A 55,159-nucleotide genomic window follows, 5' to 3' on the forward strand; every position below is an offset into this window, starting at 1 on the left:
GGCGGGGACGATGTTCTCCGCCTGCGGGCCCTTCTGGCCCTGCGTGACGTCGAAGGTCACCTTCTGGCCTTCCTGAAGCTCACGGAAGCCAGAGGTGGCGATGTTCGAGTAGTGGGCGAAGACGTCGGCGCCGCCGCCGTCCTGCTCGATGAAGCCGAAGCCCTTTTCAGCGTTGAACCACTTCACGGTGCCAGTAGCCATGTCATATCTCCTTCGGGGCAGTGCTCGAGAGCCCACACTGTGTGAGCTCGCGTCGCCGCGATGATTGCCCCGTCCGGAAACTGCACCGGAAAAACTTTGGGAACATCAACTGCAACTGAAATCGACCCTAGCACGGTCGGGACCTCGGAGGGGGCGCACTATCTCACCCCACTCCGGGGAATAAAAAAACTGGTGCTGCCACGCGCACATTTCTTCAGCGGCCAGAACAGATATTCGTACCGCCACCGGAGACGGTGTTCAGGCGCCCCGCGCCGCCGACCGGCGCAGTTCCGCGTTGAGCCGCAGCGCGTCGTCGAGGCGATCCTCCAGCGTGACGACGCGGCAGGCGGCCTCGACGGGCGTGCCCTGGTCGACCAGATCGCGGGCGCGGGCGGCGACCCGCAGCTGAGTGCGGGAGTAACGGCGGTGACCGCCCTCGGACCGCAGCGGAGTGATCAGCCCGGCCTCCCCGACAGCGCGCAGGAACGCGGGGGTGGCGCCGACCATCTCGGCGGCCCGGCCCATGGTGTACGCGGGGTAGTCGTCGTCGTCGAAACGGTCGGTGGGGTTCGCTGGGGTTCCCGGGGGCACGTGCATCGCCGTCCACTCTGACAGATGCGCGGAGGCGTCCGCCGAGGGGCCTGGACCGCTTTCTCCCCCCGGACGGGACGGGTGCGGGCGGCGGAGTGAGCGGACGTACTCACCCGGACGGCCCGGTGCGCTGGTGGGCGGCCGTGGGCGGTGGTGGCGTGGGAGGACACACCGTGTCCCGGGAGGCCTCCGCCATGAACCGTCCGTACTGTCTCCTCGCCTCCGCCCTGACCGCGGGCATGCTGCTGTCGACGGCCGCGTGCTCGAGCGGCGGCGGTTCCGGTGGTACGGAGGTCTCCGCCTCCGCCATGGCCAAGCCGTCCCCCGCCGCGTCGCCGAGCCCGTCCACCACGCTCACCGAGGCCCAGACCCGGACCGCGCTGATCACCAACACCGACCTCGGGTCGCAGTGGACCGAGACGCGGGGCGCGGCGACCTGGCGGGACGCCCTCCTCAAGGCCAAGGTCGACGTGTCGGGCTTCGTCACGGACAAGCAGAACGCCGCCGACTGCCAGAAACTGCTCGACGGTCTGTACGGGGAGGATCTGCTGGGCAAGCCGAAGGGGCCGAGCGCGGTCACCGGCTTCGACGACAGCGACAACGACGCGCAGATGCGCTACCAGGTCGCCACCTACACAAAGGCCGAGCTGGACGCCAAGCTGGCGTGGCTGAACACGCTGCCGGACAAGTGCGACCAGTTCGTGGCCACCGACAACAAGGGCGGCAAGCAGAACGTCCAGGTCATCTCGGAGAACCCGCCCGACGCCGGCGACGCCCGCGAGGGGATGCGGATGACCATGAGCGGTGAACTGGACGGCGAGTCCACCACGTTGACCCTCGACATCGCCGCCGTACGAGTCGGCGACAGCGCCATCTTCCTCACCAACGGCGGCCTCGGCGGCGCCGACGGCAACTCCACCGCCCAGGCCATCCAACAGGGCACCCAGCGCCTCCAGGACGTCCTCGCGGGCAAGACACCCGCCGAACAGCCGCCCGGCCAGCAGGACTGACCCCGGTGCTGAAGATCTTTTAGCCCGTCCGGCGTTTGAGGACGAGGCCGTCAGGCCGATAGCGGGGGTCTGGGGGCGCAGCCCCCAGGGAGGGGACGGGCAGGGGCGGAGGGGGCGATGTCCGGTTTCGACCAAGGCACGTCCCCGGTCCACCTCGTCGGGACACGGGCGGCGCGTGAGGCTGGTGGTCACCGGCGAGGACGGCGAGGCGCGCATCTCGTACGAGGACTACGCGGTGGCCCTCGTCGACGAGATCGAGAACCCCCGGCACCTGAACGCCCGCTTCACCGTGGGGTATTGCGGGCGCCGTCCACCAGGGCTCCGGCGCTAGCCCATCCGCTCGACGGCCTCCTTGGCCTCGGCGAGGCCGGCGCCCGTGGCCTCCCGATAGGCCTTGATCGCCTGGATCTTCTTGCCGTCCCGCAAGAACGCGGTGACCTGCGACAGCTCCGGGTCGTCCGGCTGGAGGCCGAGGTGATCGATGATCAGGTCGAGCTTCCGTTCGACGCGGGCGATTCTGCGGTCGGTCCGGCCGAGTTTGCTGTCCAGTCCCGCGAAGCTCGCGATCATGATCGCGGCAAGGGCGAAGAGTCCCATCATTTCCATGCTCAGCGATCCTAGAGCCCGTCCGCGCGGGCGCCCACGCGGCGCAACAGCCCCAGCAGCGTGGCCCGTTCGGCCTCGGTGAGCGGGGCGAAGGACGCACCGAGGACGTCGAGGGTGACGGCGCGGCCCGCCGCGAGGACGCGTTCGCCCGCCTCGGTGAGGTGGTGTTCTATACGGCGGCCACGGCCGGGGCGGCGTTCGATCAGCTGCTGGGCCGCCAGCCGGCTCGCCAGCGTCCCGAAGGACTGGTCGCCCTGGAAAGTGGCGACGGCCAGCTCGTGCGCGGAGGCACCGGGCGCGCGGGCGATCGCCCGCAGGGCATCCCACTGGGCGAGCGTCGTACCGACCTCCGCCAGTCGCGAGTCGAGCGCACGGTGATGCCGGTACTGCGCCCCCTTCACGGCACGCCCCAGCTCCTCGAGGCCGACCGATCGGTCGGCCTGCTCGACTCGATCCGCCCGGTCCGCCGGCTGTCCCTGATCGACCCGACGACCGGCCGGATCCTCGTGCTTCACGGTCATGCCCCCATCCTAATCCAGCGAATACGCTTACGTATATACGTATGCGTAGATACCTTGTCTCGCATGGCTGACACCGAGAGCACCGCCAAGACCCGTACCGTCTTCCCTCGCCCCGACCTCCCCCTCACCCTCACCGAGACCGGCCCCGCCGACGGCCGCACCGTGCTCGTGCTGCACGGCGGTGGGGGGCCCGGCACCGTGCAGGGCATCGCGGCGCATCTGGCCGGTCGAGGGGGGATGCGGGTCGTCCTTCCGACGCACCCCGGCTGGAACGGGACCGAGCGACCCGACTGGTTCACCGGTGTGGACGACCTCGCCATCGCCTATCTGCAGTGGCTGAAGGACGAGGGCCACCGCGACGTGCTCGTCGTCGGTTCCTCGCTCGGCGGCTGGATCGGCGCCGAGCTGGCCTTCCGCGACGACGGCGACCGCGTCACCGGGCTCGTGCTCGTCAACTCCGCCGGCGTGGCCGTCCCCGGTGAGCCGATCCGCGACGTCTTCGCCCTGGACCCGCGGGAGATGAGCACGTACTCCTTCCACGACCCCGCCCGTTTCGCGGTGGACCCCGCCGCCCTCACCGAGGACCGGATCGCGGCCCAGAAGGCCAACATGGCGACCATGCGGACGCTGTGCGGCGACCCGTACATGCACGACCCGAAACTCCTGAACCGCCTCGGGCGGGTCCGGATCCCGACCCTCGTGCTGTGGGGCGAGAGCGACCGCATCGTCACGCCCGCGTACGGGCGCGCCCTCGCGGCGGCGTTCCCGAACGGGCGGTTCGAGACGATCGCCGAGGCCGGTCACCTGCCCCACATCGAACAGCCCGCCGCGACCTTCGCCGCACTCGACGCCTACCTGGACAGCACATCCAAGGACGCTCCGGGCGCCTAGCCCCCGGAGGTTCCCGCGGTCAGGGAGCCGCCCGACCTGGCCGTGGCAACGGGTACGGCGACTGGAACGCGGGCTGGGAGCAGTGGCGGGCGGGCAGCGCGCTGACGTGACGCCCTCGGAGAAATCTTCTTCCCGGCGTCATCCGAGGTGCGGGCGCCGGGAGTTTGAAGGAGTGGAGAGGCGCCCTCCTACCCGTATCGCTCAAGGATCCTCAAAGGTCCACGCAACACGAGGAGTTGTCCGTTCATGACACGGATGCTGAAGTACGTGGCCGCCGCGGCGGTCGCCGCCGCGCTGGTGGGGGCGCCTACGGTGTCGTACGCCGTCTCGCAGGGGAAGGCGGCTCACGGCACCGGCCGGCAGGCCGTCGAGGCAGCCAAGTCCGTTGCCGCGAAGGCGCCCACGGCTCGCATCGTCGCCTCCGGCGAGCATGTGTGGGTCACCGACGGCGCGGAGGTCTGGCTCGCCGAGGAGGGCAAGTACTGGACGACGCCCGGGAATCCCGAGCCGCAGTTCCGCAGTGTGGTCGACGGGAACATCGACCGCAGCCGGCCGGGGGTGTCGATGCAGTCGGAGGGCGCGGACGGCCACTTCGTCCTCTCCGGCCTCTATTACGGCGGCAAGGGCACCGCCTCACGCGTAGAGGTGGAGACCGCGGCCGGGACCGTGCGCGGCAAGCTGCTGGAGCTGGCGGGCAAGCCCGGCTGGGGCGTCTGGTACGCCACCGCCGACGTATCGACGACCGATGACGACGGCGGTCTCGACCTCCTCGGCAACGTCACGGTCTACGACACCAAGGGCAAGGTCTACGCCCAGCTGAAGTGAGCGCGGGGGCGGTGGGGGGGGGGGGGGGGGGGGGGGGGGGGGGGGGGGGGGGGGGGGGGGGGGGGGGTGGTTTTCCCCCCCCCCCCCCCCCCCCCCACCCCCCACGCACCCCACCCTCACTCATCCGACCCCCAAGCACCCGACCCCGAGGGACCACCGGCCGTGTCGCACCACCCCACCGACGCCTCCCAAGTCCCCACCGACACCGACACCTCCCAGGTCCTCACCGATACCTTCCAAGTCACCGCCGAGAGCGGTGACTTCGCCGAGTACGCCACCGCGGCCTGGCCCCGCCTCGTCCGCACCGCGCACATGCTCACCGGGGACTTCCACGAGGCCGAGGATCTCGTCCAGACCACGCTGGCCAAGGTCTACGGACGCTGGGGGCGCGTCCCGCGCGACGACGTCGACTTCTACGTACGCCGCTCGCTGGTCAACAACAACCTCAGCCGGGTGCGCAAGAGACGGGTCGCGCAGCTGCTGATGCCGTTCCTGCCCGAGCGGGTGCACCTGCGCGAGCCCGGACACGCGGAGGCCGTAGAGCAGCGGGCGGCGCTGGACCAGGCGCTGGCCGCGCTGTCGGCGCGGCAGCGTGCCGTGCTGGTGCTGCGCTACTGGGAGGACCTGGGCGAGGCCGAGATCGCCGAGCTGCTCGGCTGCTCGGTCGGCACGGTCAAGACCCATGCCCGGCGCGGCCTCGAGGCGCTGCGCGCCCACCCCTTGTTCGCCGGCCGACACCCCGTTTCCGGAGCCCGCCCATGAACCACCCGTCCCGTTCCCCGCGCCCCCTGGCCGAGGCCGAGCGGCTGCGCGAGGTGTTCGCCGAGGCCGCGTACGACGTCACGCCCTCCCCGGTACCGCTGGCCGCCATCGAGCGCGAGGGCCGCCGGCGCGGGCGGCACCGTACGGCCGCCGTGCTGGGGGCCGCCTGTGGGGTGCTGCTGGTTCCGCTCGCCGTGGTGACGCTCCGCGCGGGCGTGTCCCCGGGACCGACGAGCGATCACGTGACACCGACACCCCCGGCCGCGAGCGCCCGCACCACGCGCCCCGCTCCCTCCGTGCCCGCCGGAAAGGTGCGGGTCGTGACGCCCGGCGAGCGGGTCCAGGTCTCGCCCGGGACCAAGATCTGGCTCACCGAGGACGGCAAGCACTGGACGGAGCCGGACCAGCCAGCCCAGTTCCGCAGCGTCTCCGACGGCAACCTCGACCTGAGCAAGCCGGGCGTCAGCCTCCAGGAGTCGGGGAATACGGACGGCTACTTCCTCTCCGGCATCTACCACGGCACGGGCGAGCCGGCGCGCGTCGAGGTCAGCACCGTCGCGGGCGACGTCAACGCCACCGCCCTCACGCTCGCCGGCAAGCCCGGCTGGGGCGTCTGGTACGCGGAGGTGAAGGTGCCGGTCGCCACGCCGTCCTCGGACTCCATGTTCGGCGTCACCAAGAAAGTCACGGTGTACGACTCGGCGGGCGAGGTGATCGCGAGCCAGGAGTTCGCCCCATGAGGGCCCGGATGGCCGTCATGGCGTGAGGGTCGCGAGGACCGCCGTCCGGGTTGCGGAGCGGGTGCGTGATGCCCATCTCGCCCCCGCCGCCCCTTACCGTCCCGACCTGGGGCTCCGCCCCGGACCCCGCTCCTCAAACGCCGGACGGGCTGAAATCAGCCCCTCCGGCGCTTGAGGACGAGGCCGTTCCGGCCGAAGCGGAGGTCTGGGGCAGTGGGGGTGAAAAACCCACCCCCAACCCCCGAGTCGCAGCGGGATCGAGACCGCCAAGCCCTACCGCGCACAAAAATAGGGCCCATACTGGCTACACGATGACGAAACCCTCCGCGCCCCGGCGCCACCTGCCCACCAGCCCCTTCGCCGCCCCGGTCATCCCCGTGGCCAAGGAGTTCAGCCTCGGAGACCGCGTCTCCCACGACCAGTACGGCCTGGGCACGATCGTCGGCGTCGAAGAGGGCATCGCGATGCTCGTCGACTTCGGCGCCCGCCAGGTCCGCGTCCTCAGCCCGTACACCCGGATGGACCGGCTCTGACCCGCACGAATGTGAAGTAACCGGATGCCCGGCCAGCTCACCCCGGCAGCCGCCTCCGCAGGTCCCTGAATCCGCGGAGTGCGGCGGTCCAGGTGGGCAACCACCTGGGTGTGGAAGCGGTCGACGGAGTCGTCGACACTGCGGATGAAGCCGGATTCGGCGTTGCCGCGGGTGTTGCCCATGCCGCGGAACAGGGAGAGCCGGAATCCGGTGATCTGTGCCCCGTTCCTGGGGAGGATGTCCGCCGGTTCGGGGCGGAGGCGCTCCAGCGTGCCTCGCAGACCGCCCACCTGACCTGCGACGAGGGTTTCGACGTGCAGGTCGGACGGGGCCCCGTCGAGCCGGCGGACAAGCCGCTTCACCCAGGTGAGGGGGTACCCCTGTTCGGGCGCCGCGATCTCGATGGACGTACGCACCTCGCTCGTGCGCAGGTCCGCGCTGAGAGCGAGGATGCCGGGGGTTCCCTCGATGCGCAGTTCGGCATCCAGCTTTCCGTCCTGGCAGAGCTGGTCCGCCTGGGCCGCGCGACGCTCGCGGGGATCCGTACCGCGCTTGGCGGTCCGCGGGACGGGAAGCGGGCCCCCAGATGCACGGCCGCACATGAACCCCCGCGGCCTTTGTTGCGTAATTGCGTGATTTCGCAGCAATGCGTGACATGCCTCATACGCGGCGCGTCACGGGAACCTTAGCGGTGCCTTCTGTGAGCGGGCGGGGGTTGGTCACCATTGATCATCCACAACTCGAACGGCCCACTCCGCTAGCCGCTCACCAGCCCGCACCCGAGGCTGGGCGTATGAGTGTCCCGGCGCGCGATGACCTTCCCTTCGATGATCTGACGGACTTCGAGAACGCCGATCGGGGGTTCATCGCGGCGTTGGAGCCGGGTGTGGTCAGGGACGGTGAAGGGCGGGTCGTCTATGACGGGGAGGCGTACGCGTTCCTTCAGGACGACTGTCCGGACAGTGCGCATCCCAGTCTGTGGCGGCAGGCGCGGCTGTGCGCGCGGCAGGGGTTGTACGAGGTCACCGAGAGTGTGTACCAGGTTCGGGGGCTCGATCTTTCGAACATGACCGTCGTCGAGGGCAAGCGGGGCGTGGTCGTCATCGATCCGCTGATCTCCGCCGAGTGCGCGGCGGCGGCCCTCGCCCTCTATCGCGAGCACCGCGGCGAGCGGCCCGTGACCGGGCTCGTCTACACGCACTCCCACGTCGACCACTTCGGCGGCTCCCGCGGGGTGCTGCCGCACGGCAGTGAGGGCGGGGTGCCCGTGCTCGCCCCGGAGGGGTTTCTCGAGCACGCGGTCAGTGAGAACGTCTTCGCCGGTAACGCGATGCTGCGACGCGCCGCGTTCATGCACGGGTCCCGGCTGCCGAAGGGGCCCGCCGCCCAGATCGGCACCGGCCTGGGCACCATCACCTCCACCGGCACCATCGGCCTCGTCGCGCCGACCGTGGACATCACCCGTACCGGGCAGGAGGAGGTCGTGGACGGCGTACGGTTCGTCTTCCAGCTGACGCCCGGCACCGAGGCGCCCGCCGAGATGAACTTCCTGCTGCGCGATCAGCGTGCCCTGTGCGTGGCCGAGAACGCCAGCCACACCCTGCACAACGTGCTGACCCTGCGCGGCGCCCTGGTCCGCGACGCCCGCGTCTGGGCCCGCTGTCTCGACGAGACGATCGACGTCTTCGGCGACACGTACGACGTCGCGTTCGCGTCCCATCACTGGCCGACCTGGGGCCGCGAGAACGTCGTCCGGTTCCTCGGCGAGCAACGGGACCTGTACGCCTACCTCCACGACCAGACGCTTCGCCTCCTCAACAACGGCCTGACCGGCACCGAGATCGCCGAGGAGCTGCGACTGCCGCCCGCCCTGGAGAACTCCTGGCACGCGCGCGGCTACTTCGGCTCCGTCAGTCACAACGTCAAAGCCGTTTACCAGCGGTACATGGGCTGGTACGACGGCAACCCCGCCCACCTCTGGGAGCATCCGCCCGTCGAACTCGCCCGCCGGTATGTGGAGTTGGCGGGCGGGAGGGAACAGGCGCTCGCCAAGGCGCGTGCGTACGTCGATGACGGCGATCTCCGCTTCGCCGCCACCCTCCTCAACCACCTCGTCTTCGCCGACCCCGACGACACGGCGGCCAAGGAGACCCTCGCCGGTGTCTACGAACGGCTCGGCCACGGCTCCGAGAACGGCACCTGGCGCAACTTCTACCTCACGGCCGCCCTGGAGCTGCGCCAGGGCACGGCCGACATCGAGATCGACACCGCGGGCTCCGAGATGACGTCCGCGCTGACCGTGAGCATGCTCCTCGACTCGCTCGCCGTCCGCATCGACGGCCCGCGCGCCTGGAACGAACACCTGACCCTCGACCTCGTCGTCATCGACGAGCAGCGCCGCCACCGGGTCAACCTCCACCACGGGGCGCTCACCCATCGCAGCATGCCGGTCCACCACACCCCGAAGCCGCACGCGGGGCTCACGCTCATCCTCACCCGGCCGGAACTGCTCGGCCTGCTCGCGGGCAAGGGCCTCGCGGGCATCGAGACGGACGGCGATCCGACCCTCCTGGACCACCTGCTCTCCTATGTCTCCGAGCCGGACAAGGCCTTCGCCGTGGTCACGCCCTAGCGACATTCGCCCCTGCTCCTCAAACGCCGGAGGGGCTGAAGTCTTTTAGCCCGTCCGGCGTTTGAGGACGAGGCCGTTCAGGCCGAAACGGGGGTCCGGGGGCGGCAGCCCCCAGGTGCGGGACGGGAAGGGGCGGAGGGGGCGAGTCAAAGCGGCGGCTGGGCCGGCGCCGGGCCCAGGGTCGTCGTGCCCGGGGCCGTGCGGTGGCCGAGCCCCGTGCGGTACGCGTCCATCGCTGCCTCGACCCGGCCCGTGCGCCGCAGCAGGTCGCCGAGCAGGCGGCACAGGTCGGCGAGATCGCCCGCCGCGCCCGCGCGCTCAAGGAGACTCAGCGCGCGCACGTAGTGTTCCTCGGCGGCCTCCGTGTCCCGGGCGTCCTCCGCGATGATGCCGAGGAGGCGGTGGGCGCCGGCCGAGTGGACGGCGCCGCGCTCGGGGCTGAGGTCGCCGAGGACCTCGTGCAGCAGCGCGGCGGCCTCGTCGGATTTTCCGCGCCGGTGGAGTACGTCGGCCAGCTCGACGGCGACCTGGCTGGTGTAGAGGGCGGCCCGCTTGGCGGAGAGCATGGTCTGCGCCTCCCGCAACTCGCTCTCCGCACGCTCCAGTTCGCCGTTCTGGGCGTACAGGTAACCGCGCATCCAGTGACAGTTGGCGAGTTCGGTACGGATCTGGAGCTGGCGGTAGAGCTCGGCGGCCTTGGCGAGCGAGGCGTCGGCCTCGGCGACCCGGCCCTCGGCGAGCATGGTGCGGGCGACGGAGCGGTGCATGCGCGCGACCAGGGCCGGATCGCCGACCTGGGGGGCGAGGGCCAGCGCGAACTCGGCCGCCTGGGCGGCGCGCGCATGCGCGCCCATGTCCATGTAGGGCGCGATGACGCCCGTGTAGAGGAGCAGAAGCGCGTCCGGGTCGTGCAGCCCGGTCCGGTTCAGCTCATCGAGAGTCGACTCGAACAAATAGCAGGAGTAGCGGAGTTCACCTGCGAGGTAGTGGGACACGGCCCGCCCGCGCACGGCGGGCACCCGCTGTGGCAGCGGCGCGTCGCCCATCCTCCGCTCCGACTCCTCGAAGCGCTGCCGGGCCGTGGCCAGGTCCCCGGTCTCCAGGGCGCATTCGCCGAGTCCGAGGAGTGCGGCGGCCTCTTCCCCGGCCAACCCGTGCGTGACCGCCTCCGCGAGGAGCCCGGCGTACTGCTCCGCCGCGACCTCGGCCTCACCGGTGGCGAGGGTGCGCTGCGCGTCGGTGAGCCGTAATCGCAGGTCGGTGGCGAGGCGGGCGGGCCGCCCGGTGACGAGTTCCTCGTACGCGACACCGAGCCGCTCGGCGATGTGCCGCAGCGCGGAGTCGGAGGGGCGGACCTTTCCCGCCTCCAGGGTGGAGATATAGGCGGGTGTGTACGCGGGCTCGGCCAGCTGCCGCTGCGTCAACCCGCGCTCTGTACGCAGCTGTTGCACCCTGCGCCCGATGATCTCCGGGCCGTCACGCTCCGCCATGAATTAAGCATGCCATTAAGCCGACTTACATTCGATCAACTCTTGACATTGTCCAACCTCCCCTTGCGCCCCTTGCCCTTCGGCGCCCCGAACCCCTACGTTAAGCGACGGATTAAGCCCGCTTAATACGCCGCTGTTGTTGCGAGGTCGCTGTGCTCCGACGTATTTTCTCGCGCTACTCCAGAGGGTTCGGTGCGGCCGTCGTCGCCGTGGCCGCGCTGGTCCTGGCGGCGAACGCGGGTCCCGCCAGGGCCGCGGAGCCGCCCCGGCACACCGAGCACGCCGACTACTCGCCGGGGGCGTCCTCGGACTCGGCGCCCAGCATCATGTCCTTGCGGCTGTAGAGGCATGACGCGGTCTCCTTCCGGGCAGCCACGAGGGGCCGGCGGGCCCACAGGGGGATCCCTCCAGCGGGACCGGCCCTTACCCTGACCCCGTGACCTCTTCCGCCGCCCGCACCGCGCTGGACCTCACCGCCGACCTCCCGGTCCCGGCCCTGGAGGACTTCTACCGGGATCTGCACCGGCATCCGGAGCTGTCGACGCATGAACACCGGACGGCGGCTCTTCTCGCCGAGCGGTTCCGGAAGGGCGGGTACGAGACCGTCGAGGGCGTGGGCGACACCGGTGTCGTCGGGGTGCTGCGGAACGGGGACGGCCCGACCGTGCTGCTGCGCGCCGACATGGACGCGCTCCCGGTCGCCGAGGAGACCGGGCTGCCGTACGCCTCCGAGACCGCCGGAGTCATGCACGCCTGCGGCCACGACCTGCACGTCACCTGGCTGACCGGCGCCGCCGACGCGCTCGCGGCGGGCCGCGACACCTGGTCCGGCACGCTGGTCGTGGTCGGCCAGCCCGCCGAGGAGACGGGCGAGGGCGCGGCACGGATGGTCGGGGACGGGCTGTACGAGCGGTTTCCGCGGCCTGATGTGCTGTTGGCCCAGCACGCCGCCCCCGGCCCCGCCGGGCTCTACGCGCACTCCCCGGGCCTGATCATGTCCGCCTCCACGGACATCGACATCGTCGTGCATGGGCGGGGCGGGCACGGTTCGCGTCCGGAGGCGACCGTCGACCCCGTGGTGACCGCGGCGTACATCGTGACCCGGCTGCAGACGGTCGTCAGCCGGGAGATCGCGGCGCGCGAGTCGGCGGTGCTGACGGTGGGGCGGATCGAGGCGGGCACGCGGCACAACATCATTCCGACCGAGGCCCGGCTCGCCCTCAACCTCCGTACGCAGTCGGACGAGGTGCGGGAGCGGATGATCGCCGCGATCCGGCGTATCGCGGCGGGCGAGTGCCTGGCCGCCGGGTGCCCGCGCGAGCCCGACGTCTTCGTCGGCAACAGCTTCCCGGTGACGGTCAACGACGCCGAGACCGACCGCCGTGTCGCTGCCGTGCACGGCGAGGTGTTCGGCGCCGGGACGATCCTCGATCCCGGACCGGCCATGGGCAGCGAGGACTTTCCCCGGCTCGCGGAGTTCCGGAAAGAGCGGATCCCCTACTCCTACTGGTTCGTGACGAGCACCCCCCACGACGTCTGGAACGCGGCCCCCGGCGGCGACCTCACGGAGCAGCTCGCGGCCGTGCCCAGCAACCACAGCCCGCACTTCGCGCCCGATCTGTCCACCGTCGCGCCGGGCGTGCGGACGCTGGTGTCAGGGGCGCTGGCCATGTTGTCCGTGGCATGACTTAGTCTTCGCTCACTCGCCACACGCGGCTCACAAGAAACACACGTCTGCCGCGTTCCTGGCGCCCACACTTTTCGTTCCGGGGGGTTCGAATAACCGTGCGAAAAATGCGCACTCTTCCGGCTGCCACGGCGCTGGCAGTCCTCTTCAGCTCGGCCGCCCTCGTCGCGGGCGGCACCGGCCTCGCCGCGGCCGACTCCAGCAAGCCCGTCCCCGTCTGGGCTCCGGACGACACCGCCGTGGACGGCGTGCACCAGCGGCTGTTCATCAGCGACAGCTACCTCAACCAGATCGTCGTCACCGACTACACCGGTGCGGTCCTCGGCAAGATCACCGGTCTGCCCCAGGTCAAGGACCTCGAACTCAGCCCGGACTCCGGCACCTTGTACGCGGCGGTCCCCGGCGGCGACAAGATCGTCGCCATCGACACGGCGCAGCTGACGCAGACCGCCGAGTACCCGACCGGCGCGCAGTCGGAGCCCTCCCGACTGGCCTTCGCCGAGGGCAAGCTGTGGTTCGCGTACGGCGACCAGTGGGACTCCGGGCTCGGCGCCGTCGACCTGACCGCCGAGACTCCGACGGTGACGCTCGACCTGGCGGTGGGCCACGACTTCGCGTCCCCGCCGATGCTGTACGCCGACCCGGACAACCCGGGCACGCTGGTCGCCGTCGACGCGGGCATCAGCTCCGGCCCGATCGTCGTCTACGACATCTCCTCCGGTACGCCGGCGCTCCGCGTGACCGCCGACAAGGGCAGCACCTACACGGACGCCGCGATCACCCCGGACGGCTCGTCCATCGTGGTGACCGGGCCCGGCCCCCGGGAGCTCACCGAGTACCGGCTCTCCGACCTGGAGGTGGTGCGCACCTACCCCGTGCCGGACAACCCGCGCGGCGTCAGCATCGCCCCGGACGGCACGGTCGCGGCGACCGTCTACGACTTCGACGACGTCGGCGACACGTACGTCTTCACGAACGGCCCCGACCAGCCCGCCAGCGTCCGCAACCTGGAACCGAGCGTGGTGTTCAACCGGCACACCGCGAGCTGGTCGCCCGACGGCAGCAAGCTGTTCGTGCTGACCGACGCGGGCGACGACGTCACCGACGTCAACGTCGTGGACGAGCCGCGCAAGTACGTGGGCACCCTGACGGTCAACGCGCCCGCCACGGCCACCCGCGCCAAGTCCCTCACCGTCAGCGGCAAGCTCACCGCCGCCCTGCCGCTGCCCGCCGGGACGCCCATCACCGTCACGCGCACCGACCTGGACTCCCCGAACGGCAAGTCGCTCGGGACCAAGACGATCGGTGCGGACGGCAAGTACTCCTTCACCGACACGCCGCCCGCGGGCAGCAAGGTGAAGTACACGGTGACGTACGCGGGCGACGCCACGCACACCGCGGTGTCCGCCTCGGACACGGTCGAGGTCTCGCGCTCCACGCCCACGCTGACGCTGAACAACAACGGCAAGGTGTACGCGTACGGCGCCGACGTGAAGTTCACGGCGCACCTGGGGTCGACGTACAAGAACCGCACGGTCGAGATCTGGGCGGACCCCTACGGCGCCGACAAGCCCAAGAAGCTGATCAAGACCGGCACGGTCAACTCGTCCGGCAACCTGTCCGTCACCCTCGACCTCAAGCGGGACACCAAGGTCACCGCGAAGTTCGCCGGCGACGCCCGCTACAACCCGAAGTCGACGGCCGTCACGGTCGGCGCCAAGGTGCAGGTGTCCACGGCGGTCAGCGGCCACTACAAGACCAAGTACGCCTGGAGCCACACGTACTACTACTTCCACAAGTCCAAGGACCCGCTGTTCACCACGACGATGACGGCGTACCAGGACCGCCGCCAGCGGCTGGAGCTCGAGGTCTACTACGACGGTGCCTGGCGTGACGCCGGTGCCCAGTACTTCTCGCTGAGCTCCACCGGCGTCTCCAAGGTGACCCTCGGCGGCACCCACGAGACCGGCTACCGCTTCCGCGTCCGCTCCTCGTACTACAACTTCTCGTCGGGCGACAACGTGAACTCGACGACGCACGGCGCCTGGAAGTACTTCATCTTCACCAGCTGAGGTGATCACGGGGGCGGGCCCGAGCGGCCCGCCTCACGCCTGCGTCTGGAGCTGGCGGAGGTGCTCCTGGACATGGTCCAGCGCGCCCCGCCGGCGTCCCGGCACACGGTGCCGCAACTCCGCCAGCGCGGGCCCGAGTTCACGGGCCCGCGCTGTGTCGTCGACACGGCCCCACTGGTGGTGGGCCCGGTCCACGGCCGACTCCACGGCGGGTGAGTCCGGGGCCTGCCCCGCGTTCAGCCGGGCGCTCGCGATCGCCATCCAAGCGCGGCAGCTGCCCGCCGCGTCCCCCGCGAACATCGCCAGGTCCGCCCGCACCTCCATCCAGTGCAGCACCTGCTCGGACCCGGGCCCGTACGTCCGCAGCGCCTCCTGCTCCCGCTGCGCGGCCAGCTCGGCGGCTTCCCCGTGCCGGCCGGCCTGGACGGCGGCGGTGATGGTCTCGTGGGGGGCCGACGAAGGGGTGGGCGGGGAGGGCGGGGAGGCGGGCGGCGCCTGGGGCACGGCCACCTGGACCGCTGCCGCCGGGACCGCTGCCATCGGGACCGCTGCCCCCGGGAGTATGGGCGCCAGCGGTGCGGGCGTCGCGGCCGGGACCGGACCCCACGCGGCCGGTGCCAGCACCATGTCCGGCCGGCCCGAGCGGCCGTCCTCGCCCGACGCCCGTGTCAGTGCCTGCTGGTGAAGCTGTGGCAGTGGCGGGCGGTGGCCGCTGCGGAGGATGGTGGCGACGGCTCTCATGTACGTCGGTGACGCCACCGTGCGGCGGGGCGGGGGCGGCGCCACGCGGCCGTACAGGCCGACGGACGGGCCCGCGGTGAGGGGGCGGGCGATGAGGTGGTCCCAGGTCTCCGTGTCGGCGTGCAGGTCGACGAAGAGGGTGGTCGTGCCGGGCCGGCGGAGGCGTAGTTCCTCGGTGATCCAGTGCCAGGGGAAGGCGGTGTAGCGGACCGTCGCCGGAGTGGTGCGGGCGAGGGCGAGGTGCGGGAGGTGCTGGCGGCGGTCCAGTTGGAGCTGGCCGGTCACGAACACCGTCAGGGGGCCGGGGGCGGTCGCCGCCGCGCGCAGGCGGGTCAGCACGGCCTGCGGTTCCAAGGGGTCCGCCAGCTCCACCACGTTCGCGGTGTCCGCGCCGGACAGCACCGCCGGGGACACCGCGGCCAGCACGGGGAGCACGGACGCCGCGTCCACCAGACACCCGTTGCCCACCGGCGAGGCCGCGAGGAGCAGCACGGTTCCGGGCATAGGTTCCCTCCCCCATCGATCACGTACGCCAGCACCGTAACCGCTGCGCATGCAAAGGGGGGACGCGAGGAGTGCAAACGCCCGCCTATGCCTCGGTGTGCTCCCGGCGTCGTACGGCGAAGACCGTCGTGTCGTCGGCCAGATGACCGCCGCTGTGCAGCAGGGTGCCGTCGGGGGCGACGACGAGCGGGGGTTCGTGGCCGAAGTTGATGACCTCGATGGGGTCCGGGGAGGCCTCCGGGAAGCTGATCAGGATTCCGGTGGCGAAGCGGTCGCCCTCGTCGCGGCCGATCGCCGCGCAGCAGCGCGGCCGCCGCCTCCACCGCGCCGAGCCCCTTGCCCTGGACGTCGCCGAGCAGGACGCGCGTGCCGTGCAGGCCCGGCTGGATGTCGTAGAAGTCGCCGCCGACACGGGCCTCGCTGTCGGCGGCGAGGTACACGGCCGCGTGGTCCAGGCCGCCCCGGCCCGGCGCCAGCGGGCGCAGCACGGTACGCCGCGTGGTCTCGGCGACGTCCTGCATGTGCAGCATGCGCCGCTCGCCGCGGACCCGGACCACGCAGGCCAGGGTCGCGAGGATGCCGCCCACGGTGACCAGGATGAAGTCCGGAAGGCCGGTCTGGAACTGGTGCGGCCAGGACGTGTCCACGGTGATGTAGGTGCCCAGCGAGAGCGCCGCGAGCGCCGCCGTGCCCCACACCCCGCAGATCGCCGCCGCGATGCCGGGCACCAGCACGATCCAGGAGATGATCCGGAACTCTCCGGAGGTTTTCCAGTCGAGCACCGCGATACCGATGAGCAGCAGCAGCGGCGGCGCCCAGGCGACGCTGCGCCCGTGCAGCGTCAGGAGCTTCTGGCGCTCGACGGCGTCCGCCCGTTCGACGCTGGCCAGTCGACCGAGTACGGGTCTCCGGCCGCCCACCTCGCCGTACCGGCCTCGTCCTCGTGCTCTCAGTACGCGACCGACACCCGGGTGCGCGGGTTGGCGGGCATCTCCAGCTGGTCGACGAAAGCGATCGCGTAGTCCTCGGCGCTGATCCGGCTGTTGCCATGGGCGTCGGTGAGCATGCGGTCGCCGCCGATTCGGAATTCGCCGGTGCGTTCGCCGGGGCCGATCTCGGCGGCGGGCGAGAGGTAGGTCCAGGCGAGGTCGTCGACGGTCCGATAGAAGGCGAGGGCGTCGCAGTGGGCGAGGGCCTCGGGGAGGACGGCATCGGGGAAGCCGGGCTGGTCGCAGAGGGCCTGTCCGGGCGCGACCTCCAGGCTGCCCGCTCCGCCGACGATCACGAGCCGCTGTACTCCGGCCGCCCGGACGCCCTCCACCAACGACTGGTTGAGGGCGAGGAAGGGCCCGCGCGGGTCCGACCCGTCCCTCGGCGGCACACACGCCGACGCCACCGCGTCCGCGCCCGCCGCCACTGTGGCCACCTTCGCCGGGTCCGTCGCGTCCGCCGCCGTCGCCGTGACCCCGGGGAGCGGGGACTGGCCGGACCTGCTCACGGCCAGCACCTGGTGTCCGCGCGCCGATGCCTCCGTCGCGATGCGGCTGCCGACCATGCCGGTGGCGCCGAAGAGTACGAGCTTCATGAAACTCAGCGAAACACGGTGCCATGACCGCCGCATCCCGACTTGCCAGGCGCCCTGGCGAGGTGTGCCCTGGAAGTCGGGGGCGAGGAGAGAGGAGTCCTCCCATGGCTCAAGCGGCACCCGCATCACCCGCGTCCGGGAGACCACGTACATCCGCACCGCGCACCTCGGGCACACCCGACATCTTCGGGGAGCAGGTCCACACCGCCGCGAAGTGGGCGCTGCCCGTCGTGGGCGGGCTCGTGTACGGCTTCTGGGCGGCGGCCAACAACCGCAGCGGCGGACCGATCACGGGCTGGAACGTGCTGTTCGGGTTCGTGTGCGCCATCGCGTTCGCCGCGGCCTACACCGGCGTACGCATGCTCGCGCCGCTGATGAAGCGCGAACTGCACGCGCTGCTGTGGACCGCGTTCGCGGGCGTCGCGTTCGGCTTCCTGTACAGCCAGACCGGTGCGTCCGTGCTGCGGTCCACGTTCATGGCGCTGGGCGTCGCCGCGGGCGTGTTCGCGGTGGCCTTCTACCGCTACTACACGCACGAGGACGCGGAGGGGCACGCCGACCGGCGACCGGTCGTCCGCGCCCAATCCGAGCGGCCGGTCCGCGCCGGCTCCGAATGACCGGTTCGCGTCCGAATGATCGGTTCGCGCCGGCTCCGAGTGAGAACCACGGCGTGAAAACAACGGCGCACGAGGCCCCGGCAGGCTGCCGGGGTCTCGTGCGTCTCCCTCACTCACCTACCCCCTGGGACCCAGTCCCAGGAGCCCGAGGAGGAGCCGGACACGCTCCAGCTCCACGAGACGGAGAAGTTGAAGCTCACGGAACCCGAGCCGGACGAACTCCAGCCGGGGTCGTTGCAGGGGTCGCCGTTCCAGGACGAGTCGTTCCGGTTCGAGCTGTTCCCGTTGGAGTTGTTCCAGTTGGAGTTGTTCCAGCTGGAGTTGTCCCGGCTCGCGTTGTTGCCGTTCGAGTTGTTCCAGGACCCGTTGTTCTGGTCGGGGCACGGGTCCGAGCAGCTCGGCACCCACTGCCTGCCGGTGTCCACGAAGGCGGCGCTCGCCCAGGCGTGCGCGCCGACGAGCCAGTACCAGTCCCGGTCGCCGAAGACGCTCTGCCCGGTCACCACGCACTGGACACGGTCCTCGCTGCCCGAGAACAGCGAGCCGACGACGGGCGAGTTCGTGGTGGGCTGGAGCCGTAGGTTCAGCTCTCCGTCGGAGACGATCGTGCCCCATACGGGACTGCCCGAGCCGCCGCCACTGGAAGTGTGCGTCGACGGGGCTGCCGCCATTGAGGGGGCCGCCGCCACGACGGTCAGAACGCCGCCGGTGAACAGGGCCGCGGCAAGGATCCGCAGGGCCGGGGTGCTGCGCATATCGGCCTCCTTCTCCTCAGAACCAGGAAACACCCGTTCGGGTGAGGGCTCCACCGGAGCGGGTGGGGCCCCTGTGACTGCTGGGGTCTAGGCGGGTGGGGGCCGGGTAGGGGCGGCGGACTCCGTACGGGCGGTCCCGGGTTCTCGTACGGGCAGTCCCGGGCCCCCGTTCGGCTTGTCGATGCGCCCATTTGCAGCAACCCCGCTCGCGCGAGGCGGCCGTGGGGCCTTGCCTGGTGGAGTGTCCCAACGTGTCCGGAGCGCTCTGTCGGCCGTGCTGATCGTCCTCGCCTGCCTGCTCGCGCCGCTCGGCGCGCTGTCGACCTGGGCGATGTACGGGCTCGGCGACTCCGGGCGGTACGAGGCCACGATGGCGCCGCTGGCCGCCGACGCGGACGTCCGGGACGCCATCGCCGCCGGTGTCACGGACGGGATCATGCGCGAGGTCCACGTGCGGCCCCGGATGCAGGGGCCGGTGAACCACTTCGTGCGGGACGCGGTGCGCTCGTTCACGCAGACGCCGGCGTACCGCACGGCGTGGAAAGCGGCGAACGCTGCCACGCACGACGCCGTGATGCGGGCGCTGCGCGATGACCGCGTGGGTGCGGTGACCGTCGACATCGCGCCCATCACCGAGCAGGTGAAGCGTCAACTCGCCGACGATCACATGCCGTTGGCGGACCGGATCCCCGTCGAGCACACCGAGATCACGGTGCTCGAGGCCGAGGATCTGACTCAGCTCCGGAAGGGGTTCCACGTGCTTGAAGTGGCCGGTTTCTGGCTGCCCGTCGCCGCGGTCGTCTTCGCCCTCGCGGGCATCCTCGTCGCCGTGTGCCGGCGGCGGGCGGTACTGGCGACGGGGCTCGGCACCGCGCTGGGCGCAGCGCTCCTCGGCGTCGCGGTGGCCATCGGGCGCCGGCTCACGCTCGCCGACCTGCCGCCCGACGTGTCGCCCACGGCCGCGGGCGCCGTGTACGACGCCCTCACCTCCACGCTCCGGCTGGTCTCCTGGTCCCTCCTCGCGCTCGGTGCGGCGGTGGCTGTGGCCGCGCTGCTCACGGGCGCGTACGCGCGATACCGGCGAGCGTCCGCAGCGCGCTCGCAAGCTCCTGCGGAGAGGGCGCGGCGAGTCCGAGCCTGACGGAGTCCTGGGGCGGGGTGTCTTGGAGGCGGGCCCGAGTGGGGGCTGAGCTTGGGGTGGGTGCGCTTACCGGCGCTTGCAGGACGCCCCTCTCTGTGGGACGTGTGCCACCCCTGGCGGCACGCAGGCCCACAGCTACGAAGGCTGAGCCCGGCGTTATTGCGATGCCCCGTTCCGCGGCCGCCGCCGTGAACGTGTCGCCGCGCCAGGGTGGCGGCAGTTCCCACCAGGCGTAATACGCGTGCGGGTCGGAGTACACGGTGAACTCGCCCAGGTGCTCGGCGACGAGTCGCTGTCGTCGCGCCGCGTCCGCCCGCTTGGCCTCGACAAGACGGGCCACCGTGCCGTCGGCCGTCCAGCGCACCGCCGCCTCCAGGGCGAAGCGGCCCGCGGTCCACGCGCCCGAGCGCAGGGCGCCCGCCACATGGCCGACACGCTCCTGAGGGACGACGAGGAAGCCCACCGTCAGCCCGGGTGCCACGCGCTTGGAGAGGCTGTCGATGACGTACGTGCGCTCGGGGGCGTACGCCGCGAGCGGGTCGAGGGAGCCCTCGTGGAGGAAGGCCCAGATGCGGTCCTCGACAAGCGGGAGATCCAAGCCCCTTGCGATGGCGGCAAGTTGGCGGCGCCGCTCCGCTCCCATCGTCACCGACGTCGGATTGTGCAGGGTCGGCTGGACGTACACGGCGGAGAGGGGTGCCGTGCGGTGCGCGGCCGCGACGGCGTCCGGGCGAAGCCCCTCCTCGTCCATGGGCAGCGGGACCAGGGTGATGCCCAGGCGCGTCGCGATCTCCTTGACCAGGGGATACGTCAGGGACTCGACGCCGACGCGGCCCCCTGGCCGTACGAGTGAGGCGAGCGCGGCGGCGATGGCCTGGCGGGCGTTGCCGGCGAAGGCCAGCCGGGACGGGGCGGGGTGCCAGCCCGGCGTGGCGAGGAGGGCGGCGGCGGCCTCGCGGGCGGGGGCCGTGCCGGTGGCGGGAGCCATGCGAAGGGACTCCGCGAGGACGTCGGGGCGCAGCAGCGGCGCCAGGCCGGGTGCGAGAAGCTCCGACTGGCCGGGCACGGCAGGGTAGTTGAGCTCCATGTTGACCGGCGCGGTGGTCGCCGGTTCGGCGAGCGCGCGGCCGGAGGGGACGGGGGACGCCCGGACGAAGGTGCCGCGCCCGACCTCGCCGACGACCAGCCCACGCCGTACCAGCTCGCCGTACACCCGCCCGGCCGTCGACCCCGCGATCCCGCGCCGCCGCGCGCCCCCGACTTGCGCGGCTACGGCGCGTCCCCCGTGGTCCCCGGCGTCACCCCGCTCTCGACGTTCGCCGAGGACATCGCGGCGCTGCTCGACGAACTGGGCGTGGCGGAGTTCGTCCTGGCCGGGCTCTCCATGGGCGGCCAGATCGTCATGGAGTGCTACCGGCAGTTTCCGGAACGCGTCCGGGGCCTGGTGCTGGCCGACACCTTCCCGGCGGCCGAGACACCGGAGGGCAGGAAGGCGCGGAACGCGATGGCGGACCGGCTGCTGCGCGAGGGGATGCGCGGGTACGCCGACGAGGTGCTGCACAAGATGGTCGCGCCGTACGCCGACGCGCAGGTCGCGGCGCACGTCCACCGCATGATGTCGGGCACGTCGCCGGAGGGCGCGGCGGCCGCCCTTCGGGGCCGGGCGGAACGCCCCGACTACCGCGAGCTGCTGACCCGCGTCACGGTCCCGGCCCTGGTCGTCGTGGGCGCCGACGACGAGTACACCCCGGTCCGTGACGCGCGGGCGATGCACGCGGCGCTCCCCGACTCCACGCTCCATGTCGTCGAGTCGGCGGCGCACATGCCGAACCTGGAGCGGGCGGAGGAGTTCAACGGGGCGCTCGCGACGTTCCTGGCCCGGGTCGAGAGCTGACGCCACGCGCGATCGGACTCACGCGATCGGACCACACGCGATCGGACCTCATTCGGGCCACCCGGAATGCGCACCGCCGCCCCCGGGGCGAACCTGCGGGTGAACTCCACGCCCCGAGGAGGCCTCATGACCCAGCACACCGCACCGAACGCCCCCACTCCCGGGCCCACCCCCGGGCCCACGGGAGACGGCTTGGGCTGGGCCACCGGCGGCACGGTCTTCGCCGGCGTCCTGATGATGGTCAGCGGCGTCCTGGGCGTGCTCGACGGCATCGCGGGGATCGCCTCGGACGACGTCTACCAGCACATCGGCACCTACGTGTACGAGTTCAACCTCACCACCTGGGGCTGGATCCACCTCGTCATCGGCGTCCTCGTCGCGATCACCGGCTGGGGCATCCTCAAAGGTGCCAACTGGGCCCGCGGCGTCGGCATCGGCCTGGCCGCGCTCTACATGATCGAGTACTTCATGTTCCTGCCCTACGCCCCCGTCTGGTCCGTCATCTCCATCGCCATCGCGATCTTCGTGATGTGGGCCCTGTCGACGGCGGGCCACTCACCGGCCACGCGGTAATCCCGTGGCCGGGGCCCGGCCCACCGGTAATCCCATGGCCGGGGCCCGGCCCACCGACTACGGTCGGCCCCCATGCCGAACAAACCGACGACGACGCTCTGGCGCCCCACCGGCCCTGAGGAGCTCGCCCTGGTCGAGGCCTCCGGCTGGACGGCCTGGCCCCCGCGCCTCCCGGAGCAGCCGATCTTCTACCCGGTCCTCAACGAGGACTACGCGGTCCGCATCGCCCGCGACTGGAACGTCCCGGCCTCCGGCTCCGGTTACGTCACCCGCTTCGAGGCCGACACGGAATTCCTGGCCCGCTACCCCGTCCAACAGGCCGGCGGCCGAACCATCCTGGAGCTCTGGGTCCCGGCCGAGGAGCTCGCCGAGTTCAACGCCCACATCGTGGGTCGTATCGAGGTCGTACGGGAGTTCCACGCGGAAGTAACTCGCCCAGCTTGAGCCCCGCGCAACCCTCCACCGCACAGCCCCGTCTTTGAGGGAGGATTCGGGCACCCCACGCAATCAAGCGGAAGGCCGGGACTTGGACACTGCGGCGGCTGAGTGGACGGCTGAGGAACGGCCGGCCGGTGGGCGGCGGGCCGGGCGGGTGGCCGGGGCCTGGGTGGCGGGGCTGTTGCTGGCCGGGGTGAGTGCGGTCGTCGGGTGCCGGGTGGCCGACAGTGACGGGATCACGCCGGTGCCGCAGCTGCTGGCGTTTCTGCCGTGGCTGCTCGCGCCCACCGGGCTCGCGCTCCTGCTGGCGCTGCTCGCGCGGTGGCGGGTCGGGATGGTCTGGGGAGTGCTGGCGCTGGGGACCATCGCCTGGTTCATCGAGCCGTACGGGAAGACCAGCGAGCCCCGTGGGAACCCGCTCGCCGAACTGCGGGTGATGACCTCCAACGTGGAGTTCGGGCGCGGCACCGACGCCCTGCTCCCCGCCATCCGGCGCGAGCGGCCCGACATCGTGTTCGTGGAGGAGTGCGAGTACGGGTGCTCGCGCGAACTGCAGGACGCCTTCGGGGGGAGCGGCAATACCTACCCGTACCGGGAGTCCGTCGAGGGGGCCGGGTCCGACGGATCCGTGATCATGAGCCGGTTCCCGCTGACCGGGGCCGACGGCGTGCGCGGGACCATGGGCATGCCCGGAGCCGTCGCCGACGTGCGCGGACACGACGTACGGCTGCAGCTCGCGCACCCCATGCCCCCGCTCCCCGGCCAGCTCGGCGTCTGGCGCCGCGAACTGGGGGAGCTGCGCGACTACGCCGCCCTGAGCAAGAGCCCCACCATCCTCGCCGGAGACTTCAACGCCTCCCAGGACCACGCCGCGTTCCGCCGCATCCTCGACACCGGCCTGCGCGACAGCTCCCGCCTCGCCGGGGACCCCCGCACCCCGAGCTGGCCCGCGAAGACCACCCCGGCCCTCGGCGCCCAGATCGACCACGTTCTCGTCTCGGAGGACTTCTCGGCGAACGAGGCGACGTTCCTGCGCATCACCGGAACCGACCACCGCGCCCTCGTCGTCGATCTCACTTTCCACCAGCACGAGTGAGCCGGGGGCGGCCCGCCCGACGCCCATAATGAGGGCATGTCCCGCGAGTTCCCCATCGGCCTCACCCCGCCCGACTGGCTGGTCAGGAACCTCCAACCGGAGCAGGCGTCCATCAACCGGGCCGCCGTCGCCCGCGCCGCGGTCGCGATGGCCCTGTCACTCGCGATCGGCCTCGCCGCCGGCCGTCCCGCGTACGGCGCCCTCGCCGCCATGGGCGCCCTGTCCGGCGTCATCGGCGACACCGCGGACGCCTACCGCATGCGGATCTTCAACATCGCGGTCCCCCAGCTCTTCGGCGCCCTCGGCGTCACCGTCGGCTCACTCGTGTACGGGCACGGCTGGACCACCGTCGCCGCCGTCACCGGCGTCGCGCTCATCTCCGGGATGATCTCGACGATCGGCGCCGTGGCCTCCGTATCCGGACTGCTCCTGCTCCTCAACTGCGTGATCGGCGCGGGACTTCCGTTGCCGGGCGAGTGGTGGCTGGCCCCCCTGCTGATGTCCGGCGGCGGACTCCTCGTCCTGGTCCTCGCCCTGCTGGCGTGGCCCCTGCGCTCGGGGGTGCCGGAACGGGCCGCCGTCGCGGGGACGTATCGGGCGGTGGCGGCGTTGCTGGACGCGGCGGCGCCTGCGTCGGCGGGCGATTCGGCGGCCGGGTCCACGGCCGGTTGGTCGGCCGGGGCGACGGCCGAGGCGCAGGTCACCCCGGCGGCCGGGGAGACGACCGAGCCGAAGACCGGATCGCAGGTCAGTTCGGCCACCGAGTCGACGGCCGCCTGGCGGGACGCCCCTTCTCCGGGGACGGGGGCCGAGACCGCGACCGGGACGGGGACCGAGACCGGGACCGGGACCGGGACCTCGACCGGGACGCGGACGGGGTCCGCCCCTCAGCAACCACCCCCCACCCCCCCGCCCACAGCGGGTTACGACGAGGCGCGGGCGGCTGTCACCCAGTCCCTCAACCAGTCGTACGACCTCGTCCTCGCCCGCCGCACCCGCCACCACGGACGCAGCCCCGAACTCGTCCGGCTGCTGGCCCAGTTGAACGCCATCACGCCGATCGTGGAAGCCGCCCCGGCCGTCCACCTGGCCGGGGCGCCGCTGCCCCCCGAGGTCCCGGCCGCCGTCCGCCACCTCGCGGCGGCCGTGGAGACGGGGTACACGGGGCCGATAGGGCTCCGCCTCCCCACCCCCGCGTCCGAGACCGCGCGCGCCGTCGACCATGCCCTGCGCCACGCCGCGGGCGTGGTGACCGACCAGGCCCCGGACCCGCACAACACCGACGACCGCCTCGGCCGCCCCGCGGCCCTGCGCATCCGCGCCGCACGCGCCGCCCGCAACGTCGTCCTGTCCGCCGCCTCCTGGCGCTACGGACTGCGCCTCGCCCTGTGCATCGGCCTCGCGCAGGTCCTGGTCTCGATCGTCCCGGTGCCGCGCTCGTACTGGGTCGCCCTCACCATCACCTTCGTGATGAAGCCGGACTTCGGCTCCGTCTTCTCCCGGGCACTGCTGCGCGCACTGGGCACGGTGGCCGGGCTCGTCGTCGCGGCCGGGGTCCTCACCGTGGTGCCGCGCGGCTGGTGGGACGTGCCGGTCATCCTCGTCCTCGCACCGCTCATCCCGGCGTTCACCCCGCGCGGTTACGGCTACCAGACCGCCGCCATCACCCCGGTGATCCTCCTCCTCTCCGACCTCCTCAATCACCAGGGCACGGGCCTGCTCGTGCCCCGCCTGCTCGACTCCCTCGTGGGATGCGCGATCGCGCTCGTCGCCGGATACCTGCTGTGGCCGGAGAGCTGGCACACCCGCGTCGGCGACCGGCTCGCGGACGCGGTCGCGGACACGGCCGCGTATGTGGAGTACGCATTCAAGGACGACGCCGATCCCGCCGCCCGCGCCCGCAGAAGGCGCCGCCTCTTCCGTGATCTCTCCGCCATCCGTACGGAGTTCCAGCGTGCGCTGACCGAACCGCCGCCCACCGGTCGCCGCGCCGCCGCCTGGTGGCCCCTCGTCGTCGCCGTCGAACGGATCGTGGACGCGACGACCGCCGCCCGGGTCCGCGTCAAGCAGGGCGCGGCGCAGCCGTCCGCCGCCGAGGTCGCCCACGTCGTGCTCCAGCTCCGGGAGTTGTCCCAGGGGCTGCGCGAGACGGACGTACTCTTCGCGGTCCGTACGGATCTCACCGGGCCCTCGGGCAGCGTGCTCGAACCGCTCCGGCAGGAGGTCGCGGCGGCGCGGGCGATCACCTCGCCGCACTGACCGCCGCGCACACGGCGGTGCGGGCCGTCCCGTGCAGGGAGACGGCCCGCACCTGTGGGGGGTGGGTCTGGCCAGAGGGTGGGACTAGCGGACGCCCGCCTTGCTCAGCGCGCTGTCCAGCTCTTTGTCCAATGCCTTGTCCAGCGCTTTGTCCAGCGCCTTCGCGAAGCCGTTCGCCCACAGCTGGTCGACGCGGGTGCGCTCGTTCGCGTCGGGGTTCGGGTTGGTGCAGGACGGGCCGGGGCCGCCGCCCGACATCAGCTCGCTGCACGGGCCCTCGTAGTGGTCGGGCAGACCGAGGACGTGGCCGGTCTCGTGCGCCGTCACGCGCGTGGAGTCGTACTCCTGGTTCTGTGCGTAGTCGAGGAAGACGTAGCCGTTGCCGTGGCCGTCGGTGGACGCGTACGAGCCGCGCGAGTCGTTGCCCTCGCGGTACGTGAAGTCGGCGTTCGAGCCGGACTGGAGCTTCACGTTCGACATCGCGCCGTTCCATATCGCGGCGCTGCGGGCTATCTGCGCGCTGAACGTCGGGGCGCCGGACGCGTCGTAGACGACCGTGACGGCGGCGGCGGAGTTCGGGTGGGCGGCGCGCTTCTCGGCGACGGACTTGATGACCGCCTCGAAGAACGCCTGGTTGGCCTTGGCCTCCTCGGACGCACCGGCGTACCCGGCGTATGCGGGAGTGGTGTCGCTCGCCGCGGCGGGCGACGGGGAGACGGCGGTCGCCAGGCCGACCCCGACCGCCGCCGCGAAAGCGACCATGGACACGGACATGGACATGGGCTTGGGCATGCGCATTGATGACTCCTTGAGTGGGGGGTGAAGTCGTCAACGCGAGTTTCTGCGCCTATGAGGTGGCTGTGATGATGGCAACTGGCGATAGCTCCGCACTATCACCCGGCCAACTCGCCCCTTTCAGAAGGGGTTTGTGTGACTAGTGTGACTGGGCCTGCCGCCCTAGGCTCACCGCATGGAGCTTGAGGTCAGGCACCTCCGCGCGCTGTGCGCCATCGCCGACACCGGCAGCCTGCACCGCGCCGCACGCCAACTCGGCGTCGCACAGCCCTCGTTGAGCACCCAGCTGCGCCGGATCGAGCAGCAGCTCGGCGGCGCGCTCTTCCTCCGGGAACGTACCGGCTGCCGGCCCACCCCGCTGGGCCGGATCGTGCTGGGCCGGGCCCGCCCGCTGGTGGCCGACATGCGCAGCCTGGTCGCCGAGGCGCGGGCCGCCGCCGCGGACGGACCCCGGCTCCGCATCGGCTCCACCGCCAGCCGCGCGCTCGCGGGCTGGCTGCGCAGACTGCGCGAACACCGGCAGGAACCGCTCCTCCAGATGGACGTCTCCGCGAACGCCCTGCTCCGCATGGTCGCCGACGGCTCGCTCGACGTCGCCTTCGTGCACGAGGTCGAGGGCTGCCCGCTGCGCGTCCCGGACGGGCTGCGGCTGCGGGTCCTGGTCGAACGCGAGCCCCAGTTCGTGTCCCTGCCCGGCGACCATCCGGCCGCCGCCCGCCCCGTCGTACGCCTGTCGGACCTGGCCGGGGACCGCTGGATGGTGGATCCGACGGTCGACGGCGAGTGGGACGCCGTGCACCGGATGCTGCGCGCGGCGGATCTCAACCCCCTTGTCCTGCACGGCGATTACCACACGGCCGCGTCCCTCGTCGCCACCGGCGAGGTCGTCACCGTCTGCCAGCCGACCTCCCAGTCCCGCCCCGAGATGGCGGTACGCCGCCTCGCGGGCGACCCCCTCGGCGTACGCCTGCTCCTCGCGGCCCGTACGCAGCCGGACCTCGACTCCGTCTGTCCGGAACTGGAGGAGGCGTACTGGGAGGCGGCACGGCAGGCACCCGCGTACCGGGAGTGGCTGGAAGGCGCCGGGTCGGGGACCTTCGTCCCGGCCTCTTGAGGGACTCAAGTCCTCTTTACGCACTCACGTCATGGCATGGGGCCATCTTTGACATCTCTGAGGGATTTTCCAGACATGCCCCCCGTAACTTCCTGGCTGTCACAAGCCAACACGAGTCACAGCCACGAGCCACGAGCTGGGACTTACGAGTTACGAGTCACGAGGAAGCACCGTGCGCGCCACCCGGCGTATCGTCCGCACCGCCGCCATCACCACGGGCGCCATAGCCGCCCTCGCCGCGCATGCCGAGGCCCCCGGAACGCCGCTCCTCGCCGCGGGCGGCGGCATGGCGGCGGTCGGCGCCGCGGGCCTGGACTTCGCGGTGTACCGCGGGAGGTAGCAGGACAACTGAGCCCTCATGGGCGAAGGTGTGCCCACGAGAGTCGACCCTGCCCAAGATCACCATCTGCGGCGGCTAACCTTACGTGTCCGTCCTGGCCAGGGATTGACGGGATCAACTCACGCGAAGGGTTGCGCACATGGGCATTCTCGATCTCCTGCGGAACGCGTTCGGCCGCTCACGCAAGGGGCGTGACGCCGACGCGGAGACCTCGCGGGAGGCTTCGACTCCGACGGTTCCGGCACCGGCCACCGAGCCGGTACCGGTCCAGGAGCCCGATCGGGTTCCCTCCCAGAAGGCCGATCAGGCTCCTTCCCGGGCGGCCGAGCCGAAGATTCCGTCCCCTTCGTCCGAGCCCAATCCCGAGACCGAGCCGTCCGTCGTGGACGAGCTGGTATCGGCCGCCTTCGACAACGTAACGGTCCCGAAGCCGACCCCTCCGGCGGAGCTGGTGGTGGAGGAGACGCCGATGGTGGAGGCGGCCCCGGAGCCTGCGGCCGAGGTCGAGCCGGTGGTCGAGCCCGAGCCGGTGGCCGAGGTCGAGCCCGAGCCTGTCGCCGAGGTCGAGCCCGAACCGGTGGCCGAGGTCGAGCCCGTGGTCGAGCCCGAGCCCGTCGCCGCGGTCGAGCCCGTCGCCACGCAGGCGGACGAGCCCGCGGCCGCCGACGGCGATCAGGCCCCACAGGGGCCACCCGCACCCGACAACGAAAGCAGCACGGACGGTGCGGGCGGGAACGACACAGCCGAAGGCGAAGCCGAGGCCGAGGCCGAGGCAGACACCGAGGTCGCCCCGGAGCCGGAACCGACCGTCGCCGAAGAGCCCGCCCCCCTCGCCGCACAGGCGGACGAGCCCGCGGCCGAGGTAGACGCCGAGGTCGCCCCGGAACTCACCCCCGCCAAACCCGCCGTCCCCCTCACCCGCGTGAAGTCCCGAGCCCCGGGCCTGGTCACGGCGTACAAGGAAGCGGGGACCGCGCTGAAGAAGCGGGACCTCGCCGGCACCCGAGCCAAGGTCTACCTCGTCCTCGACCGCTCCGCCTCGATGCGCCCGTACTACAAGGACGGCTCCGCCCAGGCCCTCGGCGAGCAGGCCCTCGCCCTCGCCGCCCACCTCGACCCCGAGGCCACGGTCCCGGTCGTCTTCTTCTCCACCGAACTGGACGGCACCGGCGAGCTCACCCTCCCCGAGCACGAGAACAAGATCGACGAGCTGCACGCCGGCCTCGGCCGCATGGGCCGTACCAGCTACCACGCGGCCGTACAGGAAGTGCTCACGCACCACGAGAAGTCGGAGAACCCCACGGCCCCGGCCCTGGTGATCTTCCAGACGGACGGCGCCCCGGACGCCAAGACCCCGGCCACCGCGTCCCTCACGGACGCGGCCAAGGACCACCCCGCCGTCTTCTTCTCCTTCGTCGCCTTCGGCGAGCAGGACAACAAGGCCTTCGACTACCTCCGCAAACTGAAGACCGACAACACGGCCTTCTTCCACGCGGGCCCGACCCCGCGCGAACTGACGGACGCGGAGGTCTACGACGGCGTACTGGAGAACTGGCGCCCGTAACCGCCAGTAACCACCCGCGACGAGCGACAGTCGGCCGCCCGCTTCCCATCCCTTAAAACGGGAGGCGGGCGGCCGACCCATGTCGGCTACGATTTCAAGGTTCGTAAGACGACCGACGACACGACCTGAACCGACGATCGTCACCCCACGTAGCGACTTGGGAGCAGCCCGCGATGGCTCGACACCTCATCACCAGCGCCCTTCCGTACATCAACGGGATCAAGCACCTGGGCAACATGGTGGGGTCCATGCTCCCGGCGGACGTGTACTCCCGGTACCTCCGCCAGCGCGGCCACGACGTCCTCTACATCTGCGCGACGGACGAGCACGGCACCCCGGCCGAGCTGGCGGCGAAGGAGCAGGGCCTCCCGGTCGACGAGTTCTGCGCGCAGGCGCACGACGCGCAGAAGGCGGTCTACGACGGCTTCGAGCTGTCCTTCGACTACTTCGGCCGCAGCTCCAGCCCGCAGAACCGCGAGATCACCCAGCACTTCGCGCGCCGCCTGAACCAGAACGGCTTCATCGAAGAGCGGGCCATCCGCCAGGTCTACTCCCCGGCCGACGGCCGCTTCCTCCCGGACCGCTACGTCGAGGGCACCTGCCCGCACTGCGGCTACGACAAGGCCCGCGGCGACCAGTGCGAGAACTGCACCCGCGTCCTGGACCCGACGGACCTGATCAACCCGCGTTCGGCGATCTCCGGCTCGACGGACCTGGAGGTCCGCGAGACGAAGCACCTCTTCCTCCTCCAGTCGAAGCTGCAGAGCGAGGTCTCGGAGTGGGTGGCGCGCCACGAGCACGAGTGGCCGCAGCTCGCCTCCTCCATCGCCCGCAAGTGGCTGACCGAGGGCCTGCACGACCGCGCGATCACCCGTGACCTGGACTGGGGCGTCCCGGTCCCGGCCGACACCTGGCCGGAGCTGGCCGCCGAGGGCAAGGTCTTCTACGTCTGGTTCGACGCCCCGATCGAGTACATCGGCGCGACGAAGGAATGGTCGGACCTGGACCCGGAGAACCGGGACTGGAAGTCCTGGTGGTACGACGCGGACTCCGGCGAGAACCCGGTCCGCTACACGGAGTTCATGGCCAAGGACAACGTCCCGTTCCACACGGTGATGTTCCCGGCCACGGAGCTCGGGGTGCGCGAGCCCTGGAAGAAGGTCGACTACGTCAAGGCCTTCAACTGGCTGACGTACTACGGCGGGAAGTTCTCCACGTCCCAGAAGCGCGGAGTCTTCACCGACCACGCGCTGGACATCCTGCCCGCCGACTACTGGCGCTACTTCCTGATCGCCAACGCCCCCGAGTCGGACGACTCGTCCTTCACGTGGGAGCACTTCACGGCCACGGTCAACAAGGACCTCGCCGACACCCTCGGCAACTTCGTCAACCGCGTCCTGTCCTTCTCCAAGAAGCGCTTCGGCGAGGAGGTCCCGGCGGGCGCGGAGGCGGGCGAGCCGGAGGCGAAGCTCGGCGAGGAGATCGCCAAGCTCCTCGCCGAGTACGAGACCCAGATGGAAGCCCTCCAGTTCCGCAAGGCCGCGGCGGCGCTGCGCGCCCTGTGGTCGGCGGGCAACTCCTACCTGGAGGAGAAGGCCCCCTGGCTGGAGATCAAGACCAACCCCGAGGGCGCGGCCCTGACCCTGCGCACGGCGATGAACCTGATCCACCTCTACTCGGTGGTCTCGGAGCCCTTCATCCCCGCGTCCTCCCGCGCGATGCGCTCGGCCTTCGCCCTCACCGACGACACGGCCAGCTGGGTCACGGCCGACGAGGCCAGGTCCCTGAACTCGGTCCCGGCGGGCACCCCCTTCACGGTTCCCCCGGTCCTCTTCGCCAAGATCACGGACGAGGACCTGGAGACGTACAAGGAGCGCTTCGGCGGGGCCCCGGAGTAGCGGCAGCGGGGTGCCGGAATAGCGGCAGCCACGCAACCGAGGGCCCGGGAACGAGCAGTTCCCGGGCCCTCGGCGTCACCACCTCGCAGCACTCGCTTCCCCCGGCGGCCACCTGTACCGCAGCTGCCACAGCAGAGCCACAGCCTTATGCGGAGCCCTCCGCTCCTCTATGCACGCCCATCTATCGGGCGATATACCTTGCGAAGATCGTGTGAAGCCAGTGGCTTACTGGGACAAGAGTGGACATGCGAGTCCACCGAGCGGGGGGTTCATCCATGGCATTGTTCGGAAATGCGCACACCATCGAATCGGCCTCGGCACAGCAGGACTTCGCGCGCCTGCTGGGTCAGAACGAGCAGGTCCACGCCGCGTACCAGCTGATACGCGACACCATCCTGTTCACCGACCGTCGCCTCATCCTCGTCGACAAACAGGGCATCACCGGCAAGAAGGTGGAGTACCACTCCATCCCGTACCGCAGCATCACCCACTTCGCGGTGGAGACCGCCGGCACCTTCGATCTCGACGCCGAACTCAAGATCTGGGTCTCCGGCACCGCGGTCCCCGTGGAAAAGACCTTCACCAAGGGCGTCGACATCTACGAAGTCCAGGCGATCCTCACCCAGTTCGTGGCGAAGTAGCGCGCCGCGCCTCGCCGTCCGGCAAGCGAACGGGTGGGGCGGGTACGAGTCCCTCTCCTGAGAGGGACTCACATACCGCAGGACGCCCCGGACTTCACGCCCCGGCTGCCGCGTTCGCCCGAGGGGCCGAACGTCGCCCGTCACGGCACCCGTTGTGCTTCAACGTGACGAGATCGCCGGGTCGTACCACCCTGGTCGGTGGACCCCGTCGCTGACATGTCCTCACCCACCCGTATGGTTTCCGCCATGGCAGTCCCTCACGTCATCCCGATCGCCTACGAGCCGAAGCACCGCACCGATTCCATCGGTCGCTACGCGGACGGTCAGTTCCTGGCGTCGATCACGTATGCGTTCCCCGAAGGGTTCCGCCCCGACGACGGGTGGGAAGAGCACAAACGCCTCTACACGGTGCTCCACACCTTCGACGCCGAGGGCCGCTACCGCGACTCGGAGATCTGGTGTGCGGGCACCTGGGCCGAGCAGCAGCGCAACCCGCACGGCGACGACTCGGTCCTCGGCCGGGCCCGGGTCCACCTGGCCAAGCTCCTGCGCAGCCTCCCCCGGCGCGCGTACACGGACATCGCGATCCAGCCCTTCCAACTCACCGTCGACGGCGTGCTGTTCGGCCTCGTGACGGGTGAGGACGAGGGGGAGAGCTGGGCCGAGCTCTACCCGGACCGCCTCGGCTTCGGCGAGCCGTGGGACGGCCGGTACGACACCTGAGCCCCCCGGCTACGACGCCTGGCCTCCGGCTGCAGCGCCTGAGCCTCCGGCGCGGACCAAAGCCCTGGTGGGGACGGATTCCGCGTACAAGTGCCGCTGATAGCATCCGCGCACTTGTACGGGGGGCAAGGGCCCCCCGCGGGAGGGGAACTCACACATGGGCAGATACGCCCTGTCGCGGCGCCGTCTGGCGACCGCGATCTCGTCGGCCGCGATCTCGTCGGCCGCGCTCGCTGTCGCGGGCGGTGCCGTCTTTCCGCTGATGGCCGCCACTACGGCCGCCGCGGCGCCGCTCGCCCCCTGGACGGCGGCGAGCACCATCACCGGCACGGACGTGGACACCTCCGTGCTGGACGTCGCCACCGCCGCCGACGGTTCGGCCGTGGCGGTCTGGAACCAGTTCGCGGGCACCAGCGGCACCGAGCGGAAGCTGTACGCCGCCGTACGCCCGGCGGGCAGCGACACCTGGGGTACGCCGACCCTTCTCACGACGACTGCCACCGAGGCCGGCAGCGTCAAGCTGCACGCCTCCGCGGACGGCACGGTCACCGCGCTGTGGGTGGAGTTCCCGGACGAGACCGCGCCGGGGGCGGGGGAGCTGGACATCCGTCTCGTCAGCTCCGTACTCTCGGCCGGCGGTTCGGCCTGGTCGGCACCCGTCGAGATCGTCGGCTCCGACGCGGCCTGGACCGACGGCGGCATCGACCTCGCCGAGGCGCCCGACGGGGCGCTCACCGCGGTCTGGGGGACCCGGGCGACCGCCACCTCCACGCTCGAGGTCAGCGCCGCCACCCGGGGCGCGGACGGCAGTTGGTCCGCACCGGCGCAGGTCAGCACCGCCGTCGCGGACGGGGCCAGCCTGGCCGCGAACCCGAGCGTGGCCGTCGCCGCCGACGGCACGACCGTCGTCGTCTACCAGCAGACGGCCGGCGAGTCCGCTTCACTGCGCACGGTCTCCAAGGCGGCCGGCTCCACCGAGTGGACCGCTCCCGTCGCGGTGACCGGCACATACCAGTCGGTGACCCCGCCCGAGCTCACCGCCGCGGCCGACGGCTCGCTCGCCCTCGCCTGGGAGGGCCACACCAGCGAGTCGGAGCCCGAGACCATCTACACGGCCACCCGCGCCGCCGCGGACGGCACCTGGTCGGCCGCCGAGACCGTGACCACCACGGACGACCTCGTCGACACCCCCGAGCCGCTGATCGCCCCCGACGGCGATGTCACCCTCGTCTGGGTCGACTACACGACGACGTTCGGCGCCCGCACCGCGACCCGCGACGCGTCCACCGGCACCTGGTCGTCCGTGAAAACCCTGTCGACCTCCTACGTGCCCGAGCAGTACGACACCGCCATCGACGACGACGGCACGGTACGCGCCCTGTGGACGCAGACCGGCGGCGGCGGACGCATCCTCATGGAGTCCGCGCTCACGGACGGCGCGTGGACGAGCCCGGTCCAACTGCCGGGCTCCGCGGCCGCGTTCGTACGCGGTGAGATCTCGGTCGGCGACGACGGCGCGGCCACGGCCGTCTGGTCCGGCGCGAAGAGCGGCAGCAGCAACGCGCAGCTGTACGGATCCAGGACCGCCTGGCCCGCGCTCTCGGCGAGCGCCACCACGGTCCCGGCCACCGCCGCGCTCAAGGGCACCACCGCCTCCAGCAGCGCCTGGGCACCCACCTGGCAGCTCAGCCGCCCCACCTCGTCCTGGTCGCTCACCCTGACCGACCCGGCCGGGAAGACCGTCCGCACGCTCACCGGAACGGCGGACGGCCTGAAGGCCACAGCGAGCTGGAACGGCCGTACGAGCGCCGGGAGTTACGCCCCGAACGGCCCGCTCACCTGGACGCTGAGCGCCACCCAGGACGGTGCGGCCAGCGCGGCCAAGCTGGCCACCGGCACGGTCACCGTCACCGGAGGCGCCGCCGTCGCCCGCGACTTCGGCAGCGGCGACGGGACCCCCGACGGCACCGGCGACCTGCTGACGATGAACTCCACGGGCTCGCTGACCTACCAGCTCGGCAAGCGCGCGACGGGGACCTTCCTGGGGAAGACCAGCGGCAGCGGCTGGGACCCGACCGTGAAGGCGGTGCCCTTCGGAGACCTGAACGGCGACCGCTGCAACGACGTGCTCGTGCGGATGACGGACGGTTCGCTGCGCGGCTACAAGCCCGGCTGCGGCAAGCCGGTCACCCCGTCGGCGTCGTACACGACGCTGGGCACGGGCTGGTCGGCATACAACGTCCTCACCTCGCCCGGCGACGTGACGGGCGACGGACGCGCGGACCTGATCGCCCGCAACTCCTCCACCGGCACCGTCTACCTCTACAAGGGGACGAGCTCCGGCACGCTCTCCGCGCGCGTGAAGCTGTACACGGACTGGTCCGGCTACAAGAAGATCATCGGCGTCGGCGACCTGAACGGCGACGGCATCGGCGACCTGCTCGCCCAGGACAAGTCCAACAACCTGTACCGCTACACCGGTACCGGCAGCGGCACCTTCAAGGCCCGCGTGAAGCTGTTCGCCAACTGGGGCGGCTCGTACAACACGGTCGTCGGCGTGGGCGACCTGACCGGCGACGGCAAGGCCGACCTCGTCTCGCGCGACACCTCGGGCAACGTCTGGCGCAACAACGGCACCGGAACCGGCTCCTTCGGCAGCCGCACCCAGATCGCGACGGGCTGGAGCGGCTACAAGTCACTGTCGTGACGCGCTGACGACGACGTCCGCCGAATCCGCCGGAGCCGACCCCGAATCCGGACGGGCCCGGGACGAAGTGTCCCGGGCCCTTGGGAGCCCCCTAGGACAGGACCCCGGCGCCGGTCGTGGTCGCCAGTTCCGTGGGCAGGTTCTTGGCGGACGTCTGGAGCCCGTAGGTCAGGGTCGGGGTCCAGTTCACCGTGTTAACCCTGGCAAGCCCGCCCTGTACCGCGTGGCCGACAGCAACCTGCGCCTCTACCTGGGCGCGACGCGGTCCGCGCAGGAACTGTCCAGGCGGGGGCGCCCCGAGGCCGCGTACCGGATCGTGGAACGGCGTTGGGCGGCATGGCGGGGACGAGCCGTCGAGCCCCTGATCCGTGAAGCAATGGAACTGGCCGGGGCTTCCGGGGACTGCCCCTGGCCCGACACAGAAGTCGTCGGTGGCTGGTGGAACCGGCAGATCTCGCCGGAGATCGATCTGATCGGCGCGGACCGCTCCCCTGTGGCCGGGACCGTGTTCTTCGCCGGCTCCGTGAAGTGGCTGGGTTCGCCCTTCGACCAGCACGATCTGAGCGCCCTTCAGACGGGCGCGGCCCAGGTCCCCGGCTTCGTCCCAGGCACCACGGGCCTGGCCGTCGTATCTCTCTCCGGCGTGACGGAACGCCTGCCGGACGCCGCCGTCGAGCTGGTGTGGGGTGCGCGGGACGTTGTCTCGGCCTGGCACGCCTGAGCCAACGGAAGAAGGGCCCGGAACCAGTCCGGGCCCTTCGTGTGCGTACGAGGGTCAGCTGGCCGACGCCGAAGCGCTCGGCTGGGTGTCCGTGCTGTCGTGGGTCTCGTCCGGGGCGACGCCCATCGTCAGGTGGGCGTGGACGCCCTTGGCGATGTTGTTCTTGTTGTACTTGAGGTAGAGCAGGCCGCCCTCGTGGCCGTTCTGGGGGTAGATCGTGTCCTCGGTCAGGGTCGTGCGGGTGGTGGTGTTCGTGGAGTAGGGGGAGACCTCCGCCGACGCCAGGACCGACTCCTCGGAGAAGAAGAGCTGGCCGGTGTGGCAGGTGTGGCCGCCCTCGTAGCCCGCGTCGGTCCAGGTGCCGTCCACGTGGACCTTCACGTGGATGTGGACGCAGCGGCCCTGGTACCAGCCCGGGAAGACCGTCTGGAAGGTGACGTAGCCGTGCTTGTCGGTCTTCCAGGTGCCGCGCAGGTAGCGCTCGTCGTCGGTGGGCTCGGAGTGGCCGCCGCCCGTGCCGCCGGAGGGGGCGCCCGACGGGGGCTCACCGGTGGGCGTGCCGGAGGGGGCGTCGGAAGGAGAGCCGGAGGGCGGGGTGCCGCCACCACCGCCTCCGTTGCTCATCGCCTCGTAACCGGAGTACACGCCCATCGCCGTGCAGTGCCAGATGTCGACCGCAGCGTTCTTCACGGGCTTGCAGGTGTCCGCGTCGATCACCTTGAGCTTGAGGGTCAGGGGGATGCCCTCCTGGTCCTCGGTGATGTCCTGGCGGAGCTTGTCCGCGTCGATGTAGTACGGGCCCTCGGTGGTCTCCGAGGTGAGCGTGTAACACGTCTCCGTACCGGTGGTGCTCGACGAGTCGGTGCTCGTCTCGCCCGCGAACGCGTTCACGGCGATGCCGCCGCCCACGCCCGCGACCGCGACGGCCGCTCCACCCGCGACGACGACCTTACGTCGCGTCATTGTCCGCTTGTGCGCCGGTCCTTGGGTCTCAGTCATGGGCCGGACGCTAGGGATGGCACCTGTCAATCACGTGGGTGCGGGCTGTGGTTTTGCGTGCTCATGCAAAAGTGGCCCGGAACCGGCGTCGGTTCCGGGCCACTTTGACGACTGGGACTACTTCGGCTGCGGCTTCCGCACCGAGAGGTGCAGCTCCCGCAGACGCGTCTCGTCCAGCTCCGTCGGCGCGCCCATCATCAGGTCCTGCGCGTTGCCGTTGAGCGGGAACGCGATGGTCTCGCGGATGTTCGGCTCGTCGGCGAGCAGCATGACGATGCGGTCGACGCCCGGGGCGATACCGCCGTGCGGCGGGGCGCCGAAGCGGAACGCGCGGAGCATGCCCGCGAACTGCTCCTCGACGGTCTCACGGTCGTAGCCCGCGATCTCGAAGGCCTTGAGCATGATCTCGGGCTCGTGGTTCCGGATCGCGCCGGAGGACAGCTCGACGCCGTTGCAGACGATGTCGTACTGCCAGCCCAGGATGTCCAGCGGGTCCTGGGTCTCCAGGGCCTCCAGGCCGCCCTGCGGCATCGAGAAGGGGTTGTGCGAGAAGTCGATCTTGCCGGTGTCCTCGTCCTTCTCGTACATCGGGAAGTCGACGATCCAGCAGAACCGGAACACGCCCTCCTCGAAGTGCCCGGCACGCTTGGCGGCCTCGACCCGCACCGCGCCCATGATCTTCGAGACCTCGTCGAACTCGCCCGCGCCGAAGAAGACCGCGTGGCCGGCAGCCAGGGACAGGCGCTTCGTCAGCTCCGCGACGTTCTCCTCCGTCAGGAACTTCGCGATCGGGCCCGTCAGCGAGCCGTCCTCGGCGACGCGGACCCAGGCCAGGCCCTTCGCGCCGAGCGTGACCGCGAAGTCACCGAGCTGGTCGAAGAACTTCCGGGGCTGCGCGGACACGTCCGGCACCGGCAGGGCGCGTACGTGCTTGCCCGCGAAGGCCTTGAACTCCGAGCCCTCGAAGATGTCGGTGATGTCGACGAGCTCCAGCTGGGCCCGCAGGTCCGGCTTGTCGGAGCCGTACTTCAGCATCGCATCGCGGAACGGGATGCGCGGGAAGGGGGACGTCACGTGCCGGCCGTTCCCGAACTCCTCGAAGAGTTCGGTCATCAGCTTCTCGATCGGCTGGAAGACGTCCTCCTGCTCGACGAAGGACATCTCCACGTCGAGCTGGTAGAACTCGCCCGGCGAGCGGTCCGCGCGCGCGTCCTCGTCGCGGAAGCAGGGCGCGATCTGGAAGTAGCGGTCGAAGCCGGAGATCATCAGCAGCTGCTTGAACTGCTGGGGGGCCTGCGGCAGTGCGTAGAACTTGCCCGGGTTCAGGCGGGAGGGGACGACGAAGTCGCGGGCGCCCTCGGGGGACGTCGCGCTCAGGATCGGCGTCGCCATCTCGTTGAAGCCCAGCGCCGTCATCTTGTGACGGATCGCGGAGATCACGGCCGTACGCAGCAGGATGTTGCGGTGCATGCGCTCGCGGCGCAGGTCGAGGAAGCGGTACTCCAGGCGCCGCTCCTCGTTGACCCCGTCCTCGGCGTTGATCGTGAACGGGAGCGGGGCGGCGGCGCCGAGCAGCTCGACCTCGCTGACCTCGACCTCGATCTCGCCGGTCGGCAGGTCCGGGTTCACGTTCTCCGCGCCACGCGAGACGACCTTGCCGTCGATGCGGACCGTCGACTCCTTGGAGACCTTGTCGAGGGCCTCGTAGGCGGGCGTGCCGGGGCGGGCGACCAGCTGCGTGATGCCGTAGTGGTCGCGCAGATCGATGAAGAGGATGCCGCCCAGGTCTCGGCGATTGTGCAGCCAGCCGCTCAGCCGGACGTCGCTTTCGACGTCAGAGGCGCGGAGCTCGCCGCAGGTGTGGGACCTGTACCGATGCATCGTCGTTCATCCAGTCTTCGCGGATCGGGGTCTGTTTCACGTGAAACTTCCGGGCTGGGGCCCGGATCCCCCAAGGGTACCGGGCACCTCAAGATCGCCCCGCCCCATTACCTTCGGTGGCCGTTCCCGATCCCCTCTTCTTACAGTGGGTGAATGCGCACTGGTGAGCCCCTGCCCGCCGTGGGGGACGTGCTGGCCCTCCTCGCGACCGGCCTGTGGCGCTGGGACAACGCCGCGGGGCTGGTCACTTTCGACGCCGAGGCCGCCCGGCTCATCGGGCTGCCCGCAGAGCCCACGACGCTCACCGAGGCGGGCGCGCGGGCCCGTTTCCACCCCGTCGACTGGAACGAGATCGACGGAGTCGTGCAGCTCGCCGTCGCCGAGGGCACCCTCGCCGAGGCCCGGCTGCGAATCATGGACGAGCACAACCGGGTGATCCGCACCGTCCGCAGCCGCTCCAAGCCGATCATCGACCCGAAGACCGGGGAGTACGAGCTGATCGGCACCCTCCAGGAGGTCAGCGAACAGCCACCGGGCGCCGCCGCGCGCACCCCGGTCACCGGCGACTGGCGCCGCTCCCGCGAGGCGTTCCTGCTGGATGCCGGGCGCGCCCTGGCCGAGGCGCGGTCCACGGCGGAGGTGCTGCGCGTCGCGGCGGGCCTGTCGATGCCGGGGTTCTCGCCGGACGGGCTGGCCGTCTTCGGCGCGGAGGGCGAGCGGCTGACGGTCATCGGGCACCACGGGCACCAGCCGGGCGACGAGGGACCGTTCTCCCACATGTCCCTGGCCACGGACTATCCGGCCGCGGAAGTCGTCCGTACGGGCCGTGCCGTCTATCTGTCCTCCCCCGAGGACTACAAGGAGCGCTACCCCGCCTCCTGGCCGCTGGCCATGCACTTCGGGCGGCAGTCCTGGGCGTTCCTGCCGCTCACGGTCGCGGGCCGCACGATGGGCGCCTGGATGGCGGCCTTCGAGTACCCCGTCACCTTCACGCCCGACGAACGCTCGGTCCTGACGACCGTGGCCCGCATGCTCGCGCAGGCCCTCTCGCGCGCCGGCGCCGCCGAGTCCGAGCGTGAGCTCACCGACGGCCTCCAGCGCTCGATGATGCCCACGCTGGGCCCCCAGATGCCGGGCATGAGCGTCGCCGCGCGCTACGTCCCCACCGGCGGCGGGCTCCAGGTCGGCGGCGACTGGTACGACATGATCCCGCTCCCCACCGGCCGCTTCGCCCTCGTCATCGGCGACGTCCAGGGCCATGACGTGCGCGCGGCGGGCCTGATGGGCCAGCTCCGCATCGCCCTGCGCGCCTACGCCGCCGAGGGCCACCGCCCGGACGCGGTGCTCTCCCGGGCCTCACGCTTCCTGTACGGGGTCACGGACTCGGTGACGTACGGGTCCAGCAGCGGCGCGGGCAACGGAGACGGCGGCGATCTCCGCTTCGCGACCTGCCTGTACGTCGAGGTCGACCCGGCGACCGGGACGCTCGACATCGCCCGCGCCGGGCACCCGGACCCCGCGATACGGATGGCCGACGGGACCGTGCTGATGCGGCCGACCGCGGGCGGGCTGCCGCTCGGCATCGACCCGGACGCCGACTACCCGACGACCCGGCTCGTCCTGGAGCCCGGCGAGACCATGCTGATCTGCACCGACGGGCTCATCGAGACCGGCGGCCACGATCTCGAAACCGGCTGGCGCCGCATCCGCCGGATCCTCGAATCCCATGACGGCGACATGGAGACCCTCGCCGACGCCCTGGTCCAGGCCGTGCACGGGCCCTCCTCGCACCACACCACCGGGCCGCTGGCCGACCGGCGCGAGGACGACATAGCGGTGCTGCTGCTGTGCCGGGTGGGCCCGGGGTGCGGCTGCGGCGACACGACGACGGTCGTACCGCCGACGGTGCGCCGCACCGTGCTGACCGTGGCGCAGGCCGAGCCCGAGCGGATCGCCGGGGCCCGCCAGCAGCTGCGGGAACTCCTCCACGACTGGGCCTCCGAGGACCAGCTCGACTCCGCGGTCCTCCTCGTCTCCGAGATCGTCACGAACGTCCTCGTGCACACCGACGCCGACGCCCTGCTCGTCGCCGAGGTGACCGGCGACCCGGGCAAGCGGCGGATGCGGGTGGAGGTCACCGACGCCAGCGACGACCTGCCGCACCGGCGCCACCCGGGCGAACTGGCGTCCTCCGGGCGGGGGCTGGTGTTCATGGAGCTCCTCGCGGACGCGTGGGGCGTGGACCCGCGGGGCGAGGGCAAGAGCATCTGGTTCGAGTTCCGCGAGCCGTCGGCGTCCGCGTTCTACGAGCCGTCGGCCTCCGAGTTCTACGAGCCGTCGGCCTCCGACGAGTAACGGGTCCGCAGCTCGGAGACGACCCCGAACGCGGCTGCCGTCAGCGGTACGGCGAGCAGCATGCCCAGGATCCCCGCGACGGACGCCCCCGCCGTGATCGCCAGCATCACCACCGCCGGATGCATCTGCACGGTCCGGCTCTGGATCACCGGCTGGAGCACATGCCCCTCCAGGACCTGCACGGCGAGCACGACCCCGAGCGCCCACAGCGCGATGACGAACCCCCGGTCCGCGAGCGCCACCAGCACGGCCACCGCGCCGGAGATGAATGCCCCGAGATACGGGATGAACGCCCCCACGAAGACCAGCGCGCCCAGGCCCACCGCGCCCGGCACACGCAGGATCAGCAGCCCGACGGTGATGCACAGGGCGTCGATCAGCGCGATGATCGTCGTCCCGCGCATGAAGCCCTCGACGGCCTCGAAGGCGCGGCGGGCCATGGCTTCGACCACATCGGCGGTCCCATGGGGCGCCAGCGACCGCAGCATCCCGGCCGCCCGGTGCGAGTCCCGCAGGAAGAAGAAGACCAGCAGCAGGGCGAGTACGGCCATGGCGATGGACTCGCCCACCACGCTCACGCCGCTGATGACATTGGACGCGGCCGTGCCGCCGAACTTGGTCAGCAGGTCCTTGGAGTTGGTCGCGAGGTCGTCGAGGGACGTGCCCGCCGCGCCGAAGTGCTCGGCGACCGACCTCGCGGCCTGCTTGAGCGAGGAGACGATCTGGGCGCCGGTGTCGATCAGCGCGGCGACGACGATGTAGACGGCCCCGCCCACGACCACGACCACCGCGACACAGGTCAGCCCGGCGGCCAGCGACCGGTTGACCCGCACCTTCACCAGGCGCCGGTACAGCGGCCTGAGCAGCGCGGCCCCCAACAGCGCGAGCAGCACCGGCACGACCGCCGTACGCAACTCCCCGCACAGCCGGATCCCGACCCACGCCACACCGGCGACGAGCAGGATCACGACACACCATGCGGCCAGCCGCCGGGCGCCTTCGGGGAGTAGCTGCACGCCTCCACCCGACCACGCGAAGGGCGGGCTGTCCTCGCGGGACGGCCCGCCCGAGTGACGCGGCGTCAGAGGCGTACGCCCTCGTCGCAGTCGAGGGCCGCGCGGCGAGCGTGCGTGCCGGACGCCGCCCGGCAGGCGCCACTTTCCCCGCAGGTCCTAGGACACCGGGTTCTCGATCAGCGTGATCCGGTTGCCGTCGAGGTCGTGGACAGCGGCGAATCGCACGTTCTGGCTGCCCGGCTGGATCGCCCCCGCCGTGATGCCGCGTCCGGCGAGATCGGCCAGCGCCTTGTCGAGGTCGTCCACGACGAGATTGAGCAGAGCCGCTCCGGCGTGCTCGGGCGAGACGAAGACCTGGACCCAGCCGGACGGCGAGATGTGCCAGTCGGCGAGCCCGGCCATCGGCCGCGTGTCGGCGGGACGTCCCAGAAGTTCCTCGTACCAGGCCACCGCGCGCTCGATGTCGCTCACCGGGGCCACCGCGAGAACATGTGTGAAGGCCATCGGGGTCACCTTTCGCACCCATCACATCCGAATCCACCGCGGGCATCTCGTACATCCGCAGGACTCCCGCGCGCCGGAAACTCATCGTGCCCCGGGAGCCGCGCTCCCGCGCGGCACCGGCGCCGCCCCGCACCGCCCACGCGAAAGAACCCCGTCCGGCATCCGGACGGGGTTCTCTGCTTGCGCGGGGCGAGGGGCCTACAGCCCGCCCTCGGTCATCCCGTGGACCGCGGGAATCGTGCCCAGCCGCCCCTTCTGGAAGTCCTCGAAGGCCTGCTGGAGCTCCTCGCGGGTGTTCATCACGAAGGGGCCGTAGTGGGCCATGGGCTCGCGGATGGGCTGGCCGCCCAGCAGGACGACCTCCAGGTCCGGCGTGTTCGAGTCCTGCTGCTCGTCCGCGCGGACGGTCAGCGAGGAGCCCGCGCCGAAGACGGCGGTCTGGCCGGTGTGGACCGGACGGCGGTCCGTGCCGACGCTGCCGCGTCCGGCGAGGACGTACGCGAGACCGTTGAAGTCCTCGCGCCACGGGAGCGTGAGCTCGGCGCCGGGCGCCAGGGTCGCGTGGACCATGGTGATCGGCGTGTGCGTGATGCCGGGGCCCTGGTGACCGTCGAGCTCACCGGCGATGACGCGAAGGAGCGCGCCGCCGTCCGGGGTGCTGAGCAGCTGGACCGTGCCACCGCGGATGTCCTGGTACCTCGGGGCCATCATCTTGTCCTTGGCCGGGAGGTTCACCCACAGCTGGAGGCCGTGGAAGAGGCCGCCGGACATGACGAGCGACTCCGGCGGCGCCTCTATGTGCAGGAGGCCCGAGCCCGCGGTCATCCACTGGGTGTCACCGTTGGTGATGGTGCCGCCACCACCGTTGGAGTCCTGGTGGTCGAAGATGCCGTCGATGATGTAGGTCACGGTCTCGAAGCCGCGGTGGGGGTGCCAGGGGGTGCCCTTGGGCTCGCCCGGCGCGTACTCCACCTCGCCCATCTGGTCCATCATGATGAACGGGTCGAGGTACTTGTAATTGATCCCGGCGAACGCACGGCGAACCGGGAAACCCTCGCCCTCGAAGCCGCTGGGCGCGGTCGTCACGGCGAGCACGGGACGGGCCACGGCGTCGGCGGACGCGGCCACACGGGGCAGGGTCAGCGGGTTCTCGACGGTCACTGCAGGCATGTCGGTACCTCCTTGTGCTTCGAGTTTAGTTGATTGTTGAACTTTCTGCCACCTGGAACGACGGACGCCCGGAGGGAATTCCCTCCGGGCGTCCGGGGCGTTTCACAGGCCTGGGGCCTAGCCGTACATGCGGCGCATCGCGAAGTCCACCATCTGCTCCACGGCCTTCGCGTCGAAGACCATCCGGTGCTCGCCCTCCATGTCGAGCACGAAGCCGTAGCCGGTGGGGAGCAGGTCGATCACCTCGGCGCCGGTGATCACGAAGTACTTGGACTCCTTGCCGGCGTACCGGCGCAGCTCCTTGAGCGAGGTGAACATGGGGATGACCGGCTGCTGGGTGTTGTGCAGCGCCAGGAATCCGGGGTTGTCGCCGCGTGGGCAGTAGACCTTCGAGGTCGCGAAGACCTGCTGGAAGTCCTCGGCGGACAGCGACCCCGTGGTGAAGGCGCGAACCGCGTCCGCGAGGGACGGAGTGGACGGCTCCGGGTACAGCGGCGGCTGCTGCCCGTAGCCACCGGGCATCTGCCCGCCCGGCATCTGCCCGGGCATCTGCTGCTGGGGCGGGACGTACCCCTGCTGTGCTCCCGCGTTCTGGTCATAGCCGTACATGGCCCAAAGAGTAGTGCGCCACATATGGGCGATGCGGGGTTGCTTCTTATTACTGACGGGTAGCATCATCGTAGCTACTTGTTGGTACGTGAACTAGGTGCGAGGAGTCAGTGCCTCGCCGATCCCTTAACGGAGCCGTCGCCATGGGGCACTACAAGTCGAATCTCCGCGACATCGAGTTCAACCTCTTCGAGGTGCTCGGGCGCGACAAGCTGTACGGCACCGGCCCGTTCGCGGAGATGGACACGGACACCGCCAAGAGCATCCTCGAGGAGCTGACCCGCCTCTCGGAGAACGAGCTGGCCGAATCCTTCGCGGACGCCGACCGCAACCCGCCGGTCTTCGACCCGGAGACCAACACCGCGCCCGTACCGGCGTCCTTCAAGAAGTCCTACAAGGCTTTCATGGACTCCGAGTACTGGCGCCTGGGCCTGCCCGAGGAGATCGGCGGCACCACCTCGCCGCGCTCCCTGATCTGGGCGTACGCGGAGCTGGTGCTCGGCGCGAACCCGGCGGTGTGGATGTACTCCTCGGGGCCGGCCTTCGCGGGCATCCTCTTCGAGGAGGGCAACGAGGTCCAGAAGCACATCGCCAAGATCGCCGTCGAGAAGCGGTGGGGCTCCACCATGGTGCTCACCGAGCCGGACGCCGGCTCGGACGTGGGCGCGGGCCGCACCAAGGCGGTCCAGCAGGACGACGGCTCCTGGCACATCGAGGGCGTGAAGCGCTTCATCACGTCCGGTGAGCACGACATGGAGGAGAACATCCTCCACTACGTCCTCGCCCGCCCCGAGGGCCATGGTCCCGGCACCAAGGGCCTGTCCCTCTTCCTCGTTCCGAAGTACGAGTTCGACTTCGAGACCGGCGAGCTGGGCGAGCGCAACGGCGCGTACGCGACGAACGTCGAGCACAAGATGGGCCTCAAGGCCTCCAACACGTGCGAGATGACGTTCGGCGACCGCCACCCCGCCAAGGGCTGGCTGATCGGCGACAAGCACGAGGGCATCCGCCAGATGTTCCGCATCATCGAGTTCGCCCGCATGATGGTCGGCACGAAGGCGATCTCGACCCTGTCGACGGGTTACCTGAACGCCCTTGAGTACGCCAAGGAGCGCGTCCAGGGCCCGGACCTCGCGAACTTCATGGACAAGACCGCGCCCAAGGTCACCATCACGCACCACCCGGACGTGCGCCGCTCGCTGATGACGCAGAAGGCGTACGCGGAGGGCATGCGCGCCCTGGTGCTGCACACCGCGGCGATCCAGGACGACATCCAGGTCAAGGAGGCCGCGGGCGAGGACACCGCCGCCCTGGAGGCCCTCAACGACCTGCTCCTGCCGATCGTGAAGGGCTACGGCTCCGAGAAGGGCTACGAGCAGCTCGCGCAGTCGCTGCAGACCTTCGGCGGCTCCGGGTTCCTCCAGGAGTACCCGATCGAGCAGTACATCCGCGACGCCAAGATCGACACCCTGTACGAGGGCACGACCGCGATCCAGGGCCAGGACTTCTTCTTCCGGAAGATCGTCCGCAACCAGGGCGCGGCGCTGAACTCGCTCGCCGAGGACATCAAGAAGTTCCTGGCGCTCGGCACCGGCGGCGAGGACCTGTCGGTGGCCCGCGAGCAGCTCGCCAAGGCGGCCGTCGAGCTGGAGGCCATCGTCGGCCTCATGCTCACCGACCTCGCGGCGACCGAGCAGGACGTCAAGAACATCTACAAGGTGGGCCTGAACACCACCCGCCTGCTCCTCGCCTCCGGCGACGTGGTCGTCGGCTACCTGCTCCTTCGCGGTGCCGCCGTGGCCGCCGAGAAGCTGGAGACCGCCTCCGCCAAGGACAAGCCCTTCTACACCGGCAAGATCGCGGCCGCGAAGTTCTTCGCCGCCAACGTCCTGCCGGGCGTCACCGGCGCGCGCAAGCTCGCCGAGGGCGTGGACCTGGACCTGATGGAGCTGGACGAGGCGGCGTTCTAAGAGGCGGCGTTCTCATACGCCTCCGAAGCGCGTCCCAGAACTTCTCCGCGGCGCGCTCCAAGGCTGGGCGGGCGCCGAGCCGGACCCTGTCCGTCCGGTCAGGCGCCCGCCCGCGCACATCCGCCACATCCCCTTTACGAGGGCCCGTTCCCCATCGCCGGGAGCGGGCCCTCGGGCGTCGTTAAGGTGAACCCCATGAGCACACCGCCCCGCTTCGACCGCGGCCACACCGACGACCTCATGACCTTCCTGGCGGCGAGCCCGACGCCGTACCACGCGGTGGCGAACGCCGCCGAGCGGCTGGAGAAGGCCGGATTCCGTCAGGTCGCCGAGACCGACGCGTGGGACGGGACGACCGGCGGGAAGTACGTGCTGCGCGGCGGTGCGATCGTCGCCTGGTACGTGCCGGAGGGCGCCGCGCCGCACACGCCGTTCCGGATCGTGGGCGCGCACACCGACTCGCCCAACCTGCGGGTGAAGCCGCGGCCCGACAGCGGGGCGCACGGCTGGCGGCAGGTGGCCGTGGAGATCTACGGCGGGCCGCTGCTGAACTCCTGGCTGGACCGGGACCTGGGGCTGGCCGGGCGGCTGACGCTGCGGGACGGCTCGACGCGCCTGGTGAACATCGACCGCGCCCTGCTGCGCGTGCCCCAGCTCGCCGTCCACCTGGACCGTTCGGTGTCGACGGAGGGCCTGAAGCTCGACAAGCAGCGGCATCTCCAGCCCATTTGGGGGCTGGGCGAAGAGGTACGCGACGGTGACCTGATCGCCTTCCTAGAGGAGGAGTCCGGACTGCCGTCCGGCGAAGTCACGGGCTGGGACCTGATGACCCACTCCATCGAACCGCCCTCCTACCTGGGCCGCGACAAGGAGCTGCTCGCGGGCCCGCGGATGGACAACCTGCTCTCCCTGCACGCGTGTACGGCGGCTCTGGCCGCGGTCGCGACGGCGGACTCCGCCCTCCCGTACATCCCGGCTCTCGCGGCCTTCGACCACGAGGAGAACGGCTCGCAGTCGGACACCGGCGCGGACGGGCCGCTCCTCGGCGGCCTGCTGGAGCGCTCGGTGTTCGCGCGCGGCGGCTCGTACGAGGACCGGGCGCGCGCCTTCGCGGGCACCGTCTGTCTGTCCTCCGACACGGGCCACGCGGTCCACCCCAACTACCCCGAACGGCACGACCCGACGCACCACCCGCGCGCCAACGGCGGCCCCATCCTCAAGGTGAACGTCAACAACCGCTACGCCACGGACGGTTCCGGCCGCGCGGTCTTCGCCGCCGCCTGCGAGCGGGCCGGCGTGCCCTTCCAGTCCTTCGTCTCCAACAACGCCATGCCCTGCGGCACCACCATCGGCCCCATCACCGCGGCCCGCCACGGCATCAAGACCGTCGACATCGGCGTCGCCATCCTCTCCATGCACAGCGCCCGCGAACTCTGCGGCGCCGACGACCCGTTCCTGCTGGCCAACGCGCTGGTGGCGTTCTTGGAGGGATAGTCCTCCGCGATCGGCTCCGCATGGCCCGCGGGGTCGCGGGTACTCGGCTCCCGCCCGGAACACCTGAACCGGGCAGGGAGGCGAGACTCATGGGCCTGGGCGGATGCATCATCCTGATCGCCGCGGGAGCCATCCTCACGTTCGCGACCGACTGGAACATGCAGGGCGTCAACCTCGACCTGGTCGGGGTCATCTTCATGATCGTCGGGCTGATCGGCGTGGCGACGTTCAGCAGCATCGCCCGCCGCAGGCGGGTGGTCGTGCCGCCGGCCACCCCGGTGGTCGAGGAGGAACGACACCACCGGGGCGGCTACAGCGACGGGTACGGCGTGTAGGCCCTCAAGCCGGCCGTACCTCAGTCGTCCATCCCCGCGAGGACCAACGGCAGCCGGTCCGCGCCGCCCTCGGTGAGGCGGACCGGTACGCCCCAGTCCTGCTGGTGGACGTGGCAGGCCGGGTACTCGTTGGCGGGGCCCGCGGCGGAGCCGCTATCAGATGGCGTGTCACAGGAGGCCGCCATCGCGCAGACGTGCAGGACGCCCTCCGTGACGGCGGGGTTCAGTTCCAGGGCGCGGGAGAGGTCCGTACCCGCCCCCTCCCCGGACAGCAGCAGCTCGGGCGGGGTCGAGGAGACGAGCAGCCGGGTGGACGGGCCGTACCGGATGTCTAGCTTCTGGCCGGACGGCGCCTGGAAGATGACGTCCAACTGGAGTCTGCCCGGGGAGACTTCGGTGGCCGCGCGCTGGGTGCGGTGGGCGACCGAGGCGACCTTCACCGCCTCCTCGGGGAGGCGTAGCCGAGTCAGCCGGTGGCGGGCCGACTCGACGACCACGATGTCGTCGCCGACGAGTACGGCGTCGCTCGGCTCCCGCAAGTCCGTGGCCAGCGTGGTCACTTCACCCGTCGCCGGGTCGTAGCGGCGCAGCGCGTGGTTGTACGTGTCGCTCACCGCTACGGAGCCGTCGGGGAGTGCGGTGACGCCCAACGGGTGCTGGAACAGGGCCTGTTCGGCCGCGCCGTCGCGGTGCCCGAAGTCGAAGAGTCCGGTGCCGACGGCGGTGTGCACGGCGCCGTCGAGGTCGACCCAGCGCAGGGCGGAGGTCTCGGAGTCGGCGAGCCAGAGCCGGTCCGCGGTGGCGGCGAGTCCGGACGGCTGCGCGAACCACGCCTCGTCCCCCGGGCCGTCGACAAGTCCCTCGTTCGTCGTGCCCGCGGCGACCTCGACGGTCCCCTCGGCCGGGTCGTACGCCCACAGCTGGTGCACCCCGGCCATGGCGATCCACACCTTGCCGCCGAACACGGCCACGTCCCACGGCGAGGACAGGTCGATCTCGCGCGCGGCGCCGGACGTCGGTGAGCCCTGCCACCACTGGCGACGGGCCCCGGTGAGAGTGGTTGATCGCGAGCACGTGGCCCTTCCTCGCATGCTGCGCGACGACGTACCGTTCCTGAGCAGTGGACAGGACCAAGCCTGTGCCACCGGCACGTCCCGAACGGTCTTGGACGCACTGGTCATCCGCTTTCGCATCCCAGTCGGCAACACACGTCCTGCGTGCGGTCCGGCCCAGGCGGGCGGAATCCCTCACGACCCGGTCGAGTAGGCGTGGCCAGAGGCGACGGGGAGGCCCCGAACCATCTCTCCGGTGGAGCGGGGGCCCCGCACGCTGGCACCACACCTGGTACCCCAAGTCGCACAGAACAAGTTACGCGCACTCGTCACACAGGCACACAAGTTGCCAACTGAATCACCCGATCGCATGAAAGCCACCAATTCGGCTTGGTCAAGCAGCAGTTGTGAACCCCTCGGGGTCGATCACGACGAGCGTCGGCCAGGCGCGTACGGCGTACTGCTTCCAGGTCGCGAGCTCGGGGTCGTCAAGGACCGGGTGCTCGACCCCGTACCGCTCGACGGCGTCGACGACCGCCTGGTGCTCGGCCTCGTGCGCGAACTTCGGCGAGTGCACCCCGATGATCACCACCGTGTCCCGGTGCTTCTCCTCCAGCTCCCGCAGCTCGTCCAGGACGTGCAGACAGTTGATGCAGCAGAACGTCCAGAAATCGAGGATGACGATACGTCCTCGCAGGTCGGCAAGGGTGTACTGGTCATCTCCCGTGTTCAGCCAGCCGCCCTTGCCGATGAGCTCGGGGGCGCGGACACGGGCTCGGCGGGGTGCGGGGGCCGGGGCGTCGTTCATGGGTCAAGGGTGCCATTGCGGGCTGTGTCCACCGGCAGCGGGCATCGCCGCACATGGTCACCCTGTGTGAGATCACGCGCACGGGATGCACACCCGTCGTAACGGAGAGATGCTCTACGCACCCAGGGGGGCCACTGCAAAGGAGCAGTTCCATGGGACGTAACCGCGACGACTCGCGCAGGCGGGACTCCGCCGAAATCGGCGGCTCCGGCATGAGCGACGCCGGCAGGAGCGACTCCGGCACGCCGGGCCGCAAGCGGGTGCACGATGACGACCGGCCGGAGCGGCGCGGGCAGGGCGTGCACGACGACGACATGCACGGCACGGACCTGCGCGACGACGACATCCGCGACCGTGCCGTCGGCGACGACCACGCCGCCGAGGATGAGGGCGGCCTGCGGCGGGACGACTACGCGTAACGGGCGCCGCAGCTCGCGTCGAGTCCCCCGCCGCAGCGACCGCGGGGGACTCGACCGCGTCAGGTCGCGCTCAGGCCAGCGCGTGCCCCGTCGTCGCGTCCACGTGATCGGGGACCTCGTCGTGGTGGTCGCCGACGGTGAGGGTGCCGGTGGGTTCGAACATCAGGATCGAGGCGCCGTTCGGGGCGTACGGCTTGTGCTCCGTACCGCGCGGGACGGTGAAGACCGATCCCTTGGGGAGGACGACGGTCCGCTCGCCCGCCGCTTCCCGGAGCGCGATGGTCAGCTCGCCCTCCAGGACCAGGAAGAACTCGTCCGTGTGGTCGTGGACGTGCCAGACGTGTTCGCCCTGGACCTTGGCGATGCGTACGTCGTAGTCGTTGACCGAGGTGACGATGCGGGGGCTCCACAGGTCGGCGAAGGAGGCGAGGGCGGTGGACAGGGAGACGGGTTCGCTGCTCATGGGCTCATCCTCAGCGGTGGTCCGGCACCCGCACGAGTGCTAGAAATCGCACATGCCGCAAGGATCCTCGCAGCCGGGTGGGATACGGCCTTCCGGCGCTCCCCATCGCGTCGCCGTGATCGTCGACGAGAGCACGAATCCCTTCGAAGTCGGCGTCGCGACCGAGCTGTTCGGGCTGCCGCGACCGGAACTCGGGCTGCCGCAGCCGCTGTACGAGCTGACGCTGTGCACCCCCACACCCGGGGTCCGGATGAACCACGGGTTCTTCACGCTGACCGGAGTACCCGGCCTTGACGCGGTGGACGGCGCGGACACCCTCGTCGTCCCCGGCCGCCCCGACAACGTCGTGCCGCGCCGGGCCGCCGTGTGCGACGCCATCCGGCGCACCCACGCGCGCGGCGCCCGTGTCATGAGCTTCTGCACCGGCACCTTCGCGCTCGCCGAGGCCGGGCTGCTCGACGGACGCCGGGCCACCACGCACTGGCGCTGGGCCGATGCCTTCCGGGAGCTCCACCCGAAGGTCCTCCTGGAGCCGGACGTGCTGTTCGTGGACGAGGGCGACGTGCTGACCGCCGCCGGCAGCGCGGCCGCGCTCGATCTCGGGCTGCACATCGTGCGGCGCGACCACGGCGCCGAGATCGCCAACGCCGTCAGCCGACGGCTGGTCTTCGCCGCGCACCGCGACGGCGGGCAGCGCCAGTTCGTGGAGCGGCCGCTGCCCGACGTACCCGACGAGTCCCTCGCGCCGCTGCTGGCCTGGGCGCAGGAACGGCTCGGCGAACCGCTCACCGTCGTGGGCCTCGCGGCGTGGGCGGCGGTCAGCCCGGCCACGCTCCACCGGCGCTTCCGGGCGCAGCTCGGCACGACCCCACTGGCGTGGCTCACCGGAGAGCGGGTCGCGCTCGCCTGCCGACTCATCGAACGCGGGGAGGAACGGCTGGACGTGGTGGCGCAGCGCAGCGGTCTGGGGACCGCCGCGAACCTGCGGGCGCGGCTGCGGCGCGAGACCGGACTCAGCCCGTCGGCCTACCGACGGCGTTTCGGACCGCCCTCCGGGGAAGCGGTGAGGGCATGAGATACCTCGTACGCGACCGGCTCCTCGGCTTCGGCGACGACTACTGGATCGAGGACGACCACGGCAACAAGGTCTTCCTCGTCGACGGCAAGGCCATGCGGCTGCGGGACACCTTCGAGCTGCAGGACACGCACGGGCGCGTCCTGATCGACATCCACCAGAAGATGCTCGCCCTGCGCGACACGATGATCATCGAGCGGGACGGCGATCCCCTCGCCACCATCAAGCGCAAGCGTCTGTCCCTGCTCCGCAACCACTACCGCGTCTCCCTCGTCGACGGCACCGAACTCGACGTCAGCGGCAAAATCCTCGACCGCGAGTTCGCCATCGACTACGACAACGAACTCCTCGCCCAGATCTCCCGCCGCCGGCTCCACGTCCGCGAGACATACGGCGTCGACGTCGTCCGCGACGACGCGGATCAGGCACTGCTGATCGCGGTGGCGGTGTGCGTGATCCATTTGGCGGAGATGGAGCGGGGGGAGGACTGACGTCCACGGCTGACTGCGGGCATGCGTGCCGCCAGGGGCGGCACCCGTCCCGCAGAGTCCGGCACCCCGTAAGCGCCGGGCCGCGCGACCCACCCCCGCTCAGCCCCGACCCCGGGTGCCCTGAAAATCAGCGGCGAGGAGCCTCAAGCCCCAGCAACCGGTCCTTCAGCGCCGGGAACTGCTCACGCGTCGTCGCAACCCTCGCGGGGTCGAACTCCACCGTGAGGACCTCCTCGTCGGACCCGGCCTCGCCGAGCACCTCACCCCACGGGTCGACCACGATCGAATGCCCGGCCTGGGCAACCCCCGCATGGGTCCCGGCGGTCCCGCACGCAAGGACGTACGCCTGGTTCTCAACAGCCCGCGCCTGCGCGAGCAGCGTCCAGTGGGAGCGACGCCGCTCGGGCCACCCGGCCGAGATGACGAACGTCTCGGCACCCGCGTCGACGAGCCCGCGGAACAGCTCGGGAAAGCGGAGGTCGTAGCAGGTGGCGATGCCGAGGGTCGTCTCCGGCAGCCGTACGGTGACCAGCTCGGAGCCCGCTCCCATCAGCACGGCCTCACCCTTGTCGAAGCCGAAGCGGTGGATCTTCCGATAGGCGGCGGCCAGCTCACCGGAGGGCGAGAAGACCAGCGAGGTGTTGTACAGGGTGCGGTCACCCGCGGCGGAGCCGCTGTCTGACGCGGTGCGCTCGGGAATCGAGCCCGCGTGCAGCCACACGCCCGCGTCACTCGCCGCCTTCGCCATCACCTCGTACGTGGGCCCCTCCAGCGGCTCGGCCTCCGCGCCGAACCCCTCGTACGCGAAAGCCCCGGTCGTCCACAGCTCGGGCAGCACCACGAGATCGGCACCGGCTTGTTCCCGTACGAGAGCCGCCACACGCTGCCGACGCGAATCGACCGATTCGGACTCGTTTACGTCGATCTGGAGGAGAGAGGCGCGCACACTACCACCGTCCTGGCATTCGAGCCGTCCATACGGGCCTACGATCGTCACACGAAAGCACTGCCGGGGTGCCTCACAGCAGCGTAACTTAGCGTCCCAAGACACCCGCTGCCTGTGCACTGCCCGCGTCCAACCGCCCGAGGGGTCCCGTTCCGTGAGTCTGCATCCCAGCCTTCAGTCCTACGCCGACGCCTGGACCCACTCGATCGAAGCGATATCCGAGCTGGTGCAGCCGCTTGTGGAAGGCGAGTGGAACCGGCGGACGCCGTGCCCCGGCTGGTCCGTCCGCGACCTCGTCTCGCACGTGATCGGACTCGACTGCGAGATGCTGGGCGACCCGCGCCCCATCCACACCCTCCCGCGCGACCTCTACCACGTGACGAACGAGCACCAGCGGTACATGGAGATGCAGGTCGACGTCCGCCGCCACCACACCGCACCGGAGATGACGTCGGAGCTGGAGTACACGGTCATCCGCCGCAACCGCCAGCTGCGGAACGAGTCACGGCAGCCCGACGCCAAGGTCCGCGGCCCCCTCGGCACCGAGGTCACCCTGGAACAGGCCATGCGCAACCGTGCCTTCGACGTGTGGGTGCACGAGCAGGACCTCCGGGCCGCCCTCGGCCGGCCGGGCAACCTCGACTCCCCGGGCGCGCTCATCGTCCGCGACGTGCTCCTCACCGCCCTTCCGAAGGTCGTCGCCAAGGACGCGGGCGCGCCCGCGAATTCGGCGGTCGTCTTCGACGTCCACGGGCCCGTCGAGTTCCTCCGCACGGTCCGCATCGACGCCGAGGGCCACGGCACGATAGACGGCGCCCCCTCCCTGGGCCCCGCCGCCACCGTCGCCCTCGACTGGGAGACGTTCGTCCGCCTGGCCTGCGGCCGCGTGCACGCCGACGCCGTGT

General features: G+C 71.0%; 52 protein-coding genes and 3 pseudogenes (1 of these 55 cut by a window edge). 34 read left to right on the plus strand and 21 right to left on the minus strand.

Annotated elements, in window-relative coordinates; genetic code table 11:
- Together ACZ4WS_RS13375 and ACZ4WS_RS13380 are read right to left on the minus strand one after the other, a co-directional pair.
- Positions 1-201, minus strand: a 201-nt coding sequence (locus ACZ4WS_RS13375; protein WP_020871138.1) for a cold-shock protein, incomplete at its 3' end; no start/stop codon positions are given.
- Between the two features lie 258 nt (positions 202-459).
- Complete coding sequence (locus ACZ4WS_RS13380) at positions 460-798, minus strand: MerR family transcriptional regulator (RefSeq protein WP_467980010.1); 339 nt, start codon at positions 796-798, stop codon at positions 460-462.
- A 188-nt stretch (positions 799-986) separates the two neighbouring features.
- Here ACZ4WS_RS13380 and ACZ4WS_RS13385 point away from each other — a divergent pair, with 188 nt between their 5' ends.
- Together ACZ4WS_RS13385 and ACZ4WS_RS13390 are read left to right on the plus strand one after the other, a co-directional pair.
- Positions 987-1,802, plus strand: coding sequence for a hypothetical protein (locus ACZ4WS_RS13385; RefSeq protein WP_467980012.1), 816 nt, complete (start codon positions 987-989; stop codon positions 1,800-1,802).
- A 175-nt stretch (positions 1,803-1,977) separates the two neighbouring features.
- Entirely contained in the window at positions 1,978-2,133 is a 156-nt protein-coding gene (locus ACZ4WS_RS13390; RefSeq protein WP_467980553.1) for a hypothetical protein, read from the plus strand.
- On the opposite strand, the gene ACZ4WS_RS13395 is transcribed toward ACZ4WS_RS13390, so the two are convergent.
- Both ACZ4WS_RS13395 and ACZ4WS_RS13400 read right to left on the minus strand, forming a co-directional pair.
- Positions 2,130-2,408: a ribosomal protein L7/L12 gene (locus ACZ4WS_RS13395; protein ID WP_467980014.1), complete on the minus strand. Its 279-nt coding sequence runs from the start codon at positions 2,406-2,408 to the stop codon at positions 2,130-2,132. The genes ACZ4WS_RS13390 and ACZ4WS_RS13395 overlap by 4 nt on opposite strands.
- An 11-nt stretch (positions 2,409-2,419) precedes the next feature.
- Complete coding sequence (locus ACZ4WS_RS13400) at positions 2,420-2,929, minus strand: MarR family winged helix-turn-helix transcriptional regulator (protein WP_467980016.1); 510 nt, start codon at positions 2,927-2,929, stop codon at positions 2,420-2,422.
- 63 nt (positions 2,930-2,992) lie between these two features.
- Between ACZ4WS_RS13400 and ACZ4WS_RS13405 the strand changes: the two genes are divergently transcribed.
- From ACZ4WS_RS13405 to ACZ4WS_RS13425, 5 genes are all read left to right on the plus strand, one after another.
- The gene (locus tag ACZ4WS_RS13405; RefSeq protein WP_467980017.1) at positions 2,993-3,820 is read left to right on the plus strand and encodes an alpha/beta fold hydrolase; all 828 of its coding nucleotides are present in this window, start codon (positions 2,993-2,995) and stop codon (positions 3,818-3,820) included.
- Between the two features lie 246 nt (positions 3,821-4,066).
- Positions 4,067-4,645, plus strand: a complete 579-nt coding sequence (locus ACZ4WS_RS13410; protein WP_467980018.1) for a hypothetical protein — start codon at positions 4,067-4,069, stop codon at positions 4,643-4,645.
- Positions 4,646-4,807: 162 nt separating this feature from the next.
- Positions 4,808-5,407, plus strand: a complete 600-nt coding sequence (locus ACZ4WS_RS13415) for a SigE family RNA polymerase sigma factor (RefSeq protein ID WP_467980019.1) — start codon at positions 4,808-4,810, stop codon at positions 5,405-5,407.
- A complete protein-coding gene (locus ACZ4WS_RS13420) occupies positions 5,404-6,147 on the plus strand; it encodes a hypothetical protein (protein WP_467980020.1) in 744 nt (247 codons plus the stop codon). The genes ACZ4WS_RS13415 and ACZ4WS_RS13420 overlap by 4 nt, the downstream gene beginning before the upstream one ends.
- Before the next feature lie 311 nt (positions 6,148-6,458).
- Positions 6,459-6,680 (plus strand): hypothetical protein, encoded by a 222-nt coding sequence (locus tag ACZ4WS_RS13425; RefSeq protein ID WP_467750290.1) that lies wholly within the window; start codon positions 6,459-6,461, stop codon positions 6,678-6,680.
- 53 nt (positions 6,681-6,733) lie between these two features.
- Here ACZ4WS_RS13425 and ACZ4WS_RS13430 read toward each other — a convergent pair.
- Positions 6,734-7,255, minus strand: a pseudogene (locus ACZ4WS_RS13430) (TerD family protein); the annotation flags it as partial.
- Between the two features lie 218 nt (positions 7,256-7,473).
- On the opposite strand from ACZ4WS_RS13430, the gene ACZ4WS_RS13435 reads away from it, so the two are divergent.
- The gene (locus ACZ4WS_RS13435; protein ID WP_467980021.1) at positions 7,474-9,312 is read left to right on the plus strand and encodes an alkyl/aryl-sulfatase; all 1,839 of its coding nucleotides are present in this window, start codon (positions 7,474-7,476) and stop codon (positions 9,310-9,312) included.
- Positions 9,313-9,458: 146 nt separating this feature from the next.
- On the opposite strand, the gene ACZ4WS_RS13440 is transcribed toward ACZ4WS_RS13435, so the two are convergent.
- Positions 9,459-10,802 carry a helix-turn-helix domain-containing protein gene (locus ACZ4WS_RS13440; protein WP_467980023.1) on the minus strand — a complete coding sequence of 448 codons (1,344 nt, stop codon included), beginning with the start codon at positions 10,800-10,802 and terminating at the stop codon, positions 9,459-9,461.
- Between the two features lie 152 nt (positions 10,803-10,954).
- Here ACZ4WS_RS13440 and ACZ4WS_RS13445 point away from each other — a divergent pair, with 152 nt between their 5' ends.
- From ACZ4WS_RS13445 to ACZ4WS_RS13455, 3 genes are all read left to right on the plus strand, one after another.
- Positions 10,955-11,146, plus strand: coding sequence for a hypothetical protein (locus ACZ4WS_RS13445; RefSeq protein WP_467980025.1), 192 nt, complete (start codon positions 10,955-10,957; stop codon positions 11,144-11,146).
- Between the two features lie 92 nt (positions 11,147-11,238).
- Complete coding sequence (locus tag ACZ4WS_RS13450) at positions 11,239-12,489, plus strand: amidohydrolase (protein WP_467980026.1); 1,251 nt, start codon at positions 11,239-11,241, stop codon at positions 12,487-12,489.
- Between the two features lie 107 nt (positions 12,490-12,596).
- Positions 12,597-14,561 carry an Ig-like domain repeat protein gene (locus ACZ4WS_RS13455; protein ID WP_467980028.1) on the plus strand — a complete coding sequence of 655 codons (1,965 nt, stop codon included), beginning with the start codon at positions 12,597-12,599 and terminating at the stop codon, positions 14,559-14,561.
- Between the two features lie 33 nt (positions 14,562-14,594).
- On the opposite strand, the gene ACZ4WS_RS13460 is transcribed toward ACZ4WS_RS13455, so the two are convergent.
- The 3 genes and pseudogenes from ACZ4WS_RS13460 to ACZ4WS_RS13470 all read right to left on the minus strand — a co-directional run bounded on the left by ACZ4WS_RS13460 (position 14,595) and on the right by ACZ4WS_RS13470 (position 17,391).
- The gene (locus ACZ4WS_RS13460; protein ID WP_467980029.1) at positions 14,595-15,806 is read right to left on the minus strand and encodes a hypothetical protein; all 1,212 of its coding nucleotides are present in this window, start codon (positions 15,804-15,806) and stop codon (positions 14,595-14,597) included.
- A 166-nt stretch (positions 15,807-15,972) separates the two neighbouring features.
- A pseudogene (locus tag ACZ4WS_RS13465) lies at positions 15,973-16,696 on the minus strand (serine/threonine-protein phosphatase); the annotation flags it as partial.
- A 59-nt stretch (positions 16,697-16,755) separates the two neighbouring features.
- Positions 16,756-17,391, minus strand: a complete 636-nt coding sequence (locus ACZ4WS_RS13470) for an NAD(P)-dependent oxidoreductase (protein ID WP_467980031.1) — start codon at positions 17,389-17,391, stop codon at positions 16,756-16,758.
- Between the two features lie 104 nt (positions 17,392-17,495).
- Here ACZ4WS_RS13470 and ACZ4WS_RS13475 point away from each other — a divergent pair, with 104 nt between their 5' ends.
- Complete coding sequence (locus tag ACZ4WS_RS13475) at positions 17,496-18,008, plus strand: hypothetical protein (protein WP_467980033.1); 513 nt, start codon at positions 17,496-17,498, stop codon at positions 18,006-18,008.
- 113 nt (positions 18,009-18,121) lie between these two features.
- Here ACZ4WS_RS13475 and ACZ4WS_RS13480 read toward each other — a convergent pair whose 3' ends face one another.
- Positions 18,122-18,763, minus strand: coding sequence for an SH3 domain-containing protein (locus ACZ4WS_RS13480; RefSeq protein ID WP_467980035.1), 642 nt, complete (start codon positions 18,761-18,763; stop codon positions 18,122-18,124).
- 241 nt (positions 18,764-19,004) lie between these two features.
- On the opposite strand from ACZ4WS_RS13480, the gene ACZ4WS_RS13485 reads away from it, so the two are divergent.
- Complete coding sequence (locus ACZ4WS_RS13485; protein ID WP_467980036.1) at positions 19,005-19,904, plus strand: hypothetical protein; 900 nt, start codon at positions 19,005-19,007, stop codon at positions 19,902-19,904.
- Here ACZ4WS_RS13485 and ACZ4WS_RS13490 read toward each other — a convergent pair.
- Positions 19,819-21,300, minus strand: coding sequence for an aminotransferase-like domain-containing protein (locus ACZ4WS_RS13490; protein ID WP_467980520.1), 1,482 nt, complete (start codon positions 21,298-21,300; stop codon positions 19,819-19,821). The two genes, ACZ4WS_RS13485 and ACZ4WS_RS13490, sit on opposite strands and share 86 nt — an antisense overlap.
- On the opposite strand from ACZ4WS_RS13490, the gene ACZ4WS_RS13495 reads away from it, so the two are divergent.
- The 5 genes from ACZ4WS_RS13495 to ACZ4WS_RS13515 all read left to right on the plus strand — a co-directional run bounded on the left by ACZ4WS_RS13495 (position 21,190) and on the right by ACZ4WS_RS13515 (position 26,164).
- Positions 21,190-21,798, plus strand: coding sequence for an alpha/beta fold hydrolase (locus tag ACZ4WS_RS13495; protein WP_467980038.1), 609 nt, complete (start codon positions 21,190-21,192; stop codon positions 21,796-21,798). The genes ACZ4WS_RS13490 and ACZ4WS_RS13495 overlap by 111 nt on opposite strands.
- A gap of 126 nt (positions 21,799-21,924) precedes the next feature.
- Complete coding sequence (locus tag ACZ4WS_RS13500; protein WP_467980039.1) at positions 21,925-22,371, plus strand: DUF7144 family membrane protein; 447 nt, start codon at positions 21,925-21,927, stop codon at positions 22,369-22,371.
- 72 nt (positions 22,372-22,443) lie between these two features.
- Positions 22,444-22,815, plus strand: coding sequence for an ADP-ribosylation/crystallin J1 (locus tag ACZ4WS_RS13505; RefSeq protein ID WP_467980041.1), 372 nt, complete (start codon positions 22,444-22,446; stop codon positions 22,813-22,815).
- An 82-nt stretch (positions 22,816-22,897) separates the two neighbouring features.
- A complete protein-coding gene (locus ACZ4WS_RS13510) occupies positions 22,898-23,905 on the plus strand; it encodes an endonuclease/exonuclease/phosphatase family protein (RefSeq protein ID WP_467980043.1) in 1,008 nt (335 codons plus the stop codon).
- A gap of 36 nt (positions 23,906-23,941) precedes the next feature.
- Positions 23,942-26,164, plus strand: a complete 2,223-nt coding sequence (locus ACZ4WS_RS13515) for an FUSC family protein (RefSeq protein WP_467980044.1) — start codon at positions 23,942-23,944, stop codon at positions 26,162-26,164.
- An 84-nt stretch (positions 26,165-26,248) separates the two neighbouring features.
- Here the strand turns inward: ACZ4WS_RS13515 and snpA are convergent, their stop codons facing one another.
- Entirely contained in the window at positions 26,249-26,938 is a 690-nt protein-coding gene (gene snpA / locus ACZ4WS_RS13520) for a snapalysin (RefSeq protein ID WP_467980521.1), read from the minus strand.
- A gap of 196 nt (positions 26,939-27,134) precedes the next feature.
- On the opposite strand from snpA, the gene ACZ4WS_RS13525 reads away from it, so the two are divergent.
- The 8 genes from ACZ4WS_RS13525 to ACZ4WS_RS13560 all read left to right on the plus strand — a co-directional run bounded on the left by ACZ4WS_RS13525 (position 27,135) and on the right by ACZ4WS_RS13560 (position 36,667).
- Positions 27,135-28,073, plus strand: coding sequence for a LysR family transcriptional regulator (locus ACZ4WS_RS13525; protein WP_467980046.1), 939 nt, complete (start codon positions 27,135-27,137; stop codon positions 28,071-28,073).
- A gap of 172 nt (positions 28,074-28,245) precedes the next feature.
- Positions 28,246-28,413, plus strand: a complete 168-nt coding sequence (locus tag ACZ4WS_RS13530) for a hypothetical protein (protein ID WP_467980048.1) — start codon at positions 28,246-28,248, stop codon at positions 28,411-28,413.
- Positions 28,414-28,552: 139 nt separating this feature from the next.
- A complete protein-coding gene (locus tag ACZ4WS_RS13535) occupies positions 28,553-29,977 on the plus strand; it encodes a VWA domain-containing protein (RefSeq protein ID WP_467980050.1) in 1,425 nt (474 codons plus the stop codon).
- Positions 29,978-30,150: 173 nt separating this feature from the next.
- Positions 30,151-31,875 (plus strand): methionine--tRNA ligase, encoded by a 1,725-nt coding sequence (gene metG / locus ACZ4WS_RS13540; protein ID WP_467980051.1) that lies wholly within the window; start codon positions 30,151-30,153, stop codon positions 31,873-31,875.
- A 275-nt stretch (positions 31,876-32,150) separates the two neighbouring features.
- Positions 32,151-32,516 (plus strand): PH domain-containing protein, encoded by a 366-nt coding sequence (locus ACZ4WS_RS13545; RefSeq protein WP_467980053.1) that lies wholly within the window; start codon positions 32,151-32,153, stop codon positions 32,514-32,516.
- A gap of 246 nt (positions 32,517-32,762) precedes the next feature.
- Positions 32,763-33,239, plus strand: a complete 477-nt coding sequence (locus ACZ4WS_RS13550; RefSeq protein ID WP_467980055.1) for a hypothetical protein — start codon at positions 32,763-32,765, stop codon at positions 33,237-33,239.
- A gap of 157 nt (positions 33,240-33,396) precedes the next feature.
- Positions 33,397-35,946, plus strand: a complete 2,550-nt coding sequence (locus ACZ4WS_RS13555; protein ID WP_467980057.1) for an FG-GAP-like repeat-containing protein — start codon at positions 33,397-33,399, stop codon at positions 35,944-35,946.
- 223 nt (positions 35,947-36,169) lie between these two features.
- On the plus strand, positions 36,170-36,667 hold the full coding sequence (locus ACZ4WS_RS13560; protein ID WP_467980059.1) for a DUF234 domain-containing protein: 498 nt from the start codon (positions 36,170-36,172) through the stop codon (positions 36,665-36,667).
- Positions 36,668-36,721: 54 nt separating this feature from the next.
- Here ACZ4WS_RS13560 and ACZ4WS_RS13565 read toward each other — a convergent pair whose 3' ends face one another.
- Together ACZ4WS_RS13565 and aspS are read right to left on the minus strand one after the other, a co-directional pair.
- Complete coding sequence (locus tag ACZ4WS_RS13565; RefSeq protein ID WP_467980061.1) at positions 36,722-37,666, minus strand: intradiol ring-cleavage dioxygenase; 945 nt, start codon at positions 37,664-37,666, stop codon at positions 36,722-36,724.
- A 117-nt stretch (positions 37,667-37,783) separates the two neighbouring features.
- Positions 37,784-39,547 carry an aspartate--tRNA ligase gene (aspS, locus tag ACZ4WS_RS13570; protein WP_467980063.1) on the minus strand — a complete coding sequence of 588 codons (1,764 nt, stop codon included), beginning with the start codon at positions 39,545-39,547 and terminating at the stop codon, positions 37,784-37,786.
- Positions 39,548-39,700: 153 nt separating this feature from the next.
- Here aspS and ACZ4WS_RS13575 point away from each other — a divergent pair, with 153 nt between their 5' ends.
- A complete protein-coding gene (locus ACZ4WS_RS13575) occupies positions 39,701-41,902 on the plus strand; it encodes an ATP-binding SpoIIE family protein phosphatase (RefSeq protein WP_467980064.1) in 2,202 nt (733 codons plus the stop codon).
- Here ACZ4WS_RS13575 and ACZ4WS_RS13580 read toward each other — a convergent pair.
- The 4 genes from ACZ4WS_RS13580 to ACZ4WS_RS13595 all read right to left on the minus strand — a co-directional run bounded on the left by ACZ4WS_RS13580 (position 41,875) and on the right by ACZ4WS_RS13595 (position 45,201).
- A complete protein-coding gene (locus ACZ4WS_RS13580) occupies positions 41,875-42,918 on the minus strand; it encodes an AI-2E family transporter (RefSeq protein ID WP_467980066.1) in 1,044 nt (347 codons plus the stop codon). The two genes, ACZ4WS_RS13575 and ACZ4WS_RS13580, sit on opposite strands and share 28 nt — an antisense overlap.
- Positions 42,919-43,074: 156 nt before the next feature.
- The gene (locus tag ACZ4WS_RS13585) at positions 43,075-43,422 is read right to left on the minus strand and encodes a VOC family protein (protein WP_467980068.1); all 348 of its coding nucleotides are present in this window, start codon (positions 43,420-43,422) and stop codon (positions 43,075-43,077) included.
- Positions 43,423-43,620: 198 nt separating this feature from the next.
- Positions 43,621-44,592 (minus strand): pirin family protein, encoded by a 972-nt coding sequence (locus ACZ4WS_RS13590; RefSeq protein ID WP_467980069.1) that lies wholly within the window; start codon positions 44,590-44,592, stop codon positions 43,621-43,623.
- 117 nt (positions 44,593-44,709) lie between these two features.
- Entirely contained in the window at positions 44,710-45,201 is a 492-nt protein-coding gene (locus tag ACZ4WS_RS13595; protein ID WP_467980071.1) for an SseB family protein, read from the minus strand.
- Positions 45,202-45,344: 143 nt separating this feature from the next.
- Here ACZ4WS_RS13595 and ACZ4WS_RS13600 point away from each other — a divergent pair, with 143 nt between their 5' ends.
- The 3 genes from ACZ4WS_RS13600 (at position 45,345) to ACZ4WS_RS13610 (ending at position 49,000) form a co-directional block, all read left to right on the plus strand.
- Positions 45,345-47,171 carry an acyl-CoA dehydrogenase gene (locus ACZ4WS_RS13600; protein ID WP_467980073.1) on the plus strand — a complete coding sequence of 609 codons (1,827 nt, stop codon included), beginning with the start codon at positions 45,345-45,347 and terminating at the stop codon, positions 47,169-47,171.
- A gap of 195 nt (positions 47,172-47,366) precedes the next feature.
- On the plus strand, positions 47,367-48,665 hold the full coding sequence (locus ACZ4WS_RS13605) for a M18 family aminopeptidase (RefSeq protein ID WP_467980075.1): 1,299 nt from the start codon (positions 47,367-47,369) through the stop codon (positions 48,663-48,665).
- 89 nt (positions 48,666-48,754) lie between these two features.
- A complete protein-coding gene (locus ACZ4WS_RS13610; protein ID WP_467980077.1) occupies positions 48,755-49,000 on the plus strand; it encodes a DUF6458 family protein in 246 nt (81 codons plus the stop codon).
- A gap of 20 nt (positions 49,001-49,020) precedes the next feature.
- Here ACZ4WS_RS13610 and ACZ4WS_RS13615 read toward each other — a convergent pair.
- A pseudogene (locus ACZ4WS_RS13615) lies at positions 49,021-50,860 on the minus strand (thioredoxin-like domain-containing protein).
- A gap of 152 nt (positions 50,861-51,012) precedes the next feature.
- Here ACZ4WS_RS13615 and ACZ4WS_RS13620 point away from each other — a divergent pair.
- Entirely contained in the window at positions 51,013-51,279 is a 267-nt protein-coding gene (locus ACZ4WS_RS13620) for a hypothetical protein (RefSeq protein ID WP_467980078.1), read from the plus strand.
- Between the two features lie 70 nt (positions 51,280-51,349).
- Here ACZ4WS_RS13620 and ACZ4WS_RS13625 read toward each other — a convergent pair whose 3' ends face one another.
- Positions 51,350-51,742 (minus strand): cupin domain-containing protein, encoded by a 393-nt coding sequence (locus tag ACZ4WS_RS13625; RefSeq protein WP_467980080.1) that lies wholly within the window; start codon positions 51,740-51,742, stop codon positions 51,350-51,352.
- A gap of 52 nt (positions 51,743-51,794) precedes the next feature.
- On the opposite strand from ACZ4WS_RS13625, the gene ACZ4WS_RS13630 reads away from it, so the two are divergent.
- Positions 51,795-52,817, plus strand: coding sequence for a helix-turn-helix domain-containing protein (locus ACZ4WS_RS13630; RefSeq protein WP_467980081.1), 1,023 nt, complete (start codon positions 51,795-51,797; stop codon positions 52,815-52,817).
- Complete coding sequence (locus ACZ4WS_RS13635; RefSeq protein ID WP_467980083.1) at positions 52,814-53,308, plus strand: LURP-one-related/scramblase family protein; 495 nt, start codon at positions 52,814-52,816, stop codon at positions 53,306-53,308. Before ACZ4WS_RS13630 ends, ACZ4WS_RS13635 begins: the two co-directional genes overlap by 4 nt.
- 127 nt (positions 53,309-53,435) lie before the next feature.
- On the opposite strand, the gene ACZ4WS_RS13640 is transcribed toward ACZ4WS_RS13635, so the two are convergent.
- Positions 53,436-54,254: a carbon-nitrogen family hydrolase gene (locus ACZ4WS_RS13640; protein WP_467980085.1), complete on the minus strand. Its 819-nt coding sequence runs from the start codon at positions 54,252-54,254 to the stop codon at positions 53,436-53,438.
- Positions 54,255-54,408: 154 nt separating this feature from the next.
- On the opposite strand from ACZ4WS_RS13640, the gene ACZ4WS_RS13645 reads away from it, so the two are divergent.
- Positions 54,409-55,159, plus strand: partial view of a maleylpyruvate isomerase family mycothiol-dependent enzyme gene (locus ACZ4WS_RS13645; protein ID WP_467980086.1) — the 5' portion only. Its footprint extends 74 nt past the window's final position; the window shows 751 of its 825 coding nt (coding positions 1-751); the start codon lies at positions 54,409-54,411; the stop codon falls past the right edge of the window.

This window comes from Streptomyces sp. NPDC029292 (genome assembly GCF_055569295.1).

Bases quoted from the DNA above. Each gene is read 5' to 3' on its own strand.
- ACZ4WS_RS13605 (WP_467980075.1), top strand. From the start codon at position 47,367: ATGAGCACACCGCCCCGCTTCGACCGCGGCCACACCGACGACCTCATG.
- ACZ4WS_RS13440 (WP_467980023.1), bottom strand. From the start codon at position 10,802: ATGGCGGAGCGTGACGGCCCGGAGATCATCGGGCGCAGGGTGCAACAG.
- ACZ4WS_RS13555 (WP_467980057.1), top strand. From the start codon at position 33,397: ATGGGCAGATACGCCCTGTCGCGGCGCCGTCTGGCGACCGCGATCTCG.
- ACZ4WS_RS13565 (WP_467980061.1), bottom strand. From the start codon at position 37,666: ATGACTGAGACCCAAGGACCGGCGCACAAGCGGACAATGACGCGACGT.
- ACZ4WS_RS13635 (WP_467980083.1), top strand. From the start codon at position 52,814: ATGAGATACCTCGTACGCGACCGGCTCCTCGGCTTCGGCGACGACTAC.
- ACZ4WS_RS13535 (WP_467980050.1), top strand. From the start codon at position 28,553: ATGGGCATTCTCGATCTCCTGCGGAACGCGTTCGGCCGCTCACGCAAG.
- ACZ4WS_RS13405 (WP_467980017.1), top strand. From the start codon at position 2,993: ATGGCTGACACCGAGAGCACCGCCAAGACCCGTACCGTCTTCCCTCGC.
- ACZ4WS_RS13400 (WP_467980016.1), bottom strand. From the start codon at position 2,929: ATGACCGTGAAGCACGAGGATCCGGCCGGTCGTCGGGTCGATCAGGGA.
- ACZ4WS_RS13475 (WP_467980033.1), top strand. From the start codon at position 17,496: ATGGCTCAAGCGGCACCCGCATCACCCGCGTCCGGGAGACCACGTACA.
- ACZ4WS_RS13500 (WP_467980039.1), top strand. From the start codon at position 21,925: ATGACCCAGCACACCGCACCGAACGCCCCCACTCCCGGGCCCACCCCC.
- ACZ4WS_RS13590 (WP_467980069.1), bottom strand. From the start codon at position 44,592: ATGCCTGCAGTGACCGTCGAGAACCCGCTGACCCTGCCCCGTGTGGCC.
- snpA (WP_467980521.1), bottom strand. From the start codon at position 26,938: ATGTCCGTGTCCATGGTCGCTTTCGCGGCGGCGGTCGGGGTCGGCCTG.
- ACZ4WS_RS13545 (WP_467980053.1), top strand. From the start codon at position 32,151: ATGGCATTGTTCGGAAATGCGCACACCATCGAATCGGCCTCGGCACAG.
- ACZ4WS_RS13515 (WP_467980044.1), top strand. From the start codon at position 23,942: ATGTCCCGCGAGTTCCCCATCGGCCTCACCCCGCCCGACTGGCTGGTC.
- ACZ4WS_RS13630 (WP_467980081.1), top strand. From the start codon at position 51,795: ATGCCGCAAGGATCCTCGCAGCCGGGTGGGATACGGCCTTCCGGCGCT.
- ACZ4WS_RS13380 (WP_467980010.1), bottom strand. From the start codon at position 798: ATGCACGTGCCCCCGGGAACCCCAGCGAACCCCACCGACCGTTTCGAC.
- metG (WP_467980051.1), top strand. From the start codon at position 30,151: ATGGCTCGACACCTCATCACCAGCGCCCTTCCGTACATCAACGGGATC.
- ACZ4WS_RS13600 (WP_467980073.1), top strand. From the start codon at position 45,345: ATGGGGCACTACAAGTCGAATCTCCGCGACATCGAGTTCAACCTCTTC.
- ACZ4WS_RS13435 (WP_467980021.1), top strand. From the start codon at position 7,474: ATGAGTGTCCCGGCGCGCGATGACCTTCCCTTCGATGATCTGACGGAC.
- ACZ4WS_RS13550 (WP_467980055.1), top strand. From the start codon at position 32,763: ATGGCAGTCCCTCACGTCATCCCGATCGCCTACGAGCCGAAGCACCGC.
- ACZ4WS_RS13585 (WP_467980068.1), bottom strand. From the start codon at position 43,422: ATGGCCTTCACACATGTTCTCGCGGTGGCCCCGGTGAGCGACATCGAG.
- aspS (WP_467980063.1), bottom strand. From the start codon at position 39,547: ATGCATCGGTACAGGTCCCACACCTGCGGCGAGCTCCGCGCCTCTGAC.
- ACZ4WS_RS13460 (WP_467980029.1), bottom strand. From the start codon at position 15,806: ATGCCCGGAACCGTGCTGCTCCTCGCGGCCTCGCCGGTGGGCAACGGG.
- ACZ4WS_RS13410 (WP_467980018.1), top strand. From the start codon at position 4,067: ATGACACGGATGCTGAAGTACGTGGCCGCCGCGGCGGTCGCCGCCGCG.
- ACZ4WS_RS13625 (WP_467980080.1), bottom strand. From the start codon at position 51,742: ATGAGCAGCGAACCCGTCTCCCTGTCCACCGCCCTCGCCTCCTTCGCC.
- ACZ4WS_RS13385 (WP_467980012.1), top strand. From the start codon at position 987: ATGAACCGTCCGTACTGTCTCCTCGCCTCCGCCCTGACCGCGGGCATG.
- ACZ4WS_RS13480 (WP_467980035.1), bottom strand. From the start codon at position 18,763: ATGCGCAGCACCCCGGCCCTGCGGATCCTTGCCGCGGCCCTGTTCACC.
- ACZ4WS_RS13470 (WP_467980031.1), bottom strand. From the start codon at position 17,391: ATGAAGCTCGTACTCTTCGGCGCCACCGGCATGGTCGGCAGCCGCATC.
- ACZ4WS_RS13595 (WP_467980071.1), bottom strand. From the start codon at position 45,201: ATGTACGGCTATGACCAGAACGCGGGAGCACAGCAGGGGTACGTCCCG.
- ACZ4WS_RS13575 (WP_467980064.1), top strand. From the start codon at position 39,701: ATGCGCACTGGTGAGCCCCTGCCCGCCGTGGGGGACGTGCTGGCCCTC.
- ACZ4WS_RS13525 (WP_467980046.1), top strand. From the start codon at position 27,135: ATGGAGCTTGAGGTCAGGCACCTCCGCGCGCTGTGCGCCATCGCCGAC.
- ACZ4WS_RS13395 (WP_467980014.1), bottom strand. From the start codon at position 2,408: ATGGAAATGATGGGACTCTTCGCCCTTGCCGCGATCATGATCGCGAGC.
- ACZ4WS_RS13620 (WP_467980078.1), top strand. From the start codon at position 51,013: ATGGGACGTAACCGCGACGACTCGCGCAGGCGGGACTCCGCCGAAATC.
- ACZ4WS_RS13505 (WP_467980041.1), top strand. From the start codon at position 22,444: ATGCCGAACAAACCGACGACGACGCTCTGGCGCCCCACCGGCCCTGAG.
- ACZ4WS_RS13455 (WP_467980028.1), top strand. From the start codon at position 12,597: ATGCGCACTCTTCCGGCTGCCACGGCGCTGGCAGTCCTCTTCAGCTCG.
- ACZ4WS_RS13425 (WP_467750290.1), top strand. From the start codon at position 6,459: ATGACGAAACCCTCCGCGCCCCGGCGCCACCTGCCCACCAGCCCCTTC.
- ACZ4WS_RS13610 (WP_467980077.1), top strand. From the start codon at position 48,755: ATGGGCCTGGGCGGATGCATCATCCTGATCGCCGCGGGAGCCATCCTC.
- ACZ4WS_RS13420 (WP_467980020.1), top strand. From the start codon at position 5,404: ATGAACCACCCGTCCCGTTCCCCGCGCCCCCTGGCCGAGGCCGAGCGG.